This is a genomic window from Aliiroseovarius sp. B-4, assembly GCF_056857795.1.
On the sequence record NZ_JBSXNV010000030.1, the window covers coordinates 1 to 54,308 of the forward strand.

Sequence of the window (54,308 nt, forward strand, 5' to 3'; positions counted from 1 at the left end):
AGATCATCGAGTAAGAACGCCCCGCGTTCTGACTGGCGACAGGCGATCTGGCGGCGACGCCAAATCTGCCGAGAGCCTGATAGCGATCGCAGTTCTTGAACGGAAAGGGCACCTGAAGGCGCCCTTTTTCATTTGAGTTGCATAATGTGTTTGATGGATCGTGAAGCTACCCATCCAGACGTTTGACAACATGATCTGCGAAGGCAGCGATCATACCGTCATAGTATTCCTTGCTGTCCGTCGTCAGCGCGGTCACGTCAAAATCCTCGGGCAAGAACAGGATGGCCTGTTCGAACGTCACCGACAGGTCATAGGTTTCGAACTTTGAATTGTCGTTCGGGCTGAGGATCTTCACAGTGCCTGACAACGATGAATCAGCCACACCGGCTGCGGATTGCAGTGTGCTGGCCAGTTCGACCTCATCAATGTCGATGCTGATGCGCACACCTTCATCATCTGTCTGACCCACCAAACGCTCGACAATCGCGTTTTCCAGATCGTCCGAGATCATGTTCCAGTGCTCGGCAGCCGTGGCGTTGGCCAAGTCCTCCAACTCCACATCAACCTCGACCTCTTTCACCATGGTCATGTCCGCAAACGCAGCGGTGGTCAGCATGGTTGCGGCCATCAGGCCAGCGGTCAGTGTCTTAAATCTCATCATCGGATTACTCCTTTTCTGTGACGAAGCACCATTGGCGCCTTTCACTGAAACAACGTGACCAAGGCACAATGGTTCCATGGAAGAAGATGCTGAATGCTGGCGGCCGCTAAACCCAAGATGGATCAGGTCGAATATCGTCATTGCCCCTTGCCACACTCAGCCAACCCCTGTAAGACGCGCGAGTTCGCTGAGGAAAGCGACCAGGCGGGATTCGGTCCCGCTTTCGTTTTTCCTCGGGGTTCGACGAGGGCAGGGGGAATGAGCCGCCTGTCGTCCTATCAACTCTCTGCCTGAAAGGGCGAATGCTATGACAAGTCAAAACATTCGTATCCGTCTGAAGGCGTTTGACTATCGCGTGCTGGATGCCTCCACACAAGAGATCGTCAACACTGCCAAACGGACCGGTGCAAACGTTCGCGGCCCCATCCCGCTGCCGAACAAGATCGAGAAGTTCACAGTTCTGCGTGGACCTCACGTTGACAAGAAATCCCGCGACCAGTTCGAGATCCGCACGCACAAGCGGCTGCTCGACATCGTTGACCCCACCCCGCAGACCGTGGTCGCGCTGATGAAGCTCGACCTGGCTGCTGGTGTTGACGTTCAGATCTCGGTTTAAGGAGGGTATCACAGATGCGCTCTGGAATTATCGCAAAGAAAGTCGGCATGACCCGGCTTTTCATGGAAGACGGCAAGCAGATCCCTGTGACCGTTCTTCAACTGGACAACCTGCAGGTTGTGGCCAACCGCACCGCTGATCAAGACGGCTACACTGCTGTTCAACTGGGTGCTGGTGACGCCAAGGCAAAACGCACATCGAAGCCGATGCGCGGCTACTTCGCCAAGGCTGGCGTGGCCCCCAAGCGTAAGCTGGTGGAATTTCGCGTGGACGCCGACAACCTTATCGCCGTTGGCGAAGAGATTTCGGCCGAACACTATGTGGAAGGTCAGAAAGTTGATGTTGCAGGCACTTCCATTGGTAAAGGCTTTGCCGGTGCCATGAAGCGTCACAACTTTGGCGGCCTGCGCGCCACGCACGGTGTGTCGATCAGCCACCGTTCGCACGGTTCGACCGGTCAGTGTCAAGATCCGGGCCGCGTGTTCAAAGGCAAGAAAATGGCCGGACACATGGGTTCGGTTCGTGTGACCACGCAGAACCTGGAAGTCGTGAAGACCGATGCCGATCGTGGCCTGGTGTTCATCAAGGGCGCTGTCCCCGGCTCGAAAGGTGGCTGGGTCACTGTAAAAGACGCCGTTAAGAAAAAACTGCCCGAGAACGTCCCGTTCCCGGCGGCGCTGAAATCGGCTGCAACTGCTGCGACTGAAGCTCCTGCGGAAGAAGCACCCGCGGAAGGTGGTGAAGCATGAAATTTGACGTAATCAAACTGGACGGCAAGAAGGCTGGTTCGGTCGAGCTGGACGAGGCCCTGTTCGGTCTTGAACCGCGCGCCGATATCCTGCACCGTGTGGTCCGCTGGCAGCGTAACAACGCACAAGCTGGCACCCACAAGGTGAAAACGCGGTCCGAGGTCAAATACTCGACCAAGAAGATCTATCGCCAAAAAGGCACCGGTGGCGCGCGTCACGGTGCCCGGTCGGCCCCGATCTTCCGTGGTGGTGGTATCTATAAAGGTCCGGTTGTTCGCAGCCACGGCCATGATCTGACCAAGAAATTCCGTAAACTGGGTCTGAAACACGCCCTGTCCGCCAAAGCGCAAGCTGGCGAACTGGTTGTGATTGACACCGCAGACGCTGATGGCAAAACTGCTGCACTGGCCAAAGCGGTGAAAGATCTGGGCTGGAAACGCGCTCTGGTTATCGATGGCGCTGAAGTGAACGAAAAGTTCGCTCTGGCGGCTCGTAACATCGAGGGTCTGGATATCCTGCCGTCGATGGGCGCCAACGTCTATGACATCCTGAAGCGTGACACGCTTGTGTTGACCAAAGCAGGTGTCGAAGCTCTGGAGGCTCGCCTGAAATGACCGATAAAGCTGTACTCTACGACGTGATCCGTAAGCCGCTCATCACCGAGAAAGCAACCATGGCATCGGAAAATGGTGCTGTTGTTTTCGAAGTGGCGATCGGCGCCAACAAACCGCAGATCAAGGAAGCTGTCGAAACCCTGTTCGGTGTGAAGGTGAAAGCCGTCAACACATCGATCACCAAGGGCAAAGTCAAACGCTTCCGCGGCCAGTTGGGCAAGCGTAAAGACGTCAAAAAAGCCTATGTGACCCTGGAAGAGGGCAACACGATCGACGTGACCACCGGTCTTTGATCGTCAGGCTGACATGAGACATGAAAGCCCCCTGCCGAAAAGCGGGGGGTTTTTCGTTGCGGGTCTATCTTGCCACGCTTTTTGCGTGCATTGCGCACTACACAGTATTTTGACTCGCGATTTACTTTTACATGAATAAGTTAGAAGGCTCGATGATCTGCTCATCTTGAAACGAGGTATCTGCCCATGTTGACGCGACGACATTTTGTTATCACTTCTGCCGCATTGTTTTCGGCGCCAATTGCTTCACCGCTCTGGGCGCAGGATGCGACGACCACACAGGCTTCGGCGACGTCGCCCGTCATTATCAATCGGCGTCCGGTTTCGGATCGGTCGAAATGGGCTGCTTATGATGCGCAGGTAACGCCTGCGAATTATGATCCTGCTACGTCCAATCCTTGGGGCCTGCACCCGCGTTTTCTACCCAAGCTGGTGCAAGCCAAACCAGGGCTGAGGCCGGGCGATATTCATGTCGATGCAGTGGCGCGCTATCTTTACCATATTCGGGACAATGGCACTGCGATGCGTTTTGGCGTCGCGATCGGGCGTGGAAATCTGTACGAGCCCGGCACTTACACCATCCGGCGCAAGACCAAATGGCCGACATGGGTTCCCACCCAGGCAATGGTGAAACGCGATCCCGATGTCTATGGACCGCTTGTGAATGGCATGGATGGCGGCCCCAACAATCCGCTGGGGTCCAGAGCATTCTATCTTTACGTAGGAAACCGGGACACCTATCTGCGCATCCATGGTTCACCAGAGCCACGATCGATCGGTGGGCGGGCCAGTTCGGGCTGCGTGCGCATGGTAATGCCGCATATCAATGGACTTTATGAACAGGTCGATATTGGCGTGACCGCGTATCTTTATCCGGCTGAAACCGTCACGGCGCGCAGTTAAGGCGCGCCGTCCTTCACGTCGCGCGGTGATCAGCTACGCTTGGTGCAAATCGGCTGACCTGCGCGGTTGCGCAGGGGCAGATAGGTTGCTTCGACTGGACCCTGATGGCGATAGACGAAACACCCGTCCGAAGCATTGATTTGTACGTCGCTCAGGTCTTGATAGGGCGCTGCAATCGCGCGCACATTTTCCGGCACCGGGTTCAGCGGTCGCGAGGTCGCATCGCCGCCTACCCCCTCCGGGTTAACGCAAGCCGAAAGTGTAACCACAGCGGCGCTCGACAGAATACCCAACTTCTTCATCATGAATTTCCCCATTGACTACTTTTGGAGAGGATGGCGGATTTTACGACGAAGGGAAAGGGGGTAGTTCTGGGGGGCAGCGCAAGCGCTCCAGTTCGCGGCGGGAGTGATCTTGGAATGATCGCGAGCAATGACCGCTTTGGCCCAGACTTGGTCGATGGTGCGTATCGCTTCCTAGCTATTTGTCATGCCTGCGACCATGGCGATCAGTGCCACCAGATGAACAAGCATCAGGGCCTTATCGTTCCATAAAGCTCCCACCGCAAACCATCCCAGAACGCCCGCCAAAAACAGATAGAGATTCCATGGCGTCCAGCCAAATCCGGTCGCTGTGTAACCTGTGATTTGGATGGCTGACGCTCCCCATTTGATTGCGAAAACAACTTGCTCACGAGACCCGGATTGCAGAATCGCGTCAGACCGCACGGGTGAGCCCCCCATCAATGCGCAGGTTTTGACCTGTCATGTAACCACCACCTTCAGACGCGAGAAACGATATCAGCGATGACACTTCATCAGCGCGCCCATAGCGACCCATGGGAATGCGCGCCTTGCGATCTTCAGTCTCGGGAAGGCTGTCGATGAAGCCGGGTAAGACGTTGTTCATACGGATGTTGTCGGCAGCATATCTATCAGAGTAGAGCTTCGTGAACGCCGCAAGCCCAGCACGGAACACACCCGATGTTGGGAAAAGAGGGTCGGGTTCAAATGCGGCGAATGTCGAGATGTTGATGATCGCGCCTCCGCCCTGCGCCTGCATCAACGGGGTCACAAGCCGTGTCGGGCGGATGACATTCATCAGATAGACGTCCAGCCCTTGATGCCAATCATCATCGCTGATGTCCAACACGGGCCCCTTTGGGCCGTGCCCCGCCGAATTCACCAACACATCGACGCGACCCCAACGGTCCTGAGCGCCCTGAACGAGCGCGGCGAGATCATCGCCATTCAGATTCGATCCCGCAACGCCAATACCACCCAGCTCTGCCCCAAGTGCTTCACCTTTTCCTGACGATGACAGGATGCCAACCTTAAATCCATCCATTGCCAGGCGCCGGGCCGCATCTGCGCCCATGCCGCTTCCACCTGCCGTGACCAGGGCTACTTTTTCTACTGACATGTTTGCCTCCAGAGTTTGATAGGCTATTATTACCTGAAGCATTCTTGTCATTCGATTGAGAATTGATGTTTTCTGCCAGTAGGAATACTATCGGAAAATGACCGCACTGCCTTCTCTAAATGCGCTGCGCGCCTTCGATGTGGCCGGGCGCCGACTAAGCTTTCGCGCGGCAGCCGATGAGATGGGCGTCACACAAGGGGCTGTGGCTCAGCAGGTGCGCCAGCTTGAAGCCGATCTTGGTATCGCGCTCTTTGACAGAGTGCCCAAGGGATTGGTGCTGACATCTGCTGGCCGTAGCTATCACAAAAGAATTGCGGATGCGTTTTCCGACCTGCGTGCCGCGACCGCAGAGTTGAAGCCAGAACCCGGAAAGGTCACGATCAGCGTTACTCCGACCTTTGCGTCGAAGTGGCTCATCCCGAACTTACCGGACTTTTCTGAGAAGCACCCTGAAATCGACCTGCGGATTCTGGCGACGGAAAAAGTGTCGAGCTTTCACAGTGACGGCATCGATCTTGCCATTCGCCAGGGCGAACCTCCGTTCGGTGCGGCGTTGAATGCAACGCTCTTGTTCGAACAAGATGTGATAGCAGTGGCAGCACCTAAGCTGGTGGAGTCAGAACAACTTCCCGTTGGTCCGCAAGCTCTATCGCGCTTGCCGAAAGTCCATGACACACACGATCTTTGGCCAAAGCTCTTGGCGGAATTGGGATTGTCCGACCAGAACAAACGTGGATTGCGACTAAGCCAGACAGCTTTGGCCGTTGATGCCGCTGTCTCAGGCCAAGGTGTTGCCTTGGTCAGTCGTTTTCTTGTTTCCGGCGACATCGAAGCCGGTAATTTGTCCGAGATTTGCACCTTGCATGATGTATCGGCGCAGGATTTTTATCTTCTGTCTTTGCGCAGATCGACACCAAATGCTGCGATCGAAACGGTCATTTCGTGGCTGACATCACGTGCAAAGAATGTCGACTAGTCGGTGATGAACCTTTTCAAGATGCGTAGAGGTTGGACATAGGCGCGGACGCTGAGAGCTCCAGCCCCGCCCAGCGGCCGGGCAGGCAACCATTGCCCTTCGCCGAACGAGGGGACGGTGGCACCAGTTCATATGAAAACCCCGCTTCATCCTCTAGACACCCCAATGCAACCCTGATACATCGCGCAGGTCGCGTGGCCTCGGATTCGTTCCGGGGCCTTGTAACATTTGGAATTTGGGGACCTTCGGGGCCCTTTAACTCAGGCAGGTGACTGCCTCAAAGCAACGGAAGACAGAAAGCATGGCACTCAAGTCGTACAAACCGACGACGCCAGGCCAGCGTGGGCTGGTTCTGATCGACCGTTCGGAGCTTTGGAAAGGTCGCCCGGTTAAGTCCCTGACAGAGGGTCTTACGAAATCGGGTGGTCGGAACAATACCGGACGGATCACGTCGCGCCGCCGTGGTGGTGGTGCAAAGCGTCTCTATCGTATCGTGGACTTCAAACGGAACAAGTTTGACGTCGCCGCCACAGTTGAGCGGATCGAATACGACCCCAACCGCACAGCCTTCATCGCGCTCGTGAAATACGAAGACGGCGAACAGGCTTATATTCTGGCCCCGCAGCGTTTGGCTGTCGGCGACCAGATCATCGCATCGGCCAAGGCCGACGTGAAACCCGGTAACGCAATGCCCTTCTCGGGTATGCCCATCGGTACCATCGTGCACAACATCGAGATGAAACCAGGCAAAGGCGGCCAGATCGCCCGTGCAGCTGGCACATATGCTCAGTTTGTTGGCCGTGACGGCGGTTACGCTCAGATCCGTCTGAGCTCGGGCGAACTGCGCCTCGTGCGTCAGGAATGCATGGCCACCGTTGGTGCCGTGTCGAACCCCGACAACTCGAACCAGAACTACGGTAAAGCCGGTCGCATGCGCCACAAAGGCGTCCGCCCAAGCGTCCGTGGTGTTGTCATGAACCCGATCGACCACCCTCATGGTGGTGGTGAAGGCCGGACTTCGGGTGGTCGTCACCCGGTGACGCCGTGGGGCAAGCCGACCAAGGGTGCGCGCACTCGCAACAAGAACAAGGCGTCGTCGAAGCTGATCATCCGCTCGCGTCACGCCAAGAAGAAGGGGCGTTGAGATATGGCACGTTCTGTCTGGAAAGGCCCTTTTGTTGACGCTTACGTCCTCAAAAAAGCCGAGAAAACCCGCGAGTCGGGTAAAAACGAGGTCATCAAGATCTGGTCGCGTCGTTCGACCATCCTGCCCCAGTTCGTGGGTTTGACCTTTGGCGTTTATAACGGTCAGAAGCACATTCCGGTGAATGTGACGGAAGACATGATCGGCCAGAAGTTCGGTGAATATTCGCCGACCCGCACCTATTACGGTCACGCGGCTGATAAAAAAGCGAAGAGGAAGTAAGCCATGGGTAAGGATAAGAATCCCCGCCGCGTGGCCGATAACGAAGCTATGGCCAAGACCCGTATGCTTCGCACGTCCCCGCAGAAACTGAACTTGGTTGCTGGCATGATCCGCGGCAAGAAGGTTGACAAGGCTCTGACCGACCTGACCTTCTCGAACAAGCGCATTGCTCAGGATGTGAAGAAATGCCTTCAGTCCGCCATCGCCAATGCCGAAAACAACCACAACCTTGACGTCGATGAACTGATCGTCGCCGAGGCCTATGTGGGCAAGAACCTGACCATGAAACGCGGACGTCCCCGCGCCCGTGGCCGTTTCGGCAAAATCATCAAACCGTTCGCGGAACTCACCATCAAGGTGCGTCAAATTGAGGAGCAAGCTTAATGGGTAACAAAGTCAATCCCGTCGGCATGCGCCTTCAGGTCAACCGCACTTGGGACAGCCGCTGGTATGCAGACACGAAAGATTACGGCGATCTTCTTATGGAAGACCTGAAGATTCGTGACTTCATCAAGACCGAATGCAAGCAAGCCGGCATCAGCCGTGTGATCATCGAACGTCCGCACAAAAAGTGCCGCGTCACGATCCACACTGCCCGCCCCGGCGTGATCATTGGCAAGAAAGGCGCAGACATCGAAACCCTGCGCAAGAAAATCGCCAAGATCACCGACTCGGAACTGCACCTCAACATCGTTGAAGTGCGCAAGCCCGAGCTGGACGCCGCATTGGTCGCAGAATCGATCGCGCAGCAACTTGAGCGCCGTGTGTCCTTCCGCCGTGCCATGAAGCGCGGTGTGCAGAACGCAATGCGTATGGGCGCCCTCGGTATCCGCGTAAATGTCGCTGGCCGTCTGGGCGGCGCCGAGATTGCACGGACCGAGTGGTATCGCGAAGGCCGTGTGCCACTGCACACCCTGCGCGCTGACATCGACTATGCACATGCAGAAGCAATGACGCCTTACGGCATCATCGGCATCAAAACCTGGATCTTCAAAGGTGAAATCATGGAGCACGACCCTGCTGCCCGTGATCGTCGCCAGGCAGAGCTTCAGGAAGGTCCCGCGCCCCGTGGCGCTGGCGGCCGTCGTTAAGGAGGGCTGAGATATGCTGCAACCAAAGCGTACAAAGTTCCGCAAGATGCACAAAGGCCGGATCAAGGGTGAGGCCAAAGGCGGTTCTGACCTGAACTTCGGTTCTTACGGTCTGAAAGCGACAGAGCCTGAGCGTGTGACCGCACGCCAGATCGAAGCTGCCCGTCGTGCCATGACGCGTCACATGAAGCGTCAAGGCCGCGTCTGGATCCGCATCTTCCCGGACACCCCGGTAACCGCCAAGCCCATCGAAGTTCGTATGGGTAAAGGTAAAGGTTCCGTGGACCGTTGGACCTGCAAAGTTAAGCCGGGCCGCGTGATGTTTGAAATCGACGGCGTCAATGACGACGTGGCACGCGAGGCCCTGCGCCTTGCCGCCATGAAACTGCCGATCAAATCGCGCGTCGTGGTTCGCGAAGACTGGTAATTTTCGCTAATGCGAAAATTCTAGTGCAAAGAACTAAAACCCCCGTCGAGAAATCGGCGGGGGTTTTCGTTTGGGCGCTGACAAAAACGCATAGCTGGATTGGTCAGTCGCAGTTCAACCGACAGCCGCTTATCGCAGCAGTTCATCCATCAACCCGATCACCTCCAGCACTTTGAACGTGGTGGGATCGGCGCGATAGATCATCTCGCCCACGCGATAATAGCGATAGCGGGGATCAAGCCGATAGCGGTCGTAGTCGGTAAAGCGCCGGTACTCGTAGTCGTCCAGATGATCGCCAAGCCGCGGTTTCGCGTGTCCGGGCGGGATGCAGGGCGGGTTTTTCTTGGCAAGGCCGGGCGGGCAGTCTTTGGCAATGGCACCCATGTTCTTCACATGACCCTTCCCTTGACCTTGCCCCTTGCCGTTACCGGCAAAACTGGCCGTTGCCATCAGTGGAACCAAGACAAGAGCCAAGGCAGTTTTTGTTGCGGTTTTCATCATTCAATCCGTCCATATGTTTGCGTGGCCATGGGTTAAACAACAGCCAGCCAACCTGAGGGTTCCAATCGTTCTAAGGTTGGGCAAGACTGGCTTGATATACAATATCACCCGCTGGTTTGCGTGTGCGGATTGCGGCTTTCCGCCCGTGTCAGGGTCTGGTTACGCGGAATGGCTCCGACGCACGCGCTTACTCACCCCACTTGTAGTTGAAACTCACCGACAACCGTTCCTCATCCCCGGTGTTCTGCATCACCTCGTGGCGCAGCCAGCTTTCCCATAGCAGCACGTCACCCTCGGCCGGGCGTTTGGTGATGAAGTTTTGCAACTCCTCGCGGGCGTCCTTGCGACGCGGAGGAGCGGCCATCATCATGGCGTGGCGTGGGTCTTCATAGCGCAACGCGCCAGCCCCTTCTGGCAGGGCCAGATAGGTGGTGCCGGATATCACCGAATGGGGGTGGATATGGGCCGAATGGTAGCCACCGGGCGGCAGGATGTTGATCCAGATGTCCTCCATCACCAATTCGCGCCCGTCCAGATTGAACTCCAGATCCTCGGCAAAGGCGGCGACGTGCTTGTCCAAGCTGTCGACCAGATCCTTGAAGATCGGGAACCGCCACGGCAAGTCGGTCAGGGATGCGTAGGAGGTATAACCAGGATACCCCTCGGCCTCGCACCATTCCTGCCCCGCCTCGTCATCCTCGGCGATGGAATAGCAGCTGTCGTAAAGCTCATCCTGGCTGACTTTGGGGTCAAACTCGGACAGGTGAGCATGGTAAAGGCGGGTCACGAAGAGGGAGGATATGTTGGGCATAGCCGTTCTTTAGCGTAAGAAAACAAAGAGCGCGAGATGCAAACTTTCCCTTGCCCCCACCCGCTATCCCACCTATAGACCCACATCTCATGGATTCCGGCGACGGGATTCGTGTGTTTTGACATTCACCCACCAGACATAGGGTGACCTGCCGCAAACAGGGCAGAGCTCTCTGGTGCAAGGAAAGGAACAGGCGAATGAACGCCAAGGAACTGCGTGATCAGTCTCCTGACCAGCTGCGTGAAAAGCTGGCAGAGCTGAAAAAAGAGGCCTTCAACCTGCGTTTCCAGCAGGCCACCGGTGCCCTCGAAAACACTGCCCGTATGCGTCAGGTGCGTCGCGACGCTGCCCGCGTCAAAACCGTTCTGAACGAACAAGCCCGCGCTGCGGCTGAGTAAGAGGAGCCTGAAGAATGCCCAAACGTATCCTGCAAGGTGTTGTCACCTCGGCCGCCAACGAACAAACCGTCACTGTATCGGTTGAACGCCGTTTCAAGCACCCGCTGCTTCAGAAAACCGTCCGTAAGTCGAAGAAATATCGCGCTCACGACGAAAAGAATGCCTTTAAGGCAGGCGACACCGTCCGCATCATCGAATGCGCGCCGAAGTCGAAAACCAAACGTTGGGAAGTTCTGGAAGGCTAAGTTCTGCCTTCCCGGACGACTTAACAAGTCGAAACCCTGGGGGTTACGCCACGCATCGGCGCCCCAAAGGTCGGGAGAAACCACATGATCCAGATGCAAACAAATCTGGATGTTGCTGACAACAGCGGCGCTCGCCGTGTTCAGTGCATCAAGGTTCTGGGTGGTTCCAAGCGTAAGTACGCATCCGTTGGCGACATTATTGTTGTCTCGGTTAAGGAAGCCATCCCGCGCGGTCGCGTAAAGAAAGGTGACGTCCGTAAGGCCGTCGTCGTGCGCACCGCCAAGGAAGTCCGTCGTGAAGACGGCACCGCCATCCGCTTCGACCGCAACGCGGCCGTTATTCTGAACAACAACAACGAGCCTATCGGCACCCGTATCTTCGGCCCGGTTGTTCGCGAACTTCGCGCGAAGAACTTCATGAAGATCATCTCGCTGGCTCCGGAGGTGCTGTAAGATGGCTGCTAAGTTGAGAAAAGGCGACAAGGTTGTCGTTCTGGCCGGCAAAGACAAGGGCAAGCAAGGTGAGATCACCAGCGTGGACCCAAAAGCTGGCAAAGCCGTTGTTGACGGCGTGAACATCGCCATTCGCCACACACGTCAGAGCCAGAACAGCCAAGGTGGCCGCATCCCGCAAGCGATGCCGATCCAACTGTCGAACCTGGCCCTGTTGGACAAGAACGGCAAAGCAACGCGCGTTGGCTTCCGCGAGGAAGACGGCAAAAAAGTGCGGTTCGCCAAAACCACAGGGGAGAATGTCTGATGCTTGATACTGCAAACTACACCCCCCGCCTGAAAGCCATCTACAAGGACAGCATCCGTGCCGCCCTGAAAGAGGAATTCGGTTACAAGAACGACATGCAGATTCCACGTCTGGAAAAAATCGTTCTGAACATTGGTTGTGGCGCCGAGGCCGTTAAGGACTCGAAAAAAGCCAAGTCGGCTGTGGCTGACCTGTCTGTGATCGCGGGCCAACAGGCCCTGACGACGAAAGCCAAGAAATCCATCGCTGGTTTCCGTGTCCGCGAGGACATGCCGCTGGGTGCGAAAGTAACCCTGCGCGGCGACCGGATGTATGAATTCCTGGACCGTCTGATCACCATTGCGATGCCCCGTATCCGCGACTTCCGCGGTGTTCCGGGCACCTCTTTCGACGGTCGTGGCAACTATGCCATGGGCCTGAAAGAGCACATCGTGTTCCCGGAAATCGACTTTGATAAGGTTGATGAAAACTGGGGCATGGACATCGTGATTGCCACCACCGCGAAAACCGACGCGGAAGCAAAGAGCATGCTGAAGCATTTCAACATGCCCTTTAACAGCTGATCCGCGGGAAGGACTAGACATGGCTAAAAAAGCAATGATCGAACGCGAAAAGAAGCGTCAGAAGCTGGTGGAAAAATATGCCGCCAAGCGTGCTGCGCTGAAAGAGATCGCAAACGACGAAAGCAAGTCGATGGAAGAGCGTTTCACCGCCCGCCTGAAGCTTGCACAACTGCCGCGCAACAGCTCGGCGACCCGGCTGCACAATCGCTGTCAGCTGACCGGTCGTCCGCACGCTTACTATCGTAAGCTCAAAGTATCGCGGATCGCGCTGCGGGAACTTGGCTCGAATGGCCAAATCCCCGGCATGGTGAAATCAAGCTGGTAAGGGAGAGACAGATATGAACGATCCTATCGGCGATATGCTCACCCGTATCCGCAACTCGCAAATGCGCGGCAAGTCTGTTGTTTCGACACCGGCTTCCAAGCTGCGTGCGTGGGTTTTGGACGTCCTTCTTGATGAGGGCTATATCCGCGGCTACGAAAAAGGCACTGACGAGCGTGGGCACCCCACCCTCGAAATCAGTCTCAAATACTACGACGGTGTTCCGGTTATCCGCGAACTCAAGCGGGTTTCGACCCCTGGCCGTCGCGTCTATATGGGCGTGAAAGACATTGCGCAGGTCCGTCAGGGCCTTGGCGTTTCGATTGTCTCGACCCCCAAAGGCGTCATGTCCGATGCAAACGCTCGCAACCAGAATGTTGGTGGCGAAGTGCTTTGCACCGTCTTCTAAGGAGGCTCTCGAATGTCTCGTATTGGTAAAAAACCGGTCGAACTGCCTGCTGGCGTATCCGTCACGCAGTCTGGTCAGACCGTCGAAGTGAAAGGCCCGAAAGGCGTCCTGAGCTTCACCGCAACCGATGATGTCACCATCACCGTTGAGGACAACCAGCTTAACGTCGAGCCGCGTGGCAAGTCCAAGCGCGCCCGTCAGCAGTGGGGCATGAGCCGCACGATGGTTGCCAACATGGTGACTGGTGTCACCGACGGCTTCAAGAAAGAGCTGGAAATCAACGGTGTTGGTTATCGTGCTCAGATGCAGGGCAATGTCCTGAAACTGAACCTCGGCCTGTCGCATGACGTCGATTACGTTGCACCGGAGGGCGTCACCGTGACCGCTCCGAAGCAGACCGAAATCGTCGTTGAAGGCATCGATCCACAACTCGTCGGCCAAGTCGCGGCCAACATCCGCGCGTGGCGGAAACCCGAGCCATATAAAGGCAAAGGTATCAAATACAAAGACGAGTATATCTTCCGCAAGGAAGGTAAGAAGAAGTAAGGACCAGACAGATGGCAAACAGCAAACGGACCCTGTTCCTCAAGCGCCGCCTGCGCGTCCGGAACAGCCTGCGCAAGCACAACGTGGGCAAGATGCGCCTGTCGGTGCACCGCTCGAACAAGAACATCAGCGCACAGCTGATCGACGATGTGAATGGCGTCACCCTGGCTTCGGCTTCTTCTCTCGAGAAGGATCTGGGCGTGGTTGGCAAGAACAACATCGACGCAGCCGCGAAAGTGGGTGCTGCGATTGCCGAACGCGCCAAGAAAGCCGGCGTCGAAGAATGCTATTTCGATCGCGGCGGCTTCCTGTACCACGGCAAAGTGAAGGCTCTGGCCGACGCTGCGCGTGAAGGTGGTTTGAAGTTCTAAGAAACCTGTGGGGGGCGGAAACGCCCCTCCGATGATCCGGGGGCATCGTGCCCACCTGGATTGAGTATAGCGGCGTATATATCGCCACCATGAAAGGATGTTCTGATGGCAGAACGTGAAAACCGCCGGAACCGTCGCGACCGCGACGAAACCCCGGAATTTGCCGATCGTCTGGTTGCGATCAACCGCGTGTCGAAAACCGTTAAGGGTGGTAAGCGCTTTGGCTTCGCAGCCCTTGTCGTTGTTGGCGACCAAAAAGGCCGTGTCGGCTTCGGTAAAGGTAAAGCGAAAGAGGTCCCCGAGGCCATTCGCAAAGCCACCGAGCAAGCCAAGCGTCAAATGATCCGCGTGCCGCTGCGCGAAGGCCGCACCCTGCACCACGACATCGAAGGTCGTCATGGCGCTGGTAAAGTGGTCATGCGCACAGCACCTGAAGGTACTGGTATTATTGCCGGTGGTCCGATGCGTGCCGTGTTCGAAATGCTGGGCATCAAAGACGTTGTGTCGAAGTCGATCGGTTCGCAGAACCCATACAACATGATCCGCGCCACCATCGACGGGCTGCAAAAAGAAGCCAGCCCCCGCATGATCGCCCAACGTCGCGGCAAGAAAGTCGCCGACATTCTGGGCGCTAAATCTGAAGCTCCGGCAGACGCCGAAGCTGCAGACGCGTAAGGAGACTGATCCATGGCTAAAACCATCGTCGTCAAGCAGATCGGTTCCCCGATCCGCCGCCCCGCCAAACAGCGCCAAACGCTGATCGGTCTGGGTCTGAACAAGATGCACAAAACTCGCGAACTCGAAGACACCCCTGCCGTGCGCGGCATGGTCTCGTCGATCTCGCACATGGTTGAGATCATCGAAGAGAAAGGGTGAGAACCGGTCCGGGTCTTCTGACCCGGCAATCGTTCCAGTGGAACGATTGAGGTTCGAACGGGCGGAGCCCCGGCTTAGACCGCCTCTTGAAGATTTGAAGCACCCCCGTCAGAAATGGCTGGGGTGTTTTTGCTTCTAGGTTTAACTGCGCATGCCTAGGGATATATACGATGCTCGCTCAATGCGTGCTACGTCTTTGTATAAATACGGTATTTTGGCTAGAAGGCAGCTTCTGCACAAATGAGTTGTGGATACCCGCAAGGTTTTTGTTGACCTGCTAGGGCTTACTGGTGCGATATTACCCCGCACGGGGTGACACACGATAGCCGGGAGTGTGTCATGACACCAGAACCACCTACCTCAATAACAGATAAGATGTTGCAGCTCATAGCGAACGCAGAGCTGACATTTGGCATCGCAGGTGGAAACGGTGTTGGGGCATTCCTGCTTGCACTTGCTGTCGTCATTTTTCTGTTTCGCCCGTCATCGGCACTCCAAAACCTTTCTGGTGTAATTAAGGCGTGGCGTAGGCGCGACTAATGCGAGCAACCGGCTGGATGCATTTTCGGGCTCAGGCGGTCTGTTAGTACGTAAAACGCCCGGCAATGCCGGGCAGCGCGCGACCCTCCCCGTCGTGCCAAAGGCACGTCTATGGCGTGACAGGGCGCTTCTCGCCCACCCAGGGTCAGGCGCCGTCCTCTATTGTGCATTCTCGACAACTCAACCCATGCACTCCCCGCAACCCGGCCTTTCGGATTCAACTGTGGTCCTCGACCCGCGCCCCTCCTATCAGGGCGCTAACACATCACCCCCCGTTTAGGACCAAAAACATGAACGCCCTTGTTATCCCTGTCGCCCCGTTGGCAAATGCCATCGCCGAGGTGATCATCGCCGCCCAAACCGCGGCTCATCGCTTCCTGACCTCGGACACTGTTCCGACCTGGACCGAGTATCTGCGCAGCTGCAACAAGTAAGTCAGCTTGCGCATTGCCTGACGAACCCCGGCCACCCGCCGGGGTTTTGTCTTTTCTCAGGCCGTGCATAAAGATTGGCAGCGCAGGCGGTCCAAGGGTAAAGCTGGACCTCTCACGACGGAACACGGATGTGCAACTTTTCCTGCTGACAGTGCTGACCATGACGGCTTTCGCGGCCAATTCGATTCTGAACCGGGCGGGATTGGCGGGCGAGCATATCGGGCCTGCCGGGTTTGCTTTGATCCGGGTGATCGCCGGGGCGATCATGTTGTGGGGGCTGCTTTGGGCCAAGGGTCGCAAAGCACCTCCGCGGCCCGCGCCGGATTGGGGCGCGATGATTGCGCTGGTGGCCTATCTCGTCGGGTTTTCGTTTGCCTATGTGGCGATGGACGCAGGGCTGGGTGCGCTTGTCCTGTTCGCGGGCGTTCAGATCACCATGTTTGTCGGCGCCATCTTTGGCGGCGACCGCTTTCCAGCGCGACGTTGGGGCGGAATGGTCGTATCGCTCGGTGGATTGACCTATCTGGTCTGGCCGGGACAGGTGCAGTTGTTCGATCCCCTGGCGCTTGGCCTGATGGCGGTGGCCGCTGTGGGATGGGGCATTTATTCGTTGATTGGGCGCAGGGCGGTTGCGCCGCTGGCGTCAACAGCGTGGAATTTCATCTATGCCACCCCATTTGTCGCGCTTGCGACTGTCTTGTTTGTGACGGACGAGGTCTTCACGACAACCGGCGTTTCCCTTGCGATCGCATCCGGCGCGGTGACATCGGGGTTGGGATATGCGCTGTGGTATCGTGTGCTGCCTTCTCTGGGCGCCAGCACCGGGGCGTTGGCGCAACTGTCCGTGCCCGTTATCGCCATGCTGGCGGGCGTGGTTCTGCTGGGCGATGTGCTGACACTGCGCGCCGTCGTGGCATCGGTATTGGTTTTGGGTGGCATCGCCGTCGGCCTTCTGCCCCGCAGATAGGAACGCCGCACTTGCACGGCAGGCGGCAAGGGTCTATACGCCCCCGGTGGCGTGATGCGCCACAGAATCAAAACCAAGAAAAGCCGTGTTTGGCCCCTTCCGCTTCGTGGGTCAGTTCCGGCAAGGAGAAGCGAAATGAAATTGAATGAACTGCGCGACAATCCTGGCGCAACCAAACCCCGCAAACGCGTTGGCCGTGGCCCCGGCTCTGGCATGGGTAAAACTGCCGGCCGTGGTATCAAAGGTCAGAAGTCGCGTTCGGGTGTGGCCATCAATGGCTACGAAGGCGGGCAAATGCCGCTTTACCAACGTCTGCCCAAGCGTGGATTTAACAAGCCGAACCGTAAAAAGTTCGCTGTGATCAACCTGGGTCTGATCCAGAAATTCATCGACGAGAAAAAGCTGGACGCCAAAGACATCACCGAGGACACTCTGGTTGCTTCGGGTCTGGTGCGTCGCAAGCTGGACGGTGTACGCGTTCTGGCAAAGGGCGAACTGACCACCAAAGCCACGATTAACGTCACCGGCGCGTCGAAGTCAGCTGTCGAAGCTGTCGAAAAAGCTGGCGGTAAATTGATCGTCGCGGCGAAGGCCGACGCTGAATAAGACCTTGTGAGGGGCGACGCTGCCCCTTACATATCTTGCTATGTTTTCAAGCGCCGCCGGAGCCGGGAACGGTCCGGCGGTGTTTTACTTGACGAGGGGGCCTTATGGCATCTGCAGCAGAACAAATGGCCGCAAACATGAGCTGGGGCGCCTTTGGCAAGGCGACCGAGCTGCGTCAGCGGATATTCTTCACGATCGGGCTTCTGATCATTTACCGCCTTGGCACCTATATCCCCATTCCGGGGATTGATGGCGCGGCCCTGCGCGAGTTCATGGACCAGGCGCAGTCCGGCATTGCGGGCGTGCTTGGCATGTTCACCGGCGGTGCGCTCAGCCGAATGGGCGTGTTCGCCCTTGGGATTATGCCCTATATCTCGGCCTCGATCATCGTGCAGCTTCTGTCTTCCATGTGGGAACCCCTGAAGCAGCTGAAGAAGGAAGGCGAGCAAGGCCGCAAGAAGATCAACCAATACACCCGTTACGGCACGGTTCTGCTGGCCACTGGCCAGGCCTTTGCCTTGGCAAACAGTCTGCAAGCCGGTGATCTTGTCACCAACCCCGGTGGGTTCTTCATTGCCGCCTGCGTGATCACCCTTGTCGGTGGCACCATGTTCCTGATGTGGCTGGGCGAACAAATCACCGCACGCGGCATCGGCAACGGCATCTCGCTGATCATCTTCGTCGGCATCGTCGCCGAAATCCCGGCAGCCTTGGCGCAATTCCTTGCCTCTGGCCGGTCTGGCGCGATCAGCCCCGCAGTGATCATCGGTGTGCTGGTGATGGTTGTGGCCGTGATTGGCTTTGTCGTGTTCATGGAACGCGCGCTGCGCAAGATCCATATTCAATATCCGCGCCGTCAGGTGGGCATGAAGGTCTATGACGGTGGGTCGTCGCACTTGCCGATCAAAGTGAACCCCGCGGGCGTGATCCCGGCGATCTTTGCATCCGCTCTGCTGTTGCTGCCGACCACGATCTCGACCTTCTCGTCGGGGCAGGCGGGGCCGGTTATGTCGGTTGTCTTGGCTTATTTCGGGCCGGGTCAACCACTCTATCTGCTGTTCTTCACGGCCATGATCGTGTTCTTTACCTTCTTCTACACCCGCGAGGTGGCGTTCAAGACGGATGAGGTCGCCGACAACCTGAAAAGCCAGAACGGCTTTGTGCCCGGTATCCGCCCCGGCAAGAAAACCGCCGAGTATCTGGATTATGTCGTCGTGCGTCTGTTGGTTGTGGGATCGAGCTATCTGGCCGCGGTCAGCCTGCTGCCGGAAATCCTGCGCAGCCAGTTGGCCATTCCGTTCTATTTTGGCGGCACCTCGGTTCTGATCGTTGTGTCGGTGACAATGGATACGATCCAACAGGTTCAATCGCATCTTCTGGCGCATCAGTATGAAGGCCTGATCGAGAAGTCGCAGCTTCGCGGCAAGAAACGCTCGAAAAAAGCTCCGTCGCGTCGATGAATATCATTCTGCTTGGACCGCCCGGTGCCGGAAAAGGCACGCAAGCCCGCATTTTGGAAGACGAGCGTGGCATGATCCAGCTGTCGACCGGTGACATGCTGCGCGAAGCAAAAGCGTCGGGCACCGACATGGGCAAGAAAGTGGCCGCGATCATGGACGCGGGCGAGCTTGTCACGGATGAGATCGTCATTGGCCTGATCGAAGAAAAGCTTGAAGGCGAGCACGGCGGTGGCTTCATTTTCGACGGCTTCCCCCGGACGCTGGCGCAAGCGGATGCGTTGGGCGACCTGTTGGCCAAACACAATGCCAAGCTGGATGCTGTGATTGAAATGCGCGTGGATGACGAGGCGCTGGTGGCGCGCATCACTGCGCGCTCAACCTGTGGCAACTGTGGTGAAGGCTATAACGACATCTCGAAGCCGATACCGGCGGATGGAAAATGTTCGAACTGCGGCGGCACCGAGTTCAAGCGCCGTGCAGATGACAATGAAGAAAGCCTGCGCACCCGGTTGATGGAGTATTACAAGAAGACCTCGCCGTTGATTGGATATTACCACGCCAAGGGTGATCTGCGGTCGGTGGACGGGCTGGGCGAAATAGCCGAGGTGAAGGCAGCGATCGCGAATGTGTTGGACGCCTGAGTCGCACAGTTGGTCCGAATTCATGTGAATGGCTCGGATATTTCGACCTATGAACAAAGACGGGTTGACGCCCTCCTCAATCCCATCTAAGTCACCCCATCCCTAACGGGAATCGGTGTGTATTCGGGGTCGCTCCCCTATCCCACCAGATCAGAAATTCAGCGCGGCCCGCAGGAATAATCCGGCGGGCTTCCGTTGTGAAAAAAGGTTCCGGCATTACGGAACCGCAACGAAAAGGAAAGTGACACGTGGCACGTATCGCCGGCGTAAACATCCCGACCCACAAACGGGTCCCGATCGCCCTGACATATATCACCGGAATTGGTCACACTTCGGCCAAAGCCATCTGCGAAGCTGTGAAAATCGATCCGACCCGCCGTGTGAACGAGCTGTCGGATGCCGAAGTTCTGGCCATCCGCGAGCACATCGACGCGACCTATACCGTCGAAGGTGATCTGCGTCGAGAAGTGCAGATGAACATCAAGCGTCTGATGGATCTGGGGGCCTATCGCGGTCTGCGCCATCGCCGCAACCTCCCTGTGCGCGGTCAGCGTACACACACCAACGCTCGTACCCGCAAAGGCCCCGCAAAGGCCATTGCCGGTAAGAAGAAATAAGGGAGGGTTTGACCAATGGCTCGCGATAAAATTCGTACAAAGCGTAAAGAGCGTAAGAACATCGCATCCGGTGTTGCTCACGTGAACTCTTCGTTCAACAACACCAAGATCCTGATTTCGGACGTTCAAGGCAACGCCATTTCGTGGTCGTCGGCTGGCACCATGGGCTTCAAAGGGTCGCGTAAATCGACACCTTACGCTGCCCAGATGGCGGCTGAAGATGCTGGCAAGAAGGCGCAGGAACATGGCGTCAAAACGCTGGAAGTCGAAGTGCAAGGCCCCGGTTCGGGCCGTGAATCGGCTCTGCGTGCTTTGGCTGCTGTCGGTTTCAACATCACGTCGATCCGTGACGTGACGCCGATTGCCCATAACGGTTGCCGCCCGCCGAAACGCCGCCGCGTGTAATCAGATTATTTCGCCGGGCTGCGGTTGTCGCGGCCCGGTTTCCGTCATTTTAACCTCGGGCGTCCTGCCCTTTGGACATGGGGACAGGACTGGTATGGAGGGACGCATGATCCATAAAAATTGGGCCGAATTGATCAAGCCGACACAGTTGGACGTAAAGCCGGGCAACGACCCTGCGCGTCAGGCAACTGTTGTGGCCGAGCCGCTTGAGCGCGGTTTTGGTTTGACATTGGGCAATGCCCTGCGGCGGGTGCTGATGAGCAGCCTGCAAGGTGCCGCCATCACATCGGTGCAGATCGACAATGTGTTGCATGAATTCAGCTCGGTCGCAGGTGTGCGTGAAGATGTCACCGACATCGTTCTGAACCTCAAAGGTGTCGCGATCAACATGGAAGTCGAAGGGCCCAAGCGCCTGTCGATTTCGGCCAAAGGTCCGATGGTTGTAACCGCTGGCGATATCTCGGAAACTGCTGGTATCGAGATCCTGAACAAGGATCATGTGATCTGTCACCTTGACGACGGGGCGGACCTGTTCATGGAACTGACCGTCAACACTGGCAAAGGCTATGTCGCGTCGGATAAGAACAAGCCGGAAGATGCGCCGATCGGCCTGATCCCGGTCGATGCGATCTATTCGCCGGTCAAGAAGGTCAGCTATGACGTTCAACCGACCCGCGAAGGCCAAGTGCTGGACTATGACAAGCTGACCCTGAAACTGGAAACCGATGGGTCTGTTACCCCGGAAGATGCCGTGGCCTTCGCCGCACGCATTGTACAGGACCAGCTGTCGATCTTCGTGAACTTCGACGAGCCGGAAGCGGCTGGCCGCCAGGACGAAGACGATGGGCTCGAGTTCAACCCGCTTCTGCTGAAGAAAGTGGACGAGCTGGAGCTGTCCGTCCGTTCGGCAAATTGCCTGAAGAACGACAATATCGTGTATATTGGCGATCTGATCCAGAAGACCGAAGCCGAGATGCTGCGCACCCCGAACTTCGGCCGCAAGTCGCTGAACGAGATCAAGGAAGTGCTTTCGGGCATGGGTCTGCACCTCGGCATGGATGTCGAAGAATGGCCGCCTGAGAACATCGAAGAACTGGCCAAGAAATTCGAAGACCAGTTCTAAAGAAATCAGGGGCTGCCTTGGTGGCCCCTTAATGCCTGCAATAGCAGGGAACATCCGGGCAATCCTGCCCCAAGGAGAGGGACCGACACGCATCGGTTCTCGGACAAAGCACCGCTCGTTCAAGAGCACCAAAGAAGGATTAAGAAAATGCGTCACGCTCGTGGTTACCGCCGCCTGAATCGCACCCATGAACACCGCAAGGCGATGTTCGCCAACATGGCTGGTTCGCTGATCGAACACGAACAGATCAAAACAACCCTGCCGAAAGCCAAAGAACTGCGCCCGATCATCGAGAAGATGATCACGCTGGCAAAACGCGGTGACGTTCACGCTCGCCGTCAGGCTGCGTCGCGTCTGAAGCAAGATCAGCATGTCGCAAAACTGTTCGACGTTCTGGGCCCGCGCTTTGCTGAGCGCCAAGGTGGCTATGTCCGCGTTCTGAAAGCTGGCTTCCGCTATGGTGACATGGCACCGATGGCAATCATCGAGTTTGTTGACCGCGACGCAGATGCCAAAGGCGCTGCCGACCGCGCACGTCTGGAAGCAGAAGAAGCTGCTGACGCGACCGACGAATAAAGATCGCGCCCAACTGGGATTTCGGAAACCCCGCGCTGTTTGCGCGGGGTTTTTGTATGCGGATGACGCATATTTTGCTTGAAACCTAATCTAACGGAAAGAAAAACAGCGGAAACAATTTTAGGTTGTTTGACTCCTGTGCAACTGTCTAAAAGGATAGGTGTGGGGATTGGGGATACGAACGATGGTCGAAGATTTTGGCCTTGATCAAGGGCTGGCCAAGTTGTCGGACTTGGCACCCAAGGGCTATGCGCTGGGGCTGCACATTCGGTACGCGTCGGCGCATATTATGATTCAGACATACGACCCGCGCTGGAGCCAACTTTACACCGAGAAAGGGTATATGTTGGCGGACCCGATGGTGTTCTGGGGTTTTGGCAACGAAGGCACCATCCGGTGGAGCGCGTTGGACCTGCCTGACCCGCATGGAATCCTGTCACAAGCTGCCGGTTTTGGTTTGAAATACGGCGTGGCGGTGTCGCATGGGTCGACGGCATCGCGCACAATTGGTGGTTTCGCGCGTGATGATCGAGAATTCACGGACGCCGAGATCGAGATTATCCACAATCTGGTAGTCGAATTGCACGAGAAGTCGACGCCGCCAGAACAACTGACTTCAGCGCAGCGGATGGCATTGCGACTGATCGCCAAAGGCAGCCGACATGCCGAGGCGGCAGCCCTTTTGGGCATCTCGGAAAGTGCGCTGAAGGCCCGGTTGCGCAGCGCGCGCGAAAAGCTGTTTGTTCGCACCACCGCCGAAGCAATCCAGCGCGCGCAAGAATACAACCTTCTATAGCTTGACCCGCCGGGTCATTTTCACCTTTCAACGACCCCGATGCACCCCTAGGTTTGGATCATGGCTGACCTGTTCGATAATGATCCCGCGTCCAAGACGCCTGAGGGTGGAAAAGACGCCCCGCGCCCCTTGGCCGACCGGCTCAGGCCGCAATCGTTGTCCGAGGTTATCGGGCAGGAACAGGTACTTGGGCCAGATGCACCGCTTGGCACGATGCTCGCAGCCGGAAGCCTTGGGTCGCTGATCTTCTGGGGTCCGCCTGGCGTTGGCAAAACCACCGTTGCGCGTCTTCTGGCGCAGGAAACCGATCTTCATTTCGTTCAGATCAGCGCAATTTTCACTGGTGTGCCCGAGCTTCGCAAGGTCTTTGAAGCGGCACGCCACAGGCGATCAAATGGTCAGGGCACTCTGCTGTTCGTGGATGAAATCCACCGCTTCAACAAGGCGCAACAGGACGGGTTCCTGCCACATATGGAAGACGGCACCATCCTTCTGGTTGGGGCAACCACTGAAAATCCATCCTTCGAACTGAACGCCGCTGTGTTGTCACGATCGCAAGTGCTGGTGCTGACCCGCCTGACGCTGGCCGATCTGGAACGGCTTGCCCAGCGGGCCGAGAAGGAGCTGGACCGCCCCTTGCCGCTGACCGGCGAGGCACGCGAGGCATTGCTTGAAATGGCTGACGGGGACGGGCGCGCGCTGCTGAACCTGATCGAGCAGATTTTTGCGTGGAAGATCGACGTCAAGCTGGACGTTGACGGGTTGTCCACCCGGTTGATGAAGCGTGCAGCGATTTATGACAGATCTGGGGATGAGCATTACAACCTGATCTCGGCCCTGCACAAATCGGTACGCGGATCGGACCCGGACGCTGCGCTTTACTGGCTGGCGCGAATGCTGACGGGTGGCGAAGACCCCCGTTACCTTGCCCGACGCGTCACCCGCATGGCGGTGGAGGACATCGGGCTGGCCGATCCGCAAGCCCATCGCGTCTGTCTGGACGCGTGGGAGACGTATGAGCGGCTGGGCAGTCCCGAAGGCGAATTGGCGCTGGCACAGGCGGTGACCTATCTGGCATTGGCTCCGAAATCCAATGCAGCCTATGTGGCTTACAAAACGGCGATGGCTGCGGCGAAGAAAACCGGGTCCGAACCACCACCCAAGCATATCCTGAATGCCCCGACGCAATTGATGGAGGAGCAGGGCTATGGCGCCGGATATGCCTATGACCACGATGCACCAGACGGGTTTTCGGGGCAGAACTATTTCCCCGACGGGGTCAAGCGGGGCATCTATTACGTGCCGGTTGAGCGGGGGTTTGAACGTGAATTGAAGAAACGTGTCGACTATTTCGCACGGCTTCGATCCAAGCGGGTCGATTAAGTCGTCCATCACGGTCAGAGGGTCGCAAAGTCCACCCAGATGCTTGACAAGCGCGGCCTGTGGCCTCAGTCAGACCGCATGATGACACCCCTGTTTCAAGTTGCCCTTGGTGGCGCAATCGGTGCCTCGGCCCGGTATCTGACCGGCAACGCGGTCACGCGATGGCTGGGCCATGGTTTTCCGGCTGGCACACTGGTCGTGAATATCCTCGGTTCGTTCCTGATGGGCGTTCTGGTGGTGGCACTTGCCCGCAAAGGCGGTCAGGCGGCAGCACCTTTCCTGATGACGGGGCTGTTGGGCGGGTTCACCACATTCTCTGCGTTTTCACTGGATGCGGTCACGCTGTATGAGCGGGGGCAAGTCGTGGCTGCCAGCGGCTATGTGGTCGGGTCCGTAGTGCTGTCGCTGGCGGGTCTCGTCGCTGGTCTGCTTGTCGCACGAATGGTGCTGACATGAGCGGCGTTCAAGTTATCACAATCGGCCCGGACGAGCCTGAACAACGGCTGGATCGCTGGGTCAAGCGAATGTTTCCGCATGTCGGGCAGGGGCGGATCGAGAAGGGATGTCGCAAGGGCGAATTTCGCGTGAATGGTGCGAAGGTCAAAACCTCGACCCGTATCGCACCGGGCGACGAAGTGCGGGTGCCCCCGTTGCCGGTGCCGGAAGGCGGACAGGACCGTCCGAAACCCCAGCCGCGCGTGTCCGATGCCGATGCAAAGTTGATCAGGTCCTGTGTGCTGTATCGTGACGACCATATCATTGCGCTGAACAAGCCGCCGGGACTTCCGAGTCAGGGTGGCAGCAAACAGTCCCGCCATGTGGACGGGCTTGCCGAGGCGTTGAAATTCGGTCGCGAGGATAAGCCGCGGCTTCTGCACAGGCTCGACAAGGACACGTCAGGCGTTCTGCTGTTGGCGCGCAGCCAGAAGATGGCCGCTGAGCTGACACAGGCGTTCCGAGCGCGCGATACCCGCAAGATCTATTGGGCCTTGGTGGCCGGCGTCCCGCAACCACGTTGGGGCACGTTGCGTTGGGGGCTGGTCAAAGCACCGGGCCATGGCGGCAAAGGTGAAGCGGAAAAGATGATCTGCGTGCATCCGCGGCATGTGGACGAAACACCCGGTGCCAAGCGAGCGACCACCGATTATGCGGTGCTGACAACGTTGGCCAGCCGTGCGGCGTGGGTGGCGCTGGTGCCGGTGACGGGCCGAACCCACCAGCTTCGCGCCCATATGGCCGAGCTTGGTCATCCGATTGCCGGTGACGGGAAATACGGTGGGTCAAGCCAGGAAAACCTGGGCGACGGGTGGGGCGCGCAATTGGGCGGCGAGTTATCGAAGAAACTGCATCTGCACGCCCGCTCGATCACGTTCACGCACCCGGTGACAAAGAAACAGGTAACGATCACCGCGCCGCTGCCCGAACATATGCAGCGGACGTGGGACTATATGGGCTGGCAGGATGGCGACGTGTCCGCCGACCCGTTCGAGGATTTGGAATGAGGGATGCGCCGTTGCGATTGGCTGTGTTCGATGTCGATGGCACGCTGATCGACAGTCAGGATTTTATCGTCGAAGCGATGAACCGCGCGTTTGGAGCGATGGGTGTACCCCTGCCCACGCGGAACGAGGTGCTGTCGATTGTGGGGCTGTCGCTGCATGACGCTATCCAGCGTCTTGTGCCGGGCTTGAGCGCGCCTGAAGTCGCCGAGGCGTCACACCAATACAAGGACATGTTTATCCAGTTGCGCGCGGAAAAAGGGGGCGAGGCATCCGCTCCAATGTATCCGGGCGCGCGGGTGGCGCTGGAGCATCTGCACAGGCGGGACGAGGTGTTGCTGGGCGTGGCAACCGGCAAGGCGCGGCGTGGGCTTGAACATGCCTATGACGCGCATGACCTGCGGCGCTTTTTCGCGACCAGCCAAACGGCTGACAACCATCCGTCGAAGCCTCACCCCTCCATGTTGCATGCGGCGCTGGCCGAAACCGGTGCCGAAGTCGCGCAGGCTGTGATGATCGGCGACACGAGCTTCGATATGGAAATGGGCCGCGCTGCGGGCTATCGCACCATCGGTGTCACCTGGGGGTATCACTCGCGGGAAGGGTTGATTGCAGCCGGCGCCGATCTGTTGGTTGATACCTATGCGGATCTGACAGCAGCCTTGGACGAACTTTGGGGACAAGCATGAGCGACTGGGCGGCAAAACGTTTTTGGAAGCAGGCGCAGGTCGTTGAAACCGAGGGTGGGTATTCGGTCGAACTGGATGGTCGCCCCATCAAGACGCCCGCCAAGAAACCTCTGCGCGTGCCAACTTTGGCGTTGGCCGGGGCAATTGCCAAGGAATGGGACGCGCAGGTTGATAAAATTGATCCTGCCACCATGCCCGTCACCCGCACCGCAAATTCGGCATTGGACAAAGTCGCGCACCAATTCACAGAGGTGGCTGACATGTTGGCCGCCTTTGGTGACAGCGACCTTCTGTGCTATCGCGCCACCCATCCCGAAGAATTGGTGGCCCGTCAGTCGGAACTCTGGGACCCGCTGCTGGACTGGGCGGCGGATGCGTTGGATGCGCGGTTGCGTCCCGTATCGGGAATCATGCACCAACCACAGGATGGTGATGCGTTGGCCCGGCTCACGAAACAAGTGCATGCACTGTCGGATTTCGAGCTGGCGGGCTTCCACGACCTGGTGGCGATCAGCGGATCACTAGTATTGGCGCTAGCCGTTACCTCCGAAAGGTTATCTGTGAACGAGGCATGGGAACTGTCCCGGCTGGATGAGTCCTGGCAAGAGGAACAATGGGGTGTTGACGAAGAAGCCTCGGAACTTGCAGAGAAAAAACGTATCGACATTGTGAACGCGGCGTGGTTCTTCCACGCCAGCCGCCGCGAAACATAACGCAACCAATACGTTAGCCTCGATAATATTCTTGCTTTCCTCTAGGTTAAGCATCGCAATTCGCGATGTTGCCCTTGACGATAACTGATCAATTCTTTCAAACTCCTACCCATGTTGAGAGGGGTCTGTCCTTTCGCAGACATGGATGTGGCCAATATGGCTGCGCAATAGCCCGAAACAACGGGCAACTATCAGGAAGAGGTAAACATGAAAAAAACCGTTTTTCTTGGCGCACTGACTGTCGCCAGCTTGGCTGCTGGCGCTTCGGCAGCTGCGACCCTTGATGATGTCAAGGCGCGTGGCAAGCTGAACTGTGGTGTGACCACCGGTCTTGTCGGCTTCGCCGCACCGGACGCAAACGGCAAGTGGGAAGGTTTCGACGTCGGTATCTGCCGCGCTGTGGCTGCTGCTGTGCTGGGTGACGCAAACGCGGTCGAGTTTGTTCCGACCACGGGTAAGACGCGCTTCACCGCTCTGGCTTCGGGTGAGGTCGATCTGCTGGCACGTAACACGACCTGGACGCTGTCGCGCGACGTCGACCTGAAGTTCGACTTCGTTGGCGTGAACTACTATGACGGCCAGGGTTTCCTTGTCTCGAAAGAGATGGGTGTAAGCTCTGCCAAGGATCTGGACGGTGCAACCGTCTGTATCCAGACTGGCACCACCACCGAGCTGAACCTGGCGGATTTCTTCCGCGCAAACAACATCAGCTATGAACCCGTGCCGATCGAAACCAACGCTGAAGGTCAGCAACAGTATCTTGCTGGTGCGTGTGACACCTATACCACCGACGCTTCGGGTCTGGCCGCGACGCGCGCCACTTTTGAAGACCCGTCGGCACACGTTGTTCTGCCGGAAATCATCTCGAAAGAGCCGCTGGGTCCGCTGGTCCGTCACGGCGATAACGAGTGGGGCGACATCGTCCGCTGGACGCTGAACGCGCTGATCTCGGCAGAAGAGCTGGGCATCACGTCGACCAATATCGGTGAACTGTCGGCGGCAGCGGGCGACAACCCGGAAATCAACCGTATGCTGGGCACCGAGGGCAACCTGGGCGAAATGCTCGGCCTTGATGCGGACTGGGCCAAGCGCGCCATCATGGCAGGCGGCAACTATGGCGAGTTGTTTGCCAAGAACATCGGCGAAAGCACCCCGATCGCTTTGGCCCGTGGCCTGAACGCTCAGTGGAAAGATGGCGGTCTGATCTACTCGCCGCCCTTCCGCTAAAACATCCTGGGAAAGGGCGTGGAGCTTCCACGCCCTTTTCGTTTCTATATGAACGCACCTTGGCACCGCGGCTCGATCCGCAGTTAAACAAACAAAGCCAAGGGCAACGGGGACGTCATCAATGACAACTATAACCGACCCTCATCAGGGCCAGTTCCGGCTATCCATGCTGTTGTATGACAGCCGGTATCGCTCGATGACCATCCAGATTGTCGCTTTGATCGGCTTTCTGATGCTTATCGGCTGGCTGCTGTCGAACACCGCCCAAAACCTTGCCGATCTTGGGAAAGAACCCAGTTTCAGCTTCATGATGGAACCTGCGGGTTACGACATCAACCAACGTCTTCTGGATTATGATTCACAAGACACCCATTTGCGCGCATCGCTTATGGGACTTCTGAACACACTTCTCGTTGCTGTGATGGGTTGTATTGCCGCCACCGTGATCGGAGTGATCATCGGTGTTCTGCGCCTGTCGCCAAACTGGATCGTGTCGCGGCTGTCCGCCGTCTATGTGGAAGGTTTCCGCAATGTGCCGGTCCTGCTGTGGATCGTGTTCATCATGGCGGTTCTGATCGAAACCCTTCCGCAACCCAGTGCCTTCCGCAAAGGCGAGGCGACCATGTCCCTGGGGGATAGCGTGGCGGTCACAAACCGCGGGATATACATTCCCGAACCGCTGTTTTCGCGCAGCTTGGGTGACGTTCATCTTCTCGGCACTTCCAGCCTTCGTTTCGATGTCAGCCTTGACCTGCTCGCTCTGCTGGCCGTGCTGATTGCGGGCATTTTGACCTCGGTGCTGATCAAACGCCGGGCAGACGTCGTTCAAGAGGCCACGGGCGTGCGCCCCCGCACATGGCATTGGCGTCTGGGCGCCATCGTCGTGCCGTTTCTGTTGGTCCTGATGGTCCTGGGGTTCTATCTCGGCTATCCCGCCCTGAAGGGTTTCAACTTCCAGGGCGGCACCCATCTTCGCAATTCGTTGATCGCCCTATGGCTCGCGCTATCGCTTTATACCGGGGCCTTTATCGCCGAAATCGTGCGCGCAGGAATTCTGGCCGTTTCCAAAGGTCAGACCGAAGCCGCCAGCGCGCTGGGACTTCGCGCAAACCGCACCATGAGCCTTGTGGTCCTGCCGCAGGCTCTGCGGGTGATCATTCCGCCGCTGATTTCGAACTATTTGAACCTTACAAAAAACAGCTCGCTGGCGATTGCCGTGGGCTACATGGACATCACGGGCACCTTGGGTGGCATCACAATGAACCAGACAGGTCGCGAGCTCGAGACGGTTCTGCTGCTCATGCTGGTGTATCTGACGATCTCGCTGACGATCTCGGCGGTGATGAACTGGTACAACGAATCCGTGAAGCTGAGGGAGCGCTGATATGTCTGATCTATCTTATGTCCGCTCAGAAATGTTGCCCGAACGCGCCCCGCCTGCATCGCAGATTGGCGTCGTGGGCTGGGCACGCGTCAATTTGTTCAACGGGATCGGCAACTCGATCCTGACCATTCTGGCGCTTGTCTTTCTGTGGTCGGTTCTGTCGTTTCTGATCCCATGGGTGTTTGCACCAACATGGAACAGCGCGTCCCTGAACGAATGCCGCGAGATTTTTGGCGCCGATGGCGGCCATAGTTCGGCCTGCTGGGGGGTGATCCGGGAACGCTGGGTGCAACTTCTTTTCGGCTTCTATCCTGAAGCAGAACGCTGGCGGCCAGTCGTAGCCTTCGCGCTGCTGTTTGTGGCGCTGATCCCGGTGCTGTTCAACATGATCTCGCGTCGGATGAACTGGGTGCTGCTTCTCGCGGTGCTTGGACTGGCCGCGCTTTATCTGGCCGGCGTGCTGGGGATCATCCTTGGATTGGCATTGTTGGGCGCGGCTGGTTACATCGGCTTCCAGGCATTTTCGACCACGAAAGAGGATCGTGCCGCCCAAATTGCGTCAGGCGCAAAGCGCCTTCCCAATCCGCTGATCTTCTCGGCGATCTTCCCCTTCATCGCGCCTTGGCTGCTCTGGGGCGGGTCGATCTGGTTGCCAATTGGTGCGGCTTTGGGCTTTGTGGTCGGCTACTTTGCGTTTCGCTTTCTCGCGCCCATCACAGGCACTTTGGCTGGGTTGATCATCGCGGTCTTGGCGGCGCTGGCCTGGTGGATGGTCTTCACGGTTGGGTTCGCAGATCTTGTGCAAAGCATCATTCCCATCGGGCTTGAGGCTGTTGAAAGCCGTAACTTCGGGGGCTTCATGCTGTCGATCACCATCGGCGTCGTTGCCATTGCCTGCTCGCTGCCCATCGGCATCGTCTTGGCCTTGGGCCGTCAGTCGGATTTGATGATCGTCAAGGCGCTCTGCGTCGGCTTTATCGAGTTCATTCGCGGTGTGCCGCTGATCACGTTGTTGTTCGTGGCGTCCACGCTGTTGAACATCTTCCTGCCACCCGGCACTAACTTCGATATCATCCTCCGGGTGTTGATCATGGTGACGCTCTTCGCCGCGGCCTATATGGCCGAAGTGGTTCGGGGCGGGCTCGCAGCCCTTCCCAAGGGCCAATACGAGGCCGCAGACGCGCTTGGGCTTGATTACTGGAAAGCGCAACGCCTGATCATCATGCCGCAAGCCCTGAAGATCTCGATCCCCGGGATCGTGTCGACATTTATCGGCGTGTTCAAAGACACGGTGCTGGTGTCAATCATCGGCCTGCTTGATCCGTTGGGACTGTCAAATGCTATCCGTGCAGACCAGGACTGGAACGGAGTGGTATGGGAGCTTTACGGCTTCATCGCATTCATGTTCTTCATCTTCTGTTTCTCGATGTCGCGCTATTCGATGTATCTCGAACGCCGACTTCGCACGGACCACCGTTAAAGGAGAGACTTATGTCTTCTATTACTCTCGAAACCCATGCCGATCGTTCCAAGATGGAAGTGTCGGACGAGGTTGCCATCGAAATCAGTGGCATGAACAAGTGGTACGGATCCTTCCACGTGCTGCGCGACATCGACCTGACTGTCTATCAGGGCGAACGAATCGTTATCGCCGGGCCGTCTGGTTCGGGTAAATCGACACTGATCCGATGCATCAACCGGCTTGAGGAACATCAGGAAGGTAAGATCATCGTGGATGGGACCGAGCTGACCTCGGATCTGAAAAACGTCGACAAGGTGCGATCGGAAGTGGGGATGGTGTTTCAGCACTTCAACCTGTTCCCGCACCTGACCATCCTGGAAAACTGCACGCTGGCGCCGATCTGGGTGCGCAAGACGCCCAAGAAAGAGGCCGAAGAAGTCGCGATGCACTTCCTTGAGAAGGTCAAGATCCCCGAACAGGCCCACAAATATCCGGGCATGTTGTCGGGGGGCCAGCAACAGCGGGTGGCCATCGCCCGCTCGCTCTGCATGATGCCGCGGATCATGCTGTTTGACGAACCGACCTCGGCGCTTGATCCTGAGATGATCAAGGAAGTGCTGGAAACCATGGTTGAACTAGCCGAGGAAGGCATGACCATGCTCTGCGTGACCCACGAAATGGGCTTCGCGAAAGAGGTCGCCAACCGCGTGATCTTCATGGATGCCGGTCAGATTGTGGAACAGAACGAACCCAACGAATTCTTCAACAACCCACAGAACGAACGGACCAAACTGTTCCTCAGCCAGATTCTCTGATCTGCACACCCGTCAACCAAGAAACCCCGCACCGTCCCGTGCGGGGTCTTTACGTCTGCGGCCGGCCGTTTCTTCTGGCCAAAAATATCCCGGGGTGAGCGGCAACGCCGCGAGGGGCAGCGCCCCTTTTTCAAATCATCGCCTCAGATCAGCTCGCGCGGGATGACAAAATCAACGACCCGCCCGGTTCCCCAATCCACTTCCGTCCATTTGTCCACATCAAATTCTATCACAGACGTTGCAGCTGTTGGGTAGTGTTGAAACTTTGGGTGGGGATGACGTGTGATAGCCAGCCGTCTGGCCATGAAAGCAGAGCCAGGGTTGTGGGCGACGATCATCACCGTGTCCGTCTCGGCCGATTTGAGCGCGATTAGCATCGTCTCTGGGTTTGCAAGATACAGCGCGCGGGAATAGGTCGCCTTGGGGGCTTTGATGAACTTGTCCGCGATCAGCGCCCATGTTTCACGCGTGCGCGCGGCGTCCGAGCACAGAACCGTGTCAGGCACATACCCCTGCGCCGCCAGCCAGCGCCCGATGGCCTTGGCCGAGGCGCGCCCGCGCTTGTTCAACGGTCGGGAATGATCATCCAGATCAGCGTCACCCCAGCTGGATTTAGCATGTCGGGTCAGGATCAGGGTCAATGTCATGTTGGGTTAAACGCTTTCATGTGAAATGCAGACTGAGCGGCCAACCTGCCATAGTTTTGGCTGACGGGGCAAGCACGGCGCGCGGCGCATCCCGACCCCATGCAATCAGTGCTGTCGTCGCCGTTCAGATGGGCAAGGCATGTGGTGATATCGTATCCATTTGATCCCAACGCGCCAACCGGGCAAGCGCTGCGGCACGGGGCCGGGCAGTCATTGCAGGGACAGGTAGCAGCGGTCTGAAGGTCCATGTGACCGGTCAGTCTGATCGCGCCGCGATAGCTGACCCACAGACCGGCGGTGTCATGAACCAACAGTGTTACCGGCGATTGCCACGCCCGACCAGATCGCAAGGCCCAGTCAAAAAATGGCGGATAGGGTGGCCCGTCAGATGGAAAGATTGCCTGTCCTGCCCAACGGTTGGCCAAATCAGTGATCGCGCATTTCGACCAACGATCCATCGGGTCGGGCAAACCGTCGGCATATTCGGCACTTTCGGTGAATCGAGCCCAGAACCCCGGCTCAAGTGGACCCAGCAGAACTATCGTGTCCGGTCCATCATGCAGTGCCCCGAAAACATCCAACTGAAGGGTGCGTGCTTCATGCGTCAGATCGACTAGGGTCACTTGCGGCGAAACGGCAGCAGCAGGCTCCAGCCCAGTTTTGATGGATTGTCGTCTTGCCATTCCAGCCCAATCACCATGTCATCATGCCCATCCCGGGGTTGATCTGTGTATGTCTTGAACATACGATCCCAAATCGACAAGCAGAAGCCATAGTTACTGTCTGTTTCATCTCTGTGAATGGAATGGTGAACGCGATGCATGTCTGGCGTCACCAATACCAACCGGAGCCACCGATCAAGACCCAGCGGCAATCGCATATTGGTGTGGTTGAACATGGCCGAACCGTTCAGAATGACCTCGAAAAGGATCACGCCCAGGGCTGGTGCGCCCAGAAGGTAAACCATACCGATCTTGATGACCATGGACGCTGCGATCTCGGCTGGATGAAACCGGAGTGCAGTGGTGACATCAAAATCTCGGTCGGCGTGATGCACTCGGTGCATCCGCCACAAGACGGGCACCTTGTGAAACACGACATGTTGCGCCCAGATCGCCAGATCAAGGATCAGCATGGCCGCGATGACCTCGACCCACGCGGGAAAATCTACCGTGTTGAAGACCCCCCAGCCCTGTGCTTCCGCATCCAGCGCAGCGCCAACCGCCAGCAATGGCATCAACAGTGCCATCAGGCGCAGGGTCAGGCTGTCGATCACGATGATTGACAGGTTTGTAAACCAGCGCGTCTGCCGTGGCTGTGTGCGGGGGCGACGCGGCACCTTGGCCTCGACAATCGCGAACAGTGCGAACAGGCCAAGAAAGGTGCCCAGCCGAAGAATGAGTTCGTATTCCATGGGGTGAATTTATGGACTGCCACACCAAGCGCAAGACAAATTCGCGCGATATGGCGTGTTGCGTCGATCAGGCGCGGATCAGTGACCCCGCACCGTGATCGGTATAAAGCTCCAACAAGCAGGCATTGGGCGCGCGACCATCAAGGATAACCACCGCCCTTACGCCGCCATCAATCGCGGCCAGCGCGGTTTCGGTCTTGGGTATCATCCCGCCCGCAATCACGCCAGAGGCAGTCATGTCGCGGATTTGCACAGGCGTCAGTTGGGTCAGAACCGCGCCATCGGCGTTCTTCACACCTTCGACATCCGTCAAAAGAAGCAGGCGATCCGCCTTCAGACCAGCCGCAATCGCCCCGGCCATCGTGTCGCCGTTTATGTTGTAAGTCTCGCCATTCCGACCAGCACCCAGGGGGGCGATCACCGGAATCGTTTCTGCCGCGGCAAGATCATGCAGGATCGACACATCCACTTCGGAGGGTGTTCCAACGAATCCAAGATCCGGGTTCGTCTGATCGCAAGTGACAAGTCCCGCATCTTTGCCGGACAGGCCCACAGCCTTGCCGCCCTCGGCGTTGATGGCTTGCACGATCCGCTTGTTGACCGCGCCGGACAGAACCATCTCGACCACCTCAACTGTGGCCGCATCCGTCACGCGCTTGCCGTTCACAAACTCGCTTTTGATCTGCAACCGATCCAGCATCGCGTTGATCATCGGCCCGCCGCCATGCACGACCACGGGTTTTACACCCACCTGACGCATCAGGACAATGTCGCGCGCAAAGCTGGCCATCGCCTCGTCATCGCCCATGGCATTGCCGCCAAACTTGATAACGACGGTTGCGCCGGTATAGCGCTGCAAATAGGGCAGGGCTTGGGACAGGGTGCGCGCTGTGGCGATCCAATCGCGGTTCATATCTTGGGTCTTCATTCCAATATCCTCGTGCCCCACCGTGTTAGAGCCTTGGTTCCTCCATGCCAAGTCCCATTGCGCGCGGCCGGTGTGCTGATAGGGTTGCCGCGAAACCGACCGAGGGAACCCTGATCATGGCTGATAGACAAAAGACCCTTTTGCTGACGGGGGCCAGCCGTGGCATTGGCCACGCAACCGTGCGTCGGTTCAATCTGGAGGGCTGGCGGGTGATCACCTGTTCGCGGCACCCTATCCCCGAGGAATGCCCATGGGGTGGGGCCGGTGAAGATCACGTGCAACTGGATTTGTCCGACCCCGCCGACACGATCAATGCGGTCGGGGTCATTCAGGACAAGCTGGACGGCCGGTTGGATGCATTGGTCAACAATGCCGGCATTTCACCGAAAGGACCGGATGGTGAGCGATTGAGCACTTTGAACACAGACCTGATGGACTGGGGCAAGGTGTTTCACGTCAATTTCTTCGCCTCGGTCGTTCTGGCCCGAGGGTTGAAGGATGAACTGGCCGCCGCGAAGGGTGCGGTTGTGAATGTGACATCAATCGCGGGTGTCCGCGTTCATCCGTTTGCGGGTGCAGCCTATGCAACATCGAAGGCCGCATTGGCCGCGCTGACCCGTGAAATGGCGCATGATTTCGGCCCGCTAGGAGTGCGTGTGAACGCCATTGCGCCGGGTGAAGTCGAAACCTCGATCCTGTCGCCTGGGACCGACAAGATTGTCGAGAAGGTGCCAATGCGGCGATTGGGCCAGCCGGAAGAAGTCGCCGCCGCGATCTATTTCCTGTGTTCGGATGACAGCTCTTACATCTCGGGAACCGAGATTGAAGTGAACGGCGCACAACACGTCTGATTGCACGTTAGTCCAGCGTGGCGATGATTGCGCGCAAGGTTTCGATCCCCAGTCCTTTGTCGGACGAGGTCAGCACCAGTTCGGGAAAGGCAGCCGGGTGTTTGGACAACGCGCCACGCACCTGGGCCAAGATATTCTCGCGATCTTTTTCTTTCACCTTGTCGGCTTTGGTCAAAACCGCCTGAAAGGTCACGGCGGATTGGTCCAGGAGCGACATGATCTCGTCATCTACGGGTTTCACGCCGTGACGCGCATCGATCAAGACGAAGGCCCGCCGCAAGTTCTGACGGCCCGAGAGGTAGGACTTCAACAGTCGCTGCCATTTCTCGACCACCTTTACCGGCGCATTGGCATAGCCATAGCCCGGAAGGTCCACCAGATAGGGGCCATCAGTTGTCGTGAAGAAGTTGATTTCCTGCGTGCGGCCAGGTGTATTCGATGCGCGCGCCAACCCTTTGCGTCCGGTCAGGGCATTGATCAGGCTGGACTTTCCAACATTGGAGCGCCCCGCGAAACACACCTCGATCCGATCCGGTGCCGGCAAGCCGTCCATCGCGACCACACCTTTCAGGAAATCGGTTTCGGCCGCGAACAAAAGGCGTCCGGCCTCACGATCCTGTTGATCGGGCTCGTCTGCAAGGGGAAAGGGAAGCTGGTTCATGCGATGACCTCGACCGGGCTGTCGACGTGAACACGACCGGGTTTGGTGACATAGCCATAGACGCCGAATTCCTGATGGTCCCAACCTTGATTCAACGCGCCCAAGGTGTCGGCATCGCGTTGGCCGGTGCGCGGGTTGGCAGCGGTGGCAAGGCACCGTGTGATTTCTTCCCTGACCTCTATCTCGACCTCACCGACACGAACGGTTTTACCGACCCAGTCCTTCTCCTCCCACGCGTCAAAGCCTGTCAGGAACAGGTTTCCACGCCAGCGCAGCGGCGACAATTCTTGCCCAAGCTGCTTTTCGACCGCGGCATGAGAGGCCAGATTGATCAGCGAGACCGACGGAAAATCCGTGTCTGTCATGCCGCGATCCGCCTTCACGATGCGGACGGGTGCTGCCCGATTTGCTGGGCAAAGGGGGATGACCCATTCGATGAACCGTGCGTGATCCTCGGCTCGGTCGGGGTTGAATGTGATGCCGGGCTGACTTGGATGGGTTAGCGTGACCGTGTTACTGGCAGCATCAAAACTGGCCTCCAAAGCCATCAAAGACGGCGCCTTCGCCCCGCGCGAAAAGTTTGAACATGGCACCCATCTGTTGGAATGTTCTAACTTGGCAGCCTCATGTGCCACGGCCCAATGACGATCATAGGGCAGACATTCGTCTGCCCTAAGCGTCACGTGCAAAAGGGGTTCACGCCCGTGCGACTTGATCGGATGCCGCCAGATTTCGGCGACATGCGCCATTATCCCACGTCCTTCGACTTGCGTTTGAAGGTTTTCAATACATTGCCCAGCACATTGGGCTTGTGCCCGTGGCTGCGCATGATGGTGTATTGCTGGATAAAGGTGATCGTGTTGTTTGCAATCCAGTAAACCACAAGGCCCGATGCAAACTGTCCCAGCATGAACATGAACACCCATGGCATCCACGCAAAGATCATTGCCTGAGTCGGGTCGGTGGGCGCGGGGTTCAGCTTCTGTTGCAACCACATCGAGATACCAAGGATAATCGGCAACACACCCAGAGACGCGATCGCCAGCAGGCTTTCCGGCCCCGGAGGCGCAAAAGGCAATAGGCCAAACAGGTTCAGGATCGAGCTGGGATCGGGCGCAGAAAGGTCTTTGATCCAACCGATCCAGGGCGCGTGACGCAGCTCCAGCGTCACGAAGATCACTTTATAGAGCGAGAAGAAGATCGGGATCTGAAGCAGGATGGGCAGACAGCCCGAGGCCGGGTTGACCTTTTCCTTCTTGTAAAGCTCCATCATTTCTTGCTGAAGTTTTGCCCGGTCATCGCCGGCACGTTCTTTCAGCTTCTCCATCTCAGGCTGAAGCTCTTTCATCTTCGCCATCGAGACATAGGATTTATAGGCGAGCGGGAACAAGATTGCCTTGATCACAAGTGTCAGACCGATAATCGCCCAACCCATATTTCCGATCACGCCGTTCAACCAGTGAAGGACGGCGAAAATCGGTTTTGTCAGAAAGAAGAACCAGCCCCAATCAATCGAGTCGATGAATTTATAGATGCCGTCTTCGTTCTGATAGGCGCGGATGGTTTCCCATTCTTTCGCACCGGCGAACAGCCGGGTCTCGACACTGGCCGAGGCACCGGGCGCGACGTCCTGCGTCGGCATTCTGATCTGTGTCTGATAAATGTCCGATTTTTCGGCATAGCGCACGACAGAGGTGAAGTCCTGACCCGGTTCCGGGATCAGCGTGGTCATCCAATAGTGATCGGTGAAGCCGATCCAGCCATTTTCTTCCACTTGAGCCACGTCGGCCCGCGCGCCTTCGCGTTCGTCAAATGAAAGATCGGCCACATCGGAATAGTCGGTTTCTTCCAGTTCTTTATCGACCTGACGAATGACGCCTTCATGTAGGATAAAAAATCCTTTCAGGTTCGACGGTTCACCGTGACGCGCCAACACACCATAAGGTGCCATGCGGTGGGCGGTATTGCTTGTGTTCTCGACCGACTGATTGATGGTGAACATGAAGTTTTCGTCGACGGAGACAGTGCGACGGAACACCAGCCCATTGCCATTATCCCAGCGCAACGTAACCGGCGTTTCCGGCGTCAGTTTGGTGCCGGTTTCCACTGTCCAGATGGTGGTTGGACCGGGGACGTCTTCCAATGTCGTCTGTCCGCCCGGTGTCCAGCCATACAGGGCGTAATACGCCTCGGCCTCGCCCGTGGGGCGCAGCAGTTTGACGATGTCACTGTCTTTCGACAGCTCGACGCGATAATCTTTCAGCTTAAGGTCATCCAGACGTCCACCAAGTAGGGAAATCGATCCGGCGAGCTCGGGCGTGTCGATTTCGACGCGGCCAACATTGGCCTGTTCGGCTGATACATCTGTGGTTGTGGCAGCAGTGGCAGCCGCGCTGTTGGCGTCAGGAAGGGCGGGAACGACTTGACCTTCGTCGGTCACCTGCTCGGTCGGCGTGGTGCTTTCGACGGGTTCAGCCGGAGGAAACATGATCATCCATCCAGTGATGACGAGAAAACTCAGCACTGTTGCGAGGATCAGGTTCTTGTTTTGGTCGTCCATCGGGGCCTACCACTCATCAATTTCGGTCAGAGTGGTTCAACAGGGCAGGGCGCAAAAGGTCAAGCAGTTTTAAGGTGCGCGCCCCGTGCATTCCGGAAGATCCAGGCCTTATGCAAGCTTGGGAACAACCATATCCGGCGCCCTTTTTTGTTGATGCATCAAAGCCCATTCCAGAAACGCAGGGGCAGGCATCGGCTTGGCAATCACATAGCCCTGTGCATGGTCACAGCCCAATGTGGCAAGCATTGCATGTTCTGCATGGGTTTCGACCCCCTCTGCAACCGTGCCGATATCCAGTTGTTTCGCGATGGTCAGGATGGCCGAGATCATGTTTTGTTGGTCCGGGTCGGTGTCGATATGGGTGACGAAGGATCGGTCGATCTTGATCCGATGGACGTTGAAGCGTGCAATGCTGGCGATTGCCGCGTTCCCTGTGCCGAAATCGTCAAGATCTATCTTGCATCCCGAAGCCGCCAACGCATTGACGTTGTGGATCGCGACGTCGTCTTCGGTTTGGGCGATTACATTTTCAAGAATTTCGATCACCAAGCGTTCGGGTGGGGTGTCGAACCGATCCAGTTCCCATTTGATTTTCTCGCTTAATGTGGGGTTGTTCAACTCGTCGGCCGAGACATTGACCGCTACAGCCGGCACAATCAGCCCATCACGATCCCAGTCGCGCACAGCCGACAGCGCATCAAACAGTACGACTTCACCCAGTCGCTCCATCAGCCCCGCCTTGGCGATGGCGGGTAAAAACGCCCCGGGTGCGATTGGCCCCATGGTTGGGTGTTGCCACCGTGCCAGTGCCTCGCAGCCGGTGATGCGTCCCGTTTTCACACAGACCTGAGGCTGAAACCACGGTTTGATCTGGCCTTCATCCAACGCACAAAGCAGAGTGTCGCGGGTGTGTTCAACCCGTCCGACACGTGGAGCCATACCGTTAGAAAAGGCGCGAATCGATCCTGGCCCGGACTGAATCGCAACGGCAAGCGCACTTTCGGCAGCAGCAAGTAGCGCCTCGCCTGTGGCTTCGGGCGACCGGCCCGGCAAGGCGAAGCCCACGCAGGACGACAGCAAAACCCGAGTCTGACCCAGCGAGATCGGGTCGCTGACAGCGGTCTGAAGCCGGGCCGCCAATTGCAGCGTGGCTTCCAGGTCTGCGCGCTGCCGCTTGTCGATCGAGAAGCCAAATCGACCCGGCTCCAGCGCGCAGACCAGATCGGATTCGCGCAAAGCTGTCCGCAATCGGTCCGACACAGCACGAAGCACATGGTCGATGCCATCCGTGCCAAGCTGTTCGGCCAGTTTTCCAAAATCGTCGATTTCAATGACCATGCACGATTTCTCAAATTCTGCATTGGGTCTGAAGCCGAGGTCCAATTGTTCAAGCAGCTTGACGCGTCGCGGCAGTCCGGTGGTCGTGTCAATTTTTTGAAGCACTGGCGGCGATGGACGAGTCATTGCGCCGCCGATGGCCAGCAGACCCGGAAACAGGATGGCGACCAGAAACATCAGTTGTTCGCCGCCATACCAGTAGGCGAAAACCATGATCGCTGGCAGAAAGGCTGCCAAATGCGGTGCTTTCAATACCGCGCGAATACGTCGTTTTACTTCCTCTGCACCCTGAACTACCGCCATGACAGGTTCCTTTTGTCGCGCGTCACACACCCATGTCGGCAATGCAAATGCCACCCTGGTCAGGGACAAAATAGGAACGTGTGGTCAATCAGAGGTTAATCTGTGCCGGAAAATTAGAGCGAATTGTCCTGATCTTCTGCCGTGCTTAGCATCAGACCTTTGAAGTCGAACAGTTGCGGGTCCAGAAGGTGGCTGGGGCGCGTGTTCATCAGGGCTTTGAACATGATTTGGCGGCGACCGGGAAAGTTCGCCTCCCACCCGTCCAGGATTTTCTTCACCTGCTGTCGCTGCAATCCGTCTTGCGACCCGCACAGATCACAAGGGATAATCGGATAGTTCATCTGGGTGGCGAACTTCTCGCAATCTTTTTCGGCGACGTGGGCAAGTGGGCGATATACGAACAGGTCGCCTTCTTCGTTCACAAGCTTTGGTGGCATGGTGGCCAATCGCCCACCGTGAAACAGGTTCATGAAGAAGGTTTCCAGAATGTCGTCACGGTGGTGTCCCAGAACCACGGCCGAACAGCCTTCTTCGCGCGCTATTCGATACAGATTGCCACGGCGCAGTCGCGAACAAAGCGAACAGAAAGTGCGCCCTTGCGGGATCTTGTCCATGACGATCGAATAGGTGTCTTCGTACTCGATCCGGTGGGGCACCTGCATCTTTTCAAGGAACTCGGGCAGGACGGTGGCGGGGAAACCCGGCTGCCCCTGGTCAAGATTGCAGGCTACAAGCTCGACCGGGAGGACACCGCGCCATTTCAGCTCGTACAGCGCGGCCAGCATCGTATAGCTGTCTTTGCCACCAGACAAGCAGACCAGCCATTTCGCCCCGCGTTCGACCATGCCGTATTGGTCCAAGGCTTCGCGCACATTTCGCATGATGCGTTTGCGCAGCTTCCTGAACTCGGTGGTCGAGGGTGCGCCGTGAAACAGCGGGTGAATATCGTCCAGTTGGTCGCTGATAATATCGGTCATGGGCGGGCGTCTAAGCACTTTGGCGGCGTCTGGCAAGCGTTCGTAATATTTGCGGCGTGCTCTTGTGACCGCCGGGATATCAAGAACCGTCTTCAAAAGCCGCAGGCCGTGTTCGTCGGGCCACGATCCGGTCAGTCCGGGGGTTTGCAGTCGTGATCAGCGCCAGGCACCGGGTCATAGCCGCACGACCCCCACGGATTGCAGCGCGCAATCCGTTTTGCGGCCAACCATCCACCTTTGATCGCACCATGCGTCTGCAACGCCTCAAGCGCATAGGCGCTGCATGTCGGTTGATATCGGCAACTCCAACCGACCCATGGGCTAAAGACCATTCGATAGGCGCGGATTGGAAGTGACAAGAGATAGGCGGCGGGGTTCATGATTTCTGACGCGGTGTGTGTATTTGTCTAATGGCGCGGACCAGGTCCGCTTGCAGTTCAGTGTAATCACGACTGGCGGTCTTTACAGCGCGACCGATCAGCACGTAGTCCCATCCCGGCTTGCCATGGGTCGGCAGAATGTCGTTGGCAATTGCGCGCAAGCGGCGTTTGGCGCGGTTCCGGGCGACGGCGTTGCCGACTTTCTTCGAACATGTGAAACCAACGCGAATCTGCGCGGGCGGGGCCGCTTCATCGGCGCATCGCTTGCGTGCTTGCAACAGAAAGGCAGGTGCAGGTGCGCGCCGGGCGCGGGCGGCGGCCAGAAAATCACGCCGCTCGGTCAAGGTCGCAATCTTTGGATCATCTGTACAAACGGAAACCGCCGCAGGCCCTTCGGCCTCGGCGGTCTTCGTAATGTCAGCTTTGGGCGCAGACATGACTGCGGCCCGACGGCTTATGCGCTCAGCGACTTCCGACCGCGTGCACGGCGCGCGTTCAGAATCTTACGGCCAGCCGCAGTTGCCATACGCGCACGGAAGCCGTGGCGGCGTTTGCGAACCAGGTTCGAAGGTTGGTAGGTGCGTTTCATCGCCCGTCTCCGTCAATTGCTTCCCAATCCCGGTGGATTCGGAGCGTGTGTCATTCGAAGCCCGGTCTATAGGGGTCATTGACGGGCAAGTCAAATGCCTGATGCAGAATTTTCCGGCAATTGTTACAGGCGGGAACGATTTGATCATCTCGGTTCAACCACGCGTGATGTGGGTGGGCAAGGGGGGTATTTCACCCCATCCTGTTGCGAACCCCACGCGGCCCGACGCCGCACAGGCACCGGAGCCGCATATGATGATGATCGAACCAAAGACGCAGACGCCCAAACAAGTCCAGCACCCCTTGCTGCGCCGCCTTCCGATTATCGCCATTCTGATCGTCGCCATTGTTGGGGCAATCACCCTCCGCGATTATCTAAGCTTCGAGACACTGGCGCAGAACCGCGAGGCGCTTCTGGCGTTTCGCGACGCCAACTATCTGATGACGGTGCTGGTGTTCACATTGGCCTATGTCTTGATCGTCGGCTTTTCACTGCCCGGCGCGACAATTGCCACGTTGACCGGCGGGTTCCTTTTTTCAACCTTTCCCGGGGTGTTGTTCAACGTGACTGGCGCCACGATAGGGGCCGTGATCATCTTTCTGGCAGCCCGCTGGGGATTGGGCGAGAAGCTGGCCGCCCGGATGGAAGCCAGCGAGGGTAAGGTGAAGGCGATCAAGGATGGAATCGACGAAAATCAATGGTCGGTTTTGTTCCTGATCCGGCTTGTCCCCGCGGTGCCCTTCTTCGTGGCCAACCTGATCCCCGCATTGGTCGGGGTGCCACTCTATCGCTTTGTGTTCTCAACGTTCCTTGGGATCATGCCTGGTGCGCTGGTCTATACATCCGTCGGCGCCGGGCTGGGCGAGGTTTTCGCCCGTGGTGAAACCCCCGATCTGGGCATCATTTTCGAACCCCACATCCTTCTGCCCATATTGGGACTGGCGGCGCTGGCCGCCCTTCCTATGGTGCTGAAGCGTTTCAAAAAAGGAGCCTGAGATGGTCAAACGTATCATAGTTGATGTTTGCGTCATCGGGGCCGGCTCTGGCGGTCTGTCCGTGGCATCAGGCGCGGTTCAGATGGGCGCCTCCGTTGTGCTGCTGGAAGGCCACAAGATGGGCGGAGACTGCCTGAACTATGGCTGTGTGCCGTCCAAGGCGCTGCTGCACGCCGCAAAGACGGGGATGGGTTGGGACGACGCCCACGCCCATGTGCGCCAGACCATCGCGACCATTGAACCGCACGATTCGGTTGAACGGTTCGAGGGGTTGGGCGTGCGCGTCATTCAGGATTATGGCCGGTTTATCTCGCCGACCGAGGTCGAAGTGGGCGACGATGTCATCGAAGCGCGCCGCTTTGTGATTGCCACCGGCTCGTCGCCCTTGGTGCCGCCCATTCCCGGGTTGGACAAGGTACCGCATCTAACGAATGAAACGCTTTTTGACCTGGAAGAACAGCCCAAGCATCTGTTGATTATCGGCGGGGGGCCGATTGGCATGGAAATGGCGCAGGCGCATCGGCGGCTGGGCAGCAAGGTGACGGTGATCGAAGGGGCGAAGGCGCTGGGCAAGGACGACCCGGAACTGGCGGCGCAGGTGCTGGATGTCTTGCGGGGCGAAGGCATCGCTATTGAGGAAGAGGCGTTGGCCGCCGAGGTGCGCGGAAAGGTTGGCGCGATCGAGGTGGAGGTCAAAGATGGCCGCGTCTTCACAGGCACACACCTTCTGGTGGCTGTAGGTCGGAAAGCGAACACCGAAAAACTGAACCTGAAAGCCGCAGGCATCGAACCCACGCGTGCAGGCGTCAAGGTGGACGACAGCCTGCGCACCACGAACCGCAAGGTCTATGCGATAGGTGACGTGGCGGGCGGGCTGCAATTCACACATGTGGCGGGCTATCATGCCGGTGTCATCATCCGCTCGATGTTGTTCGGGTTGCCGTCCAAGCAACGCACAGATCACATCCCTTGGGCGACTTATACATCCCCCGAACTGGCGCAAATCGGTTTGACCGAAGCCGAAGCGCGTGAAAAGCATGGCGACGGGCTGGAAGTTGCCCGGTTTGATTTCGCTGGCAATGACCGCGCCATCGCCACGCAGCAAACCGATGGGCGGATCAAGGTGATGGTGGTCAAAGGCCGCCCCGTGGGCGTGTCCATTGTCGGGCCGGGCGCGGGCGAGATGATCAATCTTTGGGCGCTGGCACTGGCCAATAACCTGAAGATGAGCCAGATCGCCGCCATGGTCGCGCCCTATCCCACGATGGCGGAAGTCAGCAAACGTGCAGCAGGGGCCTATTTCTCGCCGCGACTGTTTGATAACCCTTGGGTCAAGCGGATTGTCGGACTGGTGCAACGGGTCCTGCCGTGATGATGTAACAGCGGAGCACGCGCCGTGTTTAACACCCTTTCAGGACGTTTCCTGATCCTGACGACCCTGTTCGTCATGTTGGCCGAAGTGCTGATCTTCGTGCCATCGGTTGCGCGGTTTCGCGAGGATTACCTGCGCACCCGACTGGAACGCGCGCAGATCGCGTCGCTGGTGCTTTTGGCCGATGACATGATCGCGCCGGAACTGGAAGTGGAGCTTCTGGAAAACGCCGAGGTTTACAACGTTGTATTGCGTCGCGATGAAGTGCGCGAGTTGATGCTGTCCTCGCCCATGCCTGCGGCGGTCGATAAAAGTTTCGATCTGCGCCAATCGACACCTTTCACCCTGATCCGTGACGCGATGGTGCGCCTGTTCACGCCAGAACCCGAGGTGATCCGCGTGATCGGCGACCCGGTGCGTGAAGGTGGGTTGGTGATCGAGATTACCATGATGACGGGCAAGCTGCGCAGCGCGATGCTGGAATATGGTCTGAACATCTTCTATTTATCGGCCGTCATCTCGGTGATCACGGCGGGTCTTTTGTTTCTGGCTGTGCGCTCGCTTATGGTGCGACCGATCAAACGGGTCGTCGGTAATATGAAAGACTATGCCATCGACCCCGAGGATGCGCGCAGGATCATCCAGCCCAGCACAAATGTCACCGAGCTACGAGAGGCCGAGCTTGCCCTGAAAAGTCTTCAAACCGATCTGACCAGCGCGCTGAAACAAAAAGAACGGCTTGCGCAGCTGGGTGGGGCAGTTGCCCGGATCAGCCATGATCTGCGCAATATTCTGACGACGGCGCAACTGTTTGCCGACCGCATGGAAAGCAGCAAGGATCCGATGGTCAAACGCATCGGACCGAAGCTGGTGAACTCGATCCATCGTGCGGTTAGCCTGTGTGAAAATACGTTGACTTTCGGCAAGGCGGAAGAACCCGCGCCGGCATTGGGTTGGGTTGCCTTGGCCAATTTGGCAGGCGACATATTCGATAGCGAACGGCTGGCCGCAGGGGACCATGACATATCTTTTGCCGAGGATATTCCCACCGGGATGACGTTGCGCGCCGATCCCGAGCAGCTTTACCGGGTCTTGTCCAATCTCGTGCGCAATGCTCGACAGGCAATTGTGGCTTCGGGCAAGCCGGGTGAAATAGCCGTTCAGGCAACCGAAACGAGCAAGGATTGGCAGATCCGGGTGGCCGATACCGGGCCGGGCCTTCCAAAACCCGCGCTGGAACATCTGTTTCAACCCTTCGCGGGCACCAATCGCAAGGGTGGATCTGGGTTGGGGCTGGCGATTGCGGCCGAACTTGCGCGGGGGCATGGCGGGACGCTGGTGCTGGAGCAAACAGGTCCAGGCGGAACCACGTTCCTTCTGACTTTGCCAAAAGAGGTCGTGCACGCCTTGTGACTATTGACTATCTGTCAATCTCGATCACGCCATCAGCGTCTGCGGCCCGGCTTTGGCACAGGATCATACTGTTTGCGCGCTGGGCGTTGGACAGGACGAAGTCGCGGTGCTCGACCTTGCCCGAGATCACGCCGCATTTGCAGACGCCACAGATGCCGTCTGAGCATTTCACATCGACATGAACACCCGCGGTGTTCAGCGCCCCTGCTGCTGTTTGATCCTTGGGCACCGCGATCCGTCGCCCATCTTTCAGTTTGATGGTGAACGGGTGGTTCTCGTAATCCGGTTGTTCGGGCGGGGTGAAATATTCCAGATGCAGCGCTGTTTCGGGAATGCCCTGCCGCGCCGCTGCCTCCATCACCGATGACATATAGCGGTCAGCGCCGCAGCAATAGACATGCGTGCCGTCTGGTGCGCCTGACAGGATCGCCTCGAAATCCGCCCGCGTGCCTTCATCCGAGAAATGAAGATGCACGTGTTCCGCCCATGGCATCGCAGCAAGGTCGGTCAGAAATCCCGCTTCAGATCGGCGGCTGGCCGAATAGTGCAGCGCGAAATCCGCGCCGATGGCGTGCAGACGATGGGCAAACGCGATCATGGGCGTGATGCCGATGCCACCGCCCATCAGAAAAGTTCTTGAGGCGCTTTCGTCCAGTTCAAAGTGGTTGATCGGCTTGGCGACGAAAACCTTGCGCCCCTCGGTGAATATCCGATGCAACAGGGCTGAACCACCGCGACCGTCTGGTTCGCACAAGACTCCGATTTGATAGCTCATCCGATCCGCAGGATCACCCGACAACGAATACTGACGCAGGAAATCTGGCGATACCAGCACATCCAGATGCGCGCCGGCGGTCCATTCGGGAAGCGGGGCACCGTCGAGGGACGAGAACTCGTACTTCTTGACACCTTCGGCCATAGGGTCGACCCGCTTTACCACCAACTGCAACACAGGCGCATCATCAGGCACGGTGTAACGATGGATCATCGTTTGATCACCTGCCGCCAGCCGGGTGCGGTATTCGCTGGCCGGGATCATCGCCTGATAGGCTGCGATTCCGGCCTCGCGTTCCATTGGGAACGGATATGGATAAGGCGGCGGGGCAAGGGGGGCGGGATAAACAGCGAGTGTCTGATCTTCATAGCGAAGGCTCAGATCGCGGTTCAGTCCTCGACGGTTTGCCGGAATGTCGGTCGGATGATACCCGCCTTCCGGGCCAAGTTTCAGATCCCACCACCATTTCTTGGTGTCATTCAGTTCACCATGGCCGACCGCATCATCCAGTTTCGCCAAAACGGGGGCCGCACCTGGCAGGGTCGATGCCGCCCAGCGGAACGGAGTCTGCGCAAACAGCCCTTCAAGGTTCCACGGGCAGGTTTTCATACACCGACCACACATGGCGCCACCGGGTTGGGTTACGCGATAGGTGGTGCATTTCTGACTGTCGGATTTCCAGATCTCATAGCCGTTGAACATCAGCTTCGGTCCGGCGGTGATGGCACCCGACGGGCATTCGCGCGCGCATTTGTTGCAGGCTTCGCAGAACCGTTGCAGGCCGAAGTCGATTGGTTTGTCATGTGCTATCGGCATATCGGTCGTCACCACCCCCGATTTCAGGCGCGGGCCAAGATAGGGGTTCAGGATAACCTCGCCGATCCGGCTGACCTCGCCCAATCCGGCTAGAAGCAGAAGGGGCGGTTGCAGGACAGTTCCATCCATCACGGTATGCGCCTTGGCGGCATAGCCAAGGTTGCGGATATGTTGTGCGATCACGCCACCGATCAGAGAGAAACGCAGATAAGCGCGCATGGATTGGCTGACGGCGATCCAGTCGTCCCCCGACGCGCCCTCCATCGTCTCAAATCCCTGATCCACGATCATCGAGACCGCTTGACCATGCGAGGGCTTGATCTCGGCCCCTGTGGCATCGTGGCTGTACCACACCCATTCCGGGCAGCGACTGGTGCCCACTGCGTCGATCCCAAGGAAATAACTGGCAGCCTTTAGCGCGGCGGCGTTTGCGACCGGGTCACTGGGACGGCTGGCTTGATCCGCGACAGGTCCGTCCTGTAGGGGTGTCAGCACCCCCAATGCGCGGCGCTGGGCATAGCTCGGTGCCGCCTTGCGAACATAAAGTCCGCCGGACGAGTTTTCCTGCAAGTGCTTTCCCATGTCACCGAATTGTGCGCGGGCAAACATGTCGGCGCGTTTCGGAACGCGGGCAACATTGGGTTCGTCGATATAGGTTGTCGGCGTGTCGACACGCTTCAGGCGCTCGAACGGATGGGCGCCCATGGCATAGTCGCGCTTGGCGTATGGGTCGCGGTTCAGCGCCGATTTCGTTGTCTTTGTTCCCAGCCACCACGTCGGTCCGTTGATCTGGTGCCATGGTTGTCCCGACATTGGCGCAAGAGCCTTGTCGGGTGTCAGCGCCATGTCGGTCGTCACCGCCGCCAGTCCGAACCGAGGGCCGATCCACGGCGCAACGATTTGTGCATTCTCGATCGTTGCCAGACCCGCTGCAACCGCCAGCCGGTTCAGATCAACATCGGTGGCAGACCCCGTATGCGCCCTGGCATCAAAACCCAGAAGACGGATGTAGTTTGCAATGACAATGGCGGTTTCAGCCCCCAGCAGACAGGCGCGCTGCGCCTGCGCATCCATGATCCATGCGGCCCCCGGTTCGTCCGGTCTGGGGTCGCGGTGATACTCATAAAGGAATACCAGAGCATACCGGTGGCAGCTGATCTCGCGTGGCGATGCCCCAAGATTTTCGCGCAGTTCTGCCATCAATGTGTCGATGCCAGCGGCCAGTGTCTGCACTTCGCGGCTGTTGAGTGACGTGACAAGCGCCCCAATATTCGGATTGATGATCGGCTGTCTCAGAAAGTCATCTGACCCCAGATCCGCGATACCCACCATGGACGCGTCCGAGAAATAGCCAAACGCTTTCAGATGCTCGGCGCGCGCGGTGGGGTCATCGGGGATAGTGGCCCGCGCCGGGTTCACATCGCCATCCCGTATCGCGTCCAGTGCAGCCTGATAGGGCGCCATTGCATTGACGATGCTGTCCGGTTGGTCGGCACGGTCAAACCGCACCGGCGACAAGGCAGGTATGCCAGACAAATCGGGTGTGCCGTCTGTGCGGCTCAGCCCTTCAAGCGGGTATGGTCCCATATGCACCGGGCGGTTCTTGGTCGAAAACAGCCGCATTTCAGGTTTGATCCACCGACGTGGCCTTGCCGGAATAGGCGGTCAGATAGTCTGGCGGTATATCTTCGTCTCCGAACAGACCCAACAGAATACCGACGCGAGCAGATCCTCCTTTTCGCCGCGCTTCGATCTGCGCGTCCGAGATTGTGGTGCGGTGCGATTGCCGCCGCGCCCAGTGAAACAGCTTGTCATAAAGGGCTGAGATGACTTCAGCATGATCACCCGACGCGCCCAGATCGACCAACTCGTCGGGGTCGTTTTGCAGGTCGAACAGCATCGGTCGAAAGCCGCCCTCGGCATGCGTCATCTTCCAACGGTCGGTCACGACCATGAAAAGCCGGCAATCCTTCGGTGCAAGCCCCAGCCTGGAGGCCGCGCCCGAGGTCGAGAAGTCATATTCGCTGATCGCAAAATTGCGCCACGCGGTGTCTTTCCCTTCCAGAAGCGGCACCAGGGATCGGCCTTCAAGGATATGGCGCGGCACCTCTCCGCCAGCCATCTCAACAAACGTGGCGGCAAGATCGATCTGCTCAACCAACTTGTCGCAGACCGTGCCACGACTGGAATCGGCCGAGGGCCGAGGGTCAGAGATGATCAGCGGCACCCGTGCGGATGGGTCGTGGAACATGTCCTTTTCGCCCATCCAATGGTCGCCCAGATAATCGCCATGATCCGAGGTGAGCACGATCACCGTGTCATCTGCCTGCCCGGTGTCATCCAGATAATCCAGCAACCGCCCCAACTGGTCATCGCATTGCTTGATCAGCCCCATATAGGCGGGGATGACGGTTCTGCGCACCTCGTCGCGGGAAAAGGCGGTGCCGACGCCGCCCTCCATGTAAGCACCGTAGACCGGGTGCGGATCTCGGCGTTCGGCGTCAGATCGAACCACGGGCACGATGTCGTCCACGCCATACATATCGTGATAGGGCGCGGGCACAATATAGGGCCAGTGCGGCTTGATGAAGCTGACATGGGCACACCACGGTCCCTTGCCCTTCTGCGCCTCGATGAAATCAATCGTGCGGCTTGTCAGCCACGGCGTTTCGCTGTCCTCTTCCCGGATGTTCGCAGGCTTGTCGGCATGCATCATCAGGAACCCCGAAGCGATGTCGCCTGCGCCCGTGATGCCTGCATTTGCATTGTCGTGCCACGGGTTTTCCGATGGGTAGCCCTTTGCTTTGAGATATTCGTTATAGGGCGAACGTTTTCGGTCATAGAACCCGTCCGGCCCCTCGGCCCAGAGTCCATCGTCACGAATCCATACATCGAACCCGCATTCTTCGACGCGCGCACCGATGACACTGTCTGGCGACAGGCCCAGCCGCGCCATACCTTCGGCATCCGCTTTCATGTGGGTCTTGCCGATCAGCCAGCACTCCATCCCGGCTTTGCGCAGATGGTCGCCCATCGTCATTTCGCCAACCTTCAGGGGGAAGTTGTTATGAGCGGCCCCGTGCGAAGACACATAGCGGCCGGTATAGGTGCTCATCCGGCTGGCACCGCAGACGGGTGACTGGCAATAGGCGCGATCAAATCGCACCCCGCGCGCGGCCACACGGTCGAAACTCGGTGTTTCTAATGTCGGGTGTCCGGCACAGCTGAGATAATCGAACCGCAACTGATCATACATGATGAAAAGGATATTTGGAGCCATGCCCGCGCCTCCCACGGCATATCATTCTGTTCGCAATGGAATCAGTTGAGCATGGACGCGAAGGGGGCGCTACCCCATATTGGATTCAATATCCATTTCCTGTGGAGGTTGGGCTTTTCACCGGGTGTGGGTCAGGTCGCCTGTTGAACCCGTTCGATATAGGCACGAAGCTCACCCGCTTCTTGACGGGCGTCACGCAGACCGTCCATAGCGGCGCTAAGTTCTGCCTCGGTCTGTTGCAACTGGTTGGACATTTCAGCCTCGCGCTGCTGTAGATAGATCATGGCCTGATCGCGAGTTTCTTCTGCTTCGTGAAGGGCCTGAGCCATCTTGTCCAGCTCGTCCATTTCGGTTCCGGCGACCTGAACGAACCGATGGATCAGCCAATGGGAAAACCATCCAAGTGCGAATGCCACGAACAGGATGATGGCGGTGACGATGATAAACTCTGTTCTGTTCATCGTGGGAAGTCCTTGTTTGGTGGCCTAGCGCTCGGGGCGCGGTTGGGGGCGGGTGTCATCGGCTTCGGGCGAGTGCACATCTATGCCGCTATCGGGTAGCGGGTCGGTGTCAGGGGCTGCGTCTTCGTCGGTCGGGTTGGCATCGCCCTCGTCAGAATCTGCGCCAGCGTCTGTCTCCGCGGCCCCGGCATTTTCGGCGTCCGCATCTGCGGGGGTGCCGTCATCTGGCGTGGAATCAGCATCACCAGCGCCATCGGACCCTTCCTGATCTGTGCCCGTATTGTCATCCGACCTCCCGGATGTATCGAGCAGACGAAACTCGATCCGGCGGTTGGCTTCGCGACCTTCCTCAGAGCCGTTATCTGCAATCGGATCAGCCTCGCCATAACCCTTTGCGGTCAGGTTTGTCGTCAGAATGCGCCGCGTCAGAAGTGCATTCAACACTGCCTGTGCCCGGCTTTGCGAAAGGGCAAGGTTCATTTCCTCGCGACCTTGACTGTCGGTATAGCCCTGAATTTCCATGCGCACATCCGCGCAGTCCTTCATAATCTCGGCGATCTCGTCGATGGTATCGGCGGCGGACGCTTCTATGTTGGCTGATCCGGGCGCAAATGTGATCTTCTTCTTCGCCATGATGGCATTGATATTGGCGGCGCATTGCTCTGGGCTGGGCAACGACAGAAGTGGATCAAGCTCTTCCTGATAATCCACATTGATCTGGAAATTCTCGGACGCCCCCAGTTTTTCGCTCAGAATGCGCGAGACGGTGTCGCTTGCATCCGGGTCGCCGGTGACGCCGCGAATGTCCACGACCTCGGGTTGGACCACGACCGACCCGCTGGACAGAAAGGACAGGGCTTCCAATCCCGCAAGAACACGCGTCGGCCAATCACTTGGCAGTTCGCTGTCCAGCCGTGTAGCAGGATACACATTGCCCGATCCGAACTTCGCCCGAGCAAAGCTCACGGTGGCGCTTCGCAAGGTTTCATCGGTCAGGCGGCCCCGCATTTGCACCATTCCTTCTGGACTTCGGGTGGCGACAAATTCGGGTGGCCCACTGCCTTCGCCGCTGCCGTCAATCTTGACGGGCGCTGGCAGGACGGAATGCAGGGAATAAAGGTCGGGCAGATTGTTCTCCAACTCGCCAACAATACGGTCAAAGGTTGCCTGTGATGTGGTGTCGGGGGCCACAAGTGTCACGTCCGCGTCCGAGAAGGTGATTGATCCTCCGCCCAGCTCGCTGACCGCACGAATGCCGGTTTCGACGGCGTCCGGCCAATCTGGTGACGGCACACCCAATCCGATGGTGCAATTTGCTGCGTCGGTCAGGCCAGCTTCGGTTGCCGCCGATACAATCCGCGCGCGCCCGACGGTGGTGTGTGCGGAACACGCATCGAAGCGTGGGCCGTTTTCGTCGATCAGGAACCGCAATGTGAATGGGGTGATCACTGGTCGCGGTGCCGAAATATCAATCGACAGAAGGGCCGTGCGGGGGGCTGCGCGTTTCAGATCGCGCGCCCACTTGGCTTTCTGATCTTCGCTATCCGCCAGCGCAGTGATTGCCACTTTATGCGCATCCATAGATATTTTCGAGCGTGGCAATGTCTCAAGTGCGTAAACCGCGAAGGCCAGCGCCTCGTCCCAATTGGCGGGCATTGGATAGTCAGCGGTTTCAAGCAGGTCGGTGACATGGGAATCGCGTGCAATTGCGTTAACGTCGCTGTTAAGGGCCTCGCGATCAGTGGCCGCCGGGATTAGGCCTATCATGGAAATACCGGCGTCATTGCGCAAAATCTCGATCGAAAAGCGCGGCGGCTTGATCGCTTCGGCTGCGGGGATCGTCACGTTATCAATGACACGGGTCGAATCAACAACCTTTCCGGCTGCCGCGAGCGCCCGAAACCGGGCGGCTTCGCTGGGGGCGACGCCGGACAGGATAACCTGAAGCCCATCGGCTTGGACACTGGCCCATTCATGGCCCTGCAGGAACAGTTCGTCCTTGACGCCGTCCTGCGACGTTGTCTCGATGGTGGACACCGCAAGATTGGCTGCAAGAAGTGACACCAAAGCCGCAATAAAGAACGAGGCGGGAACAAGAAAAACTTGCGAAAGGCGCATGTTGAATGGCGTCCGTTGTCTAGTGAATCCCATGCTTCATAAGGTGTGTCGCGTCCCGGCGCAATCAAAGCAATATCGCAATGGCGAGAAACAGCACAGGGATCAGTCCGGTA

68 protein-coding genes (1 of these 68 running past the window's edge) are annotated in these 54,308 nt (G+C 57.8%); 45 read left to right on the plus strand and 23 right to left on the minus strand.

The features are described 5' to 3' along the window. Positions 1-166: 166 nt before the first annotated feature. Positions 167-661 carry a hypothetical protein gene (locus AC13C8_RS04160; RefSeq protein ID WP_482846470.1) on the minus strand — a complete coding sequence of 165 codons (495 nt, stop codon included), beginning with the start codon at positions 659-661 and terminating at the stop codon, positions 167-169. Between the two features lie 307 nt (positions 662-968). Here AC13C8_RS04160 and rpsJ point away from each other — a divergent pair, with 307 nt between their 5' ends. The 5 genes from rpsJ to AC13C8_RS04185 all read left to right on the plus strand — a co-directional run bounded on the left by rpsJ (position 969) and on the right by AC13C8_RS04185 (position 3,836). After that, positions 969-1,277, plus strand: a complete 309-nt coding sequence (gene rpsJ, locus AC13C8_RS04165; RefSeq protein ID WP_482846472.1) for a 30S ribosomal protein S10 — start codon at positions 969-971, stop codon at positions 1,275-1,277. A gap of 14 nt (positions 1,278-1,291) precedes the next feature. Continuing rightward, positions 1,292-2,026 (plus strand): 50S ribosomal protein L3, encoded by a 735-nt coding sequence (gene rplC, locus AC13C8_RS04170; protein ID WP_482846474.1) that lies wholly within the window; start codon positions 1,292-1,294, stop codon positions 2,024-2,026. After that, positions 2,023-2,640: a 50S ribosomal protein L4 gene (rplD, locus tag AC13C8_RS04175; protein WP_091428135.1), complete on the plus strand. Its 618-nt coding sequence runs from the start codon at positions 2,023-2,025 to the stop codon at positions 2,638-2,640. Before rplC ends, rplD begins: the two co-directional genes overlap by 4 nt. Further along, entirely contained in the window at positions 2,637-2,933 is a 297-nt protein-coding gene (locus AC13C8_RS04180) for a 50S ribosomal protein L23 (protein ID WP_091428137.1), read from the plus strand. The genes rplD and AC13C8_RS04180 overlap by 4 nt, the downstream gene beginning before the upstream one ends. A 186-nt stretch (positions 2,934-3,119) precedes the next feature. Beyond that, on the plus strand, positions 3,120-3,836 hold the full coding sequence (locus AC13C8_RS04185) for a L,D-transpeptidase (RefSeq protein WP_482846475.1): 717 nt from the start codon (positions 3,120-3,122) through the stop codon (positions 3,834-3,836). Between the two features lie 29 nt (positions 3,837-3,865). On the opposite strand, the gene AC13C8_RS04190 is transcribed toward AC13C8_RS04185, so the two are convergent. From AC13C8_RS04190 to AC13C8_RS04200, 3 genes are all read right to left on the minus strand, one after another. Next, positions 3,866-4,141 carry a hypothetical protein gene (locus AC13C8_RS04190; RefSeq protein ID WP_482846476.1) on the minus strand — a complete coding sequence of 92 codons (276 nt, stop codon included), beginning with the start codon at positions 4,139-4,141 and terminating at the stop codon, positions 3,866-3,868. 171 nt (positions 4,142-4,312) lie between these two features. Next, positions 4,313-4,564 (minus strand): DUF6552 family protein, encoded by a 252-nt coding sequence (locus AC13C8_RS04195; protein WP_482846477.1) that lies wholly within the window; start codon positions 4,562-4,564, stop codon positions 4,313-4,315. Next, positions 4,554-5,258, minus strand: coding sequence for an SDR family oxidoreductase (locus AC13C8_RS04200; protein ID WP_482846478.1), 705 nt, complete (start codon positions 5,256-5,258; stop codon positions 4,554-4,556). Before AC13C8_RS04200 ends, AC13C8_RS04195 begins: the two co-directional genes overlap by 11 nt. A gap of 97 nt (positions 5,259-5,355) precedes the next feature. Between AC13C8_RS04200 and AC13C8_RS04205 the strand changes: the two genes are divergently transcribed. The 6 genes from AC13C8_RS04205 (at position 5,356) to rplP (ending at position 9,178) form a co-directional block, all read left to right on the plus strand. Then, positions 5,356-6,234 carry a LysR substrate-binding domain-containing protein gene (locus tag AC13C8_RS04205; protein ID WP_482846479.1) on the plus strand — a complete coding sequence of 293 codons (879 nt, stop codon included), beginning with the start codon at positions 5,356-5,358 and terminating at the stop codon, positions 6,232-6,234. 301 nt (positions 6,235-6,535) lie between these two features. Further along, positions 6,536-7,378 (plus strand): 50S ribosomal protein L2, encoded by an 843-nt coding sequence (gene rplB, locus AC13C8_RS04210; RefSeq protein ID WP_091428146.1) that lies wholly within the window; start codon positions 6,536-6,538, stop codon positions 7,376-7,378. Between the two features lie 3 nt (positions 7,379-7,381). Further along, the gene (gene rpsS / locus AC13C8_RS04215; protein ID WP_091428147.1) at positions 7,382-7,660 is read left to right on the plus strand and encodes a 30S ribosomal protein S19; all 279 of its coding nucleotides are present in this window, start codon (positions 7,382-7,384) and stop codon (positions 7,658-7,660) included. 3 nt (positions 7,661-7,663) lie between these two features. Beyond that, positions 7,664-8,044 carry a 50S ribosomal protein L22 gene (gene rplV / locus AC13C8_RS04220; protein WP_091428149.1) on the plus strand — a complete coding sequence of 127 codons (381 nt, stop codon included), beginning with the start codon at positions 7,664-7,666 and terminating at the stop codon, positions 8,042-8,044. Beyond that, complete coding sequence (gene rpsC, locus AC13C8_RS04225; RefSeq protein WP_091428151.1) at positions 8,044-8,751, plus strand: 30S ribosomal protein S3; 708 nt, start codon at positions 8,044-8,046, stop codon at positions 8,749-8,751. The genes rplV and rpsC overlap by 1 nt, the downstream gene beginning before the upstream one ends. A 13-nt stretch (positions 8,752-8,764) precedes the next feature. Continuing rightward, entirely contained in the window at positions 8,765-9,178 is a 414-nt protein-coding gene (rplP, locus tag AC13C8_RS04230; protein ID WP_091428153.1) for a 50S ribosomal protein L16, read from the plus strand. 129 nt (positions 9,179-9,307) lie between these two features. Here rplP and AC13C8_RS04235 read toward each other — a convergent pair whose 3' ends face one another. Next, a complete protein-coding gene (locus tag AC13C8_RS04235) occupies positions 9,308-9,679 on the minus strand; it encodes a hypothetical protein (protein WP_482846481.1) in 372 nt (123 codons plus the stop codon). Positions 9,680-9,866: 187 nt separating this feature from the next. Further along, the gene (locus tag AC13C8_RS04240) at positions 9,867-10,490 is read right to left on the minus strand and encodes a TIGR02466 family protein (protein ID WP_482846482.1); all 624 of its coding nucleotides are present in this window, start codon (positions 10,488-10,490) and stop codon (positions 9,867-9,869) included. 197 nt (positions 10,491-10,687) lie between these two features. On the opposite strand from AC13C8_RS04240, the gene rpmC reads away from it, so the two are divergent. The 30 genes from rpmC (at position 10,688) to AC13C8_RS04390 (ending at position 32,317) form a co-directional block, all read left to right on the plus strand. Then, positions 10,688-10,888, plus strand: a complete 201-nt coding sequence (gene rpmC, locus AC13C8_RS04245) for a 50S ribosomal protein L29 (protein WP_091428157.1) — start codon at positions 10,688-10,690, stop codon at positions 10,886-10,888. A 14-nt stretch (positions 10,889-10,902) separates the two neighbouring features. Continuing rightward, positions 10,903-11,133 carry a 30S ribosomal protein S17 gene (gene rpsQ, locus AC13C8_RS04250; RefSeq protein WP_091428159.1) on the plus strand — a complete coding sequence of 77 codons (231 nt, stop codon included), beginning with the start codon at positions 10,903-10,905 and terminating at the stop codon, positions 11,131-11,133. An 84-nt stretch (positions 11,134-11,217) separates the two neighbouring features. Next, on the plus strand, positions 11,218-11,586 hold the full coding sequence (gene rplN / locus AC13C8_RS04255) for a 50S ribosomal protein L14 (protein ID WP_011567679.1): 369 nt from the start codon (positions 11,218-11,220) through the stop codon (positions 11,584-11,586). Position 11,587: 1 nt separating this feature from the next. Further along, the gene (rplX, locus tag AC13C8_RS04260) at positions 11,588-11,893 is read left to right on the plus strand and encodes a 50S ribosomal protein L24 (RefSeq protein ID WP_091428161.1); all 306 of its coding nucleotides are present in this window, start codon (positions 11,588-11,590) and stop codon (positions 11,891-11,893) included. Further along, positions 11,893-12,456 (plus strand): 50S ribosomal protein L5, encoded by a 564-nt coding sequence (gene rplE / locus AC13C8_RS04265; protein WP_091428162.1) that lies wholly within the window; start codon positions 11,893-11,895, stop codon positions 12,454-12,456. Before rplX ends, rplE begins: the two co-directional genes overlap by 1 nt. A gap of 19 nt (positions 12,457-12,475) precedes the next feature. Next, the gene (rpsN, locus tag AC13C8_RS04270) at positions 12,476-12,781 is read left to right on the plus strand and encodes a 30S ribosomal protein S14 (RefSeq protein ID WP_091428164.1); all 306 of its coding nucleotides are present in this window, start codon (positions 12,476-12,478) and stop codon (positions 12,779-12,781) included. Between the two features lie 13 nt (positions 12,782-12,794). Then, complete coding sequence (gene rpsH, locus AC13C8_RS04275) at positions 12,795-13,187, plus strand: 30S ribosomal protein S8 (RefSeq protein ID WP_091428166.1); 393 nt, start codon at positions 12,795-12,797, stop codon at positions 13,185-13,187. A 12-nt stretch (positions 13,188-13,199) separates the two neighbouring features. Further along, complete coding sequence (rplF, locus tag AC13C8_RS04280) at positions 13,200-13,733, plus strand: 50S ribosomal protein L6 (protein ID WP_091428168.1); 534 nt, start codon at positions 13,200-13,202, stop codon at positions 13,731-13,733. A gap of 11 nt (positions 13,734-13,744) precedes the next feature. Next, positions 13,745-14,104 carry a 50S ribosomal protein L18 gene (rplR, locus tag AC13C8_RS04285; RefSeq protein ID WP_091428169.1) on the plus strand — a complete coding sequence of 120 codons (360 nt, stop codon included), beginning with the start codon at positions 13,745-13,747 and terminating at the stop codon, positions 14,102-14,104. Between the two features lie 105 nt (positions 14,105-14,209). Then, complete coding sequence (gene rpsE / locus AC13C8_RS04290; protein ID WP_091428170.1) at positions 14,210-14,779, plus strand: 30S ribosomal protein S5; 570 nt, start codon at positions 14,210-14,212, stop codon at positions 14,777-14,779. A 12-nt stretch (positions 14,780-14,791) separates the two neighbouring features. Continuing rightward, positions 14,792-14,980, plus strand: coding sequence for a 50S ribosomal protein L30 (gene rpmD / locus AC13C8_RS04295; protein ID WP_247032933.1), 189 nt, complete (start codon positions 14,792-14,794; stop codon positions 14,978-14,980). Positions 14,981-15,810: 830 nt separating this feature from the next. Beyond that, complete coding sequence (locus AC13C8_RS04300) at positions 15,811-15,954, plus strand: hypothetical protein (RefSeq protein ID WP_177179276.1); 144 nt, start codon at positions 15,811-15,813, stop codon at positions 15,952-15,954. 130 nt (positions 15,955-16,084) lie between these two features. Next, on the plus strand, positions 16,085-16,921 hold the full coding sequence (locus tag AC13C8_RS04305; protein WP_482846484.1) for a DMT family transporter: 837 nt from the start codon (positions 16,085-16,087) through the stop codon (positions 16,919-16,921). Positions 16,922-17,056: 135 nt separating this feature from the next. Continuing rightward, the gene (gene rplO / locus AC13C8_RS04310) at positions 17,057-17,527 is read left to right on the plus strand and encodes a 50S ribosomal protein L15 (RefSeq protein WP_091428176.1); all 471 of its coding nucleotides are present in this window, start codon (positions 17,057-17,059) and stop codon (positions 17,525-17,527) included. Between the two features lie 104 nt (positions 17,528-17,631). Continuing rightward, positions 17,632-18,987 (plus strand): preprotein translocase subunit SecY, encoded by a 1,356-nt coding sequence (secY, locus tag AC13C8_RS04315; protein WP_091428178.1) that lies wholly within the window; start codon positions 17,632-17,634, stop codon positions 18,985-18,987. Beyond that, complete coding sequence (locus tag AC13C8_RS04320; RefSeq protein ID WP_091428180.1) at positions 18,984-19,628, plus strand: adenylate kinase; 645 nt, start codon at positions 18,984-18,986, stop codon at positions 19,626-19,628. Before secY ends, AC13C8_RS04320 begins: the two co-directional genes overlap by 4 nt. Positions 19,629-19,876: 248 nt before the next feature. Further along, complete coding sequence (gene rpsM / locus AC13C8_RS04325) at positions 19,877-20,245, plus strand: 30S ribosomal protein S13 (RefSeq protein ID WP_091428182.1); 369 nt, start codon at positions 19,877-19,879, stop codon at positions 20,243-20,245. Between the two features lie 15 nt (positions 20,246-20,260). Continuing rightward, on the plus strand, positions 20,261-20,650 hold the full coding sequence (gene rpsK / locus AC13C8_RS04330) for a 30S ribosomal protein S11 (protein ID WP_091428184.1): 390 nt from the start codon (positions 20,261-20,263) through the stop codon (positions 20,648-20,650). Positions 20,651-20,756: 106 nt separating this feature from the next. After that, positions 20,757-21,773 carry a DNA-directed RNA polymerase subunit alpha gene (locus tag AC13C8_RS04335; RefSeq protein WP_091431958.1) on the plus strand — a complete coding sequence of 339 codons (1,017 nt, stop codon included), beginning with the start codon at positions 20,757-20,759 and terminating at the stop codon, positions 21,771-21,773. Between the two features lie 147 nt (positions 21,774-21,920). Further along, a complete protein-coding gene (gene rplQ, locus AC13C8_RS04340) occupies positions 21,921-22,349 on the plus strand; it encodes a 50S ribosomal protein L17 (RefSeq protein WP_091428186.1) in 429 nt (142 codons plus the stop codon). Positions 22,350-22,533: 184 nt separating this feature from the next. Continuing rightward, positions 22,534-23,145 carry a helix-turn-helix transcriptional regulator gene (locus AC13C8_RS04345; RefSeq protein ID WP_091428187.1) on the plus strand — a complete coding sequence of 204 codons (612 nt, stop codon included), beginning with the start codon at positions 22,534-22,536 and terminating at the stop codon, positions 23,143-23,145. A 60-nt stretch (positions 23,146-23,205) separates the two neighbouring features. After that, the gene (locus AC13C8_RS04350; protein ID WP_482846485.1) at positions 23,206-24,528 is read left to right on the plus strand and encodes a replication-associated recombination protein A; all 1,323 of its coding nucleotides are present in this window, start codon (positions 23,206-23,208) and stop codon (positions 24,526-24,528) included. 78 nt (positions 24,529-24,606) lie between these two features. Beyond that, positions 24,607-24,984 (plus strand): fluoride efflux transporter CrcB, encoded by a 378-nt coding sequence (gene crcB / locus AC13C8_RS04355; protein WP_091431960.1) that lies wholly within the window; start codon positions 24,607-24,609, stop codon positions 24,982-24,984. Beyond that, positions 24,981-26,030: an RluA family pseudouridine synthase gene (locus tag AC13C8_RS04360; RefSeq protein ID WP_482846486.1), complete on the plus strand. Its 1,050-nt coding sequence runs from the start codon at positions 24,981-24,983 to the stop codon at positions 26,028-26,030. Before crcB ends, AC13C8_RS04360 begins: the two co-directional genes overlap by 4 nt. Beyond that, a complete protein-coding gene (locus AC13C8_RS04365; protein ID WP_482846487.1) occupies positions 26,027-26,716 on the plus strand; it encodes an HAD-IA family hydrolase in 690 nt (229 codons plus the stop codon). Before AC13C8_RS04360 ends, AC13C8_RS04365 begins: the two co-directional genes overlap by 4 nt. Then, a complete protein-coding gene (locus AC13C8_RS04370; RefSeq protein ID WP_482846488.1) occupies positions 26,713-27,429 on the plus strand; it encodes an ATP12 family chaperone protein in 717 nt (238 codons plus the stop codon). Before AC13C8_RS04365 ends, AC13C8_RS04370 begins: the two co-directional genes overlap by 4 nt. Before the next feature lie 207 nt (positions 27,430-27,636). Next, complete coding sequence (locus tag AC13C8_RS04375) at positions 27,637-28,656, plus strand: amino acid ABC transporter substrate-binding protein (protein ID WP_091428196.1); 1,020 nt, start codon at positions 27,637-27,639, stop codon at positions 28,654-28,656. 121 nt (positions 28,657-28,777) lie between these two features. Further along, positions 28,778-30,040 carry an amino acid ABC transporter permease gene (locus AC13C8_RS04380; RefSeq protein WP_091428198.1) on the plus strand — a complete coding sequence of 421 codons (1,263 nt, stop codon included), beginning with the start codon at positions 28,778-28,780 and terminating at the stop codon, positions 30,038-30,040. Between the two features lies 1 nt (position 30,041). Beyond that, on the plus strand, positions 30,042-31,520 hold the full coding sequence (locus AC13C8_RS04385) for an amino acid ABC transporter permease (protein ID WP_482846489.1): 1,479 nt from the start codon (positions 30,042-30,044) through the stop codon (positions 31,518-31,520). Between the two features lie 11 nt (positions 31,521-31,531). Next, the gene (locus AC13C8_RS04390) at positions 31,532-32,317 is read left to right on the plus strand and encodes an amino acid ABC transporter ATP-binding protein (RefSeq protein WP_091428201.1); all 786 of its coding nucleotides are present in this window, start codon (positions 31,532-31,534) and stop codon (positions 32,315-32,317) included. 143 nt (positions 32,318-32,460) lie between these two features. Here AC13C8_RS04390 and AC13C8_RS04395 read toward each other — a convergent pair whose 3' ends face one another. The 4 genes from AC13C8_RS04395 to argB all read right to left on the minus strand — a co-directional run bounded on the left by AC13C8_RS04395 (position 32,461) and on the right by argB (position 35,306). Beyond that, the gene (locus AC13C8_RS04395) at positions 32,461-32,964 is read right to left on the minus strand and encodes a SixA phosphatase family protein (protein ID WP_482846490.1); all 504 of its coding nucleotides are present in this window, start codon (positions 32,962-32,964) and stop codon (positions 32,461-32,463) included. Then, entirely contained in the window at positions 32,961-33,587 is a 627-nt protein-coding gene (locus AC13C8_RS04400; RefSeq protein WP_482846491.1) for a ferredoxin, read from the minus strand. The genes AC13C8_RS04395 and AC13C8_RS04400 overlap by 4 nt, the downstream gene beginning before the upstream one ends. Beyond that, positions 33,584-34,378, minus strand: a complete 795-nt coding sequence (locus tag AC13C8_RS04405; protein ID WP_482846492.1) for a sterol desaturase family protein — start codon at positions 34,376-34,378, stop codon at positions 33,584-33,586. Before AC13C8_RS04405 ends, AC13C8_RS04400 begins: the two co-directional genes overlap by 4 nt. A gap of 67 nt (positions 34,379-34,445) precedes the next feature. Next, positions 34,446-35,306 (minus strand): acetylglutamate kinase, encoded by an 861-nt coding sequence (gene argB / locus AC13C8_RS04410; protein ID WP_482846493.1) that lies wholly within the window; start codon positions 35,304-35,306, stop codon positions 34,446-34,448. A 116-nt stretch (positions 35,307-35,422) separates the two neighbouring features. On the opposite strand from argB, the gene AC13C8_RS04415 reads away from it, so the two are divergent. Beyond that, on the plus strand, positions 35,423-36,157 hold the full coding sequence (locus AC13C8_RS04415) for an SDR family NAD(P)-dependent oxidoreductase (protein WP_091431963.1): 735 nt from the start codon (positions 35,423-35,425) through the stop codon (positions 36,155-36,157). Positions 36,158-36,164: 7 nt separating this feature from the next. Here AC13C8_RS04415 and yihA read toward each other — a convergent pair whose 3' ends face one another. The 8 genes from yihA to rpmH form a co-directional block, all read right to left on the minus strand. Continuing rightward, positions 36,165-36,818: a ribosome biogenesis GTP-binding protein YihA/YsxC gene (yihA, locus tag AC13C8_RS04420; RefSeq protein ID WP_091428208.1), complete on the minus strand. Its 654-nt coding sequence runs from the start codon at positions 36,816-36,818 to the stop codon at positions 36,165-36,167. Next, entirely contained in the window at positions 36,815-37,570 is a 756-nt protein-coding gene (locus tag AC13C8_RS04425; protein ID WP_482846560.1) for an MOSC domain-containing protein, read from the minus strand. Before AC13C8_RS04425 ends, yihA begins: the two co-directional genes overlap by 4 nt. Next, entirely contained in the window at positions 37,567-39,378 is a 1,812-nt protein-coding gene (yidC, locus tag AC13C8_RS04430) for a membrane protein insertase YidC (protein WP_482846494.1), read from the minus strand. The genes AC13C8_RS04425 and yidC overlap by 4 nt, the downstream gene beginning before the upstream one ends. A 108-nt stretch (positions 39,379-39,486) precedes the next feature. Continuing rightward, positions 39,487-41,019: a putative bifunctional diguanylate cyclase/phosphodiesterase gene (locus tag AC13C8_RS04435; protein WP_482846495.1), complete on the minus strand. Its 1,533-nt coding sequence runs from the start codon at positions 41,017-41,019 to the stop codon at positions 39,487-39,489. Between the two features lie 113 nt (positions 41,020-41,132). Further along, positions 41,133-41,984, minus strand: a complete 852-nt coding sequence (gene ttcA / locus AC13C8_RS04440) for a tRNA 2-thiocytidine(32) synthetase TtcA (RefSeq protein ID WP_091431965.1) — start codon at positions 41,982-41,984, stop codon at positions 41,133-41,135. A 143-nt stretch (positions 41,985-42,127) separates the two neighbouring features. Beyond that, on the minus strand, positions 42,128-42,376 hold the full coding sequence (yidD, locus tag AC13C8_RS04445) for a membrane protein insertion efficiency factor YidD (RefSeq protein ID WP_482846496.1): 249 nt from the start codon (positions 42,374-42,376) through the stop codon (positions 42,128-42,130). After that, positions 42,373-42,813 carry a ribonuclease P protein component gene (gene rnpA, locus AC13C8_RS04450; protein WP_482846497.1) on the minus strand — a complete coding sequence of 147 codons (441 nt, stop codon included), beginning with the start codon at positions 42,811-42,813 and terminating at the stop codon, positions 42,373-42,375. The genes yidD and rnpA overlap by 4 nt, the downstream gene beginning before the upstream one ends. 17 nt (positions 42,814-42,830) lie before the next feature. Beyond that, on the minus strand, positions 42,831-42,965 hold the full coding sequence (gene rpmH / locus AC13C8_RS04455) for a 50S ribosomal protein L34 (protein ID WP_091428219.1): 135 nt from the start codon (positions 42,963-42,965) through the stop codon (positions 42,831-42,833). A gap of 257 nt (positions 42,966-43,222) precedes the next feature. Between rpmH and AC13C8_RS04460 the strand changes: the two genes are divergently transcribed. The 3 genes from AC13C8_RS04460 to AC13C8_RS04470 are packed head-to-tail and all read left to right on the plus strand — an operon-like array spanning position 43,223 to position 46,745. Continuing rightward, entirely contained in the window at positions 43,223-43,960 is a 738-nt protein-coding gene (locus AC13C8_RS04460; RefSeq protein ID WP_482846561.1) for a TVP38/TMEM64 family protein, read from the plus strand. A gap of 1 nt (position 43,961) precedes the next feature. Further along, complete coding sequence (locus AC13C8_RS04465; RefSeq protein ID WP_482846498.1) at positions 43,962-45,332, plus strand: dihydrolipoyl dehydrogenase family protein; 1,371 nt, start codon at positions 43,962-43,964, stop codon at positions 45,330-45,332. 24 nt (positions 45,333-45,356) lie between these two features. Then, positions 45,357-46,745 carry a sensor histidine kinase gene (locus AC13C8_RS04470; protein ID WP_482846499.1) on the plus strand — a complete coding sequence of 463 codons (1,389 nt, stop codon included), beginning with the start codon at positions 45,357-45,359 and terminating at the stop codon, positions 46,743-46,745. Positions 46,746-46,752: 7 nt separating this feature from the next. Here the strand turns inward: AC13C8_RS04470 and AC13C8_RS04475 are convergent, their stop codons facing one another. The 5 genes from AC13C8_RS04475 to ubiA form a co-directional block, all read right to left on the minus strand. Further along, a complete protein-coding gene (locus AC13C8_RS04475; protein WP_482846500.1) occupies positions 46,753-49,959 on the minus strand; it encodes a reductive dehalogenase in 3,207 nt (1,068 codons plus the stop codon). A 1-nt stretch (position 49,960) separates the two neighbouring features. Further along, positions 49,961-51,616 carry a sulfatase-like hydrolase/transferase gene (locus AC13C8_RS04480; RefSeq protein ID WP_482846501.1) on the minus strand — a complete coding sequence of 552 codons (1,656 nt, stop codon included), beginning with the start codon at positions 51,614-51,616 and terminating at the stop codon, positions 49,961-49,963. 131 nt (positions 51,617-51,747) lie between these two features. Next, on the minus strand, positions 51,748-52,077 hold the full coding sequence (locus AC13C8_RS04485; protein WP_091428227.1) for a hypothetical protein: 330 nt from the start codon (positions 52,075-52,077) through the stop codon (positions 51,748-51,750). A gap of 24 nt (positions 52,078-52,101) precedes the next feature. Next, entirely contained in the window at positions 52,102-54,195 is a 2,094-nt protein-coding gene (locus AC13C8_RS04490) for an OmpA family protein (protein ID WP_091428228.1), read from the minus strand. Positions 54,196-54,259: 64 nt separating this feature from the next. Continuing rightward, a protein-coding gene (ubiA, locus tag AC13C8_RS04495) for a 4-hydroxybenzoate octaprenyltransferase (protein ID WP_091428230.1) crosses the window boundary here: on the minus strand, positions 54,260-54,308 show its 3' portion. The gene runs 920 nt beyond the window's last position; the window shows 49 of its 969 coding nt (coding positions 921-969); its start codon lies beyond the right edge, outside the window; it ends in the stop codon at positions 54,260-54,262.

Bases quoted from the DNA above. Each gene is read 5' to 3' on its own strand.
- AC13C8_RS04160 (WP_482846470.1), bottom strand. From the start codon at position 661: ATGATGAGATTTAAGACACTGACCGCTGGCCTGATGGCCGCAACCATG.
- rpsJ (WP_482846472.1), top strand. From the start codon at position 969: ATGACAAGTCAAAACATTCGTATCCGTCTGAAGGCGTTTGACTATCGC.
- rplC (WP_482846474.1), top strand. From the start codon at position 1,292: ATGCGCTCTGGAATTATCGCAAAGAAAGTCGGCATGACCCGGCTTTTC.
- rplD (WP_091428135.1), top strand. From the start codon at position 2,023: ATGAAATTTGACGTAATCAAACTGGACGGCAAGAAGGCTGGTTCGGTC.
- AC13C8_RS04180 (WP_091428137.1), top strand. From the start codon at position 2,637: ATGACCGATAAAGCTGTACTCTACGACGTGATCCGTAAGCCGCTCATC.
- AC13C8_RS04185 (WP_482846475.1), top strand. From the start codon at position 3,120: ATGTTGACGCGACGACATTTTGTTATCACTTCTGCCGCATTGTTTTCG.
- AC13C8_RS04190 (WP_482846476.1), bottom strand. From the start codon at position 4,141: ATGATGAAGAAGTTGGGTATTCTGTCGAGCGCCGCTGTGGTTACACTT.
- AC13C8_RS04200 (WP_482846478.1), bottom strand. From the start codon at position 5,258: ATGTCAGTAGAAAAAGTAGCCCTGGTCACGGCAGGTGGAAGCGGCATG.
- AC13C8_RS04205 (WP_482846479.1), top strand. From the start codon at position 5,356: ATGACCGCACTGCCTTCTCTAAATGCGCTGCGCGCCTTCGATGTGGCC.
- rplB (WP_091428146.1), top strand. From the start codon at position 6,536: ATGGCACTCAAGTCGTACAAACCGACGACGCCAGGCCAGCGTGGGCTG.
- rpsS (WP_091428147.1), top strand. From the start codon at position 7,382: ATGGCACGTTCTGTCTGGAAAGGCCCTTTTGTTGACGCTTACGTCCTC.
- rplV (WP_091428149.1), top strand. From the start codon at position 7,664: ATGGGTAAGGATAAGAATCCCCGCCGCGTGGCCGATAACGAAGCTATG.
- rpsC (WP_091428151.1), top strand. From the start codon at position 8,044: ATGGGTAACAAAGTCAATCCCGTCGGCATGCGCCTTCAGGTCAACCGC.
- rplP (WP_091428153.1), top strand. From the start codon at position 8,765: ATGCTGCAACCAAAGCGTACAAAGTTCCGCAAGATGCACAAAGGCCGG.
- AC13C8_RS04235 (WP_482846481.1), bottom strand. From the start codon at position 9,679: ATGATGAAAACCGCAACAAAAACTGCCTTGGCTCTTGTCTTGGTTCCA.
- AC13C8_RS04240 (WP_482846482.1), bottom strand. From the start codon at position 10,490: ATGCCCAACATATCCTCCCTCTTCGTGACCCGCCTTTACCATGCTCAC.
- rpmC (WP_091428157.1), top strand. From the start codon at position 10,688: ATGAACGCCAAGGAACTGCGTGATCAGTCTCCTGACCAGCTGCGTGAA.
- rpsQ (WP_091428159.1), top strand. From the start codon at position 10,903: ATGCCCAAACGTATCCTGCAAGGTGTTGTCACCTCGGCCGCCAACGAA.
- rplN (WP_011567679.1), top strand. From the start codon at position 11,218: ATGATCCAGATGCAAACAAATCTGGATGTTGCTGACAACAGCGGCGCT.
- rplX (WP_091428161.1), top strand. From the start codon at position 11,588: ATGGCTGCTAAGTTGAGAAAAGGCGACAAGGTTGTCGTTCTGGCCGGC.
- rplE (WP_091428162.1), top strand. From the start codon at position 11,893: ATGCTTGATACTGCAAACTACACCCCCCGCCTGAAAGCCATCTACAAG.
- rpsN (WP_091428164.1), top strand. From the start codon at position 12,476: ATGGCTAAAAAAGCAATGATCGAACGCGAAAAGAAGCGTCAGAAGCTG.
- rpsH (WP_091428166.1), top strand. From the start codon at position 12,795: ATGAACGATCCTATCGGCGATATGCTCACCCGTATCCGCAACTCGCAA.
- rplF (WP_091428168.1), top strand. From the start codon at position 13,200: ATGTCTCGTATTGGTAAAAAACCGGTCGAACTGCCTGCTGGCGTATCC.
- rplR (WP_091428169.1), top strand. From the start codon at position 13,745: ATGGCAAACAGCAAACGGACCCTGTTCCTCAAGCGCCGCCTGCGCGTC.
- rpsE (WP_091428170.1), top strand. From the start codon at position 14,210: ATGGCAGAACGTGAAAACCGCCGGAACCGTCGCGACCGCGACGAAACC.
- rpmD (WP_247032933.1), top strand. From the start codon at position 14,792: ATGGCTAAAACCATCGTCGTCAAGCAGATCGGTTCCCCGATCCGCCGC.
- AC13C8_RS04300 (WP_177179276.1), top strand. From the start codon at position 15,811: ATGAACGCCCTTGTTATCCCTGTCGCCCCGTTGGCAAATGCCATCGCC.
- rplO (WP_091428176.1), top strand. From the start codon at position 17,057: ATGAAATTGAATGAACTGCGCGACAATCCTGGCGCAACCAAACCCCGC.
- secY (WP_091428178.1), top strand. From the start codon at position 17,632: ATGGCATCTGCAGCAGAACAAATGGCCGCAAACATGAGCTGGGGCGCC.
- AC13C8_RS04320 (WP_091428180.1), top strand. From the start codon at position 18,984: ATGAATATCATTCTGCTTGGACCGCCCGGTGCCGGAAAAGGCACGCAA.
- rpsK (WP_091428184.1), top strand. From the start codon at position 20,261: ATGGCTCGCGATAAAATTCGTACAAAGCGTAAAGAGCGTAAGAACATC.
- AC13C8_RS04335 (WP_091431958.1), top strand. From the start codon at position 20,757: ATGATCCATAAAAATTGGGCCGAATTGATCAAGCCGACACAGTTGGAC.
- rplQ (WP_091428186.1), top strand. From the start codon at position 21,921: ATGCGTCACGCTCGTGGTTACCGCCGCCTGAATCGCACCCATGAACAC.
- AC13C8_RS04345 (WP_091428187.1), top strand. From the start codon at position 22,534: ATGGTCGAAGATTTTGGCCTTGATCAAGGGCTGGCCAAGTTGTCGGAC.
- AC13C8_RS04350 (WP_482846485.1), top strand. From the start codon at position 23,206: ATGGCTGACCTGTTCGATAATGATCCCGCGTCCAAGACGCCTGAGGGT.
- crcB (WP_091431960.1), top strand. From the start codon at position 24,607: ATGATGACACCCCTGTTTCAAGTTGCCCTTGGTGGCGCAATCGGTGCC.
- AC13C8_RS04360 (WP_482846486.1), top strand. From the start codon at position 24,981: ATGAGCGGCGTTCAAGTTATCACAATCGGCCCGGACGAGCCTGAACAA.
- AC13C8_RS04365 (WP_482846487.1), top strand. From the start codon at position 26,027: ATGAGGGATGCGCCGTTGCGATTGGCTGTGTTCGATGTCGATGGCACG.
- AC13C8_RS04370 (WP_482846488.1), top strand. From the start codon at position 26,713: ATGAGCGACTGGGCGGCAAAACGTTTTTGGAAGCAGGCGCAGGTCGTT.
- AC13C8_RS04375 (WP_091428196.1), top strand. From the start codon at position 27,637: ATGAAAAAAACCGTTTTTCTTGGCGCACTGACTGTCGCCAGCTTGGCT.
- AC13C8_RS04380 (WP_091428198.1), top strand. From the start codon at position 28,778: ATGACAACTATAACCGACCCTCATCAGGGCCAGTTCCGGCTATCCATG.
- AC13C8_RS04385 (WP_482846489.1), top strand. From the start codon at position 30,042: ATGTCTGATCTATCTTATGTCCGCTCAGAAATGTTGCCCGAACGCGCC.
- AC13C8_RS04390 (WP_091428201.1), top strand. From the start codon at position 31,532: ATGTCTTCTATTACTCTCGAAACCCATGCCGATCGTTCCAAGATGGAA.
- AC13C8_RS04395 (WP_482846490.1), bottom strand. From the start codon at position 32,964: ATGACATTGACCCTGATCCTGACCCGACATGCTAAATCCAGCTGGGGT.
- AC13C8_RS04405 (WP_482846492.1), bottom strand. From the start codon at position 34,378: ATGGAATACGAACTCATTCTTCGGCTGGGCACCTTTCTTGGCCTGTTC.
- argB (WP_482846493.1), bottom strand. From the start codon at position 35,306: ATGAAGACCCAAGATATGAACCGCGATTGGATCGCCACAGCGCGCACC.
- AC13C8_RS04415 (WP_091431963.1), top strand. From the start codon at position 35,423: ATGGCTGATAGACAAAAGACCCTTTTGCTGACGGGGGCCAGCCGTGGC.
- yihA (WP_091428208.1), bottom strand. From the start codon at position 36,818: ATGAACCAGCTTCCCTTTCCCCTTGCAGACGAGCCCGATCAACAGGAT.
- yidC (WP_482846494.1), bottom strand. From the start codon at position 39,378: ATGGACGACCAAAACAAGAACCTGATCCTCGCAACAGTGCTGAGTTTT.
- AC13C8_RS04435 (WP_482846495.1), bottom strand. From the start codon at position 41,019: ATGGCGGTAGTTCAGGGTGCAGAGGAAGTAAAACGACGTATTCGCGCG.
- yidD (WP_482846496.1), bottom strand. From the start codon at position 42,376: ATGAACCCCGCCGCCTATCTCTTGTCACTTCCAATCCGCGCCTATCGA.
- rnpA (WP_482846497.1), bottom strand. From the start codon at position 42,813: ATGTCTGCGCCCAAAGCTGACATTACGAAGACCGCCGAGGCCGAAGGG.
- rpmH (WP_091428219.1), bottom strand. From the start codon at position 42,965: ATGAAACGCACCTACCAACCTTCGAACCTGGTTCGCAAACGCCGCCAC.
- AC13C8_RS04460 (WP_482846561.1), top strand. From the start codon at position 43,223: ATGATCGAACCAAAGACGCAGACGCCCAAACAAGTCCAGCACCCCTTG.
- AC13C8_RS04465 (WP_482846498.1), top strand. From the start codon at position 43,962: ATGGTCAAACGTATCATAGTTGATGTTTGCGTCATCGGGGCCGGCTCT.
- AC13C8_RS04475 (WP_482846500.1), bottom strand. From the start codon at position 49,959: ATGCGGCTGTTTTCGACCAAGAACCGCCCGGTGCATATGGGACCATAC.
- AC13C8_RS04480 (WP_482846501.1), bottom strand. From the start codon at position 51,616: ATGGCTCCAAATATCCTTTTCATCATGTATGATCAGTTGCGGTTCGAT.
- AC13C8_RS04485 (WP_091428227.1), bottom strand. From the start codon at position 52,077: ATGAACAGAACAGAGTTTATCATCGTCACCGCCATCATCCTGTTCGTG.
- AC13C8_RS04490 (WP_091428228.1), bottom strand. From the start codon at position 54,195: ATGCGCCTTTCGCAAGTTTTTCTTGTTCCCGCCTCGTTCTTTATTGCG.